We start from the raw sequence: 56,930 nt of genomic DNA, 5'->3' as shown, positions 1-56,930 counted from the left end.
ACATACCAGCCAAAAAATCATCACCCCCCCCCACCAATCAACATATACTCCCCCAACAACCAGCAATGCCCAGACATAAGTCTGGGCGAGCGTCAGTTATTATCCAAAATCTTCAAGAAACCAATCAAAAACAGAAAAGTCAATATCTACCAAAATCCCTGATACCCTCTTCTCCCCCTGTTAGTGTCCCTCATCAATAAATTAATTCCTAAGCAAATCACTTCAAGAACGTAAATCAGATTGAGGAAGCTTATAGTTGCATAAGAAGACGATGGGGAGCCGCCGGTCCTTAGTCGGCAGCCCTGGCTGGCGACTTAGTACCGCTGCGAGCGACACTCAGTGCAAACGTGTCTTCGTTGTAACTATAAGCTTCCCCAATCCTCACTCACAACCTCCCGTTCTTAATCCTCACAACCTCAATTAATTTATCGCTATCACCTTATAATCCTGCTCCTCCACAGCCTTCTTAAGTACCTCATCATCAACTTCCTTTGCAAGTGTCACGACAGCCTCATTCTTCTCGTGGCTTACAACTGCCCCGCTTACACCGTCAACTGACTCTAATGCCTTCTTTACTCTTGCCTCACAGTGTCCACACATCATACCTTCAATATTCATTGTCTTTGTCATTTTATTATCCTCTTTTCTTTTATTATTAATATCCTGTGATGTAATATTATTCACAGGGCTATTATCAGTATTGTCTGTTGTCTTAACAATAAGACCCTTTCTGGCAGCTCTCTTTTTGTATACCTCATCTCTTGCTGTGTCATATATCTTTACAAGATTAAGCCTTAAAGCATTAGTCACAACACAGAAGCTTGAAAGGCTCATCGCCGCCGCACCAAACATAGGATTCATCTCCCAGCCAGTCAGATGTATCCACACACCTGCTGCAAGTGGAATTCCTATTATATTGTATATGAATGCCCAGAACAGGTTCTCGTGGATATTTCTTATCGTCCTGTGGCTGAGCCTGATAGCCGCCGCAACATCACTTAAGCAGTTCTTCATAATAACAACATCTGCTGCATCAATCGCCACGTCTGTTCCTGCACCAATCGCAATACCTATATCTGCTGATGTCAATGCTGGTGCATCATTAATTCCATCACCAACCATTATTACTTTGCCATACTTCTTAAGACGCTGTATTTCCTTTTCCTTACCGTCCGGAAGAACTCCTGCAATAACCTCATTAACACCTGCTATCTTTCCTATCGCATTGGCACTTCTTTCATTATCACCTGTTATCATTACAACATAAAGACCCATATCCTTTAATTCCTTTATGGCTTTAGGACTGTCCTCTTTTATTGTATCGGCAACAGCGATAATTCCTAAGAATTCTTTATCTGTTGCAAAGAACATAGGTGTCTTTCCATCGCCTGAAAGCTCGTAGGATTTTTTTATATATTCTTGTGGTATTGTTGCCTTTTTGCTTATATAATCTGCATTACCGCCGTATAAGCTGATTTTATCAGAAATATCTGCACTGTCCGCCTCAAATGCTTTAATATACTGTGCACTGGCTTCAAGCCCATTTCCTGCAACTGCATTTGATACATCTATTGATATAATATCTGAATAATCATTCTGCTTTGCTGTATAATCGTAATTCACAACAGCTTTAGCAAGTGGATGCTCACTTCTTGCCTCTAACAGCTTCGCTATTGATATAAGCTTGTCGTCAGTAATTCCATCTGCACTTACAACATCAGTAACTACCGGTTCACCAGCTGTTATTGTACCTGTCTTATCAAGGGCAGCAATCTGCATTTTACCAGTCTGTTCAAGTGAAATGGCTGTCTTAAACATTATACCATTCTTAGCACCAACACCATTACCAACCATAATAGCAACTGGCGTTGCTAGTCCAAGTGCACAAGGACAGCTTATAACAAGCACCGATATTCCTCTTGCAAGTGCAAATCCAGCACTCTGTCCGGCTAACAGCCACACTATAATAGTAACTGCTGCGATTCCTATTACTACAGGCACAAATACTCCTGATACCTTATCTGCTATCTTTGCAATAGGTGCTTTAGTTGCCGCCGCATCACTTACCATCTGTATAATTTTTGATAAAGTTGTATCCTCACCTACTCTTGTTGCAACACATTTTATATAACCTGATGTGTTAAGAGTTGCCGCTGATACACTGTCACCGACATTTTTATCGACCGGGATACTCTCTCCTGTGAGGGCTGACTCATTAACCGCACTCATACCCTCTATAATCTCACCATCAACAGGAATATTCTCTCCTGGTTTTACAACAAATGTATCCCCTTTGTGAACCTGTTCTACCGGAACAACCTGTTCATTACCATCAATAACTACTGTCGCTGTTGTCGCCGCAAGCTTCATAAGGCTTTTAAGTGCATCTGTTGTCTTTCCTTTTGAATGGGCCTCAAGCATTTTACCTATTGTTATAAGTGTAAGAATCATTGCCGCTGACTCAAAATAGAATTCGTGCATATAATGCATTACACCATCCATATCCATACGCACCTGTGCATCAGTCATCGCAAATAAGGCATATGTGCTGTATAAAAATGCTGCACCAGAGCCAAGTGCTACAAGCGTATCCATATTAGGTGAGCCGTGAAGCATACTTTTAAAACCACTTATAAAAAATCTCTGGTTAATAACCATAATTATTATTGTAAGAAGCATCTGTATAAGTCCCATAGCTATATGGTTATTCTCAAGTACACCTGGAAGCGGCCAGCCCCACATCATATGTCCCATACTGAAATACATAAGTATAAGCAGAAATACAAGCGATGCCACAAGTCTTTTGGCAAGCTTAGGTGTTGTTGTATCTTTAAGCGATTCCTCAAGTCCTGCTATTGTTTGATTGCCTTCACTTTTACTACCTGAACTTTCTGAACCTCTTATGCTTGCACCATATCCTGCATCGGTTACTGCCTTTATTATCTGCTCGTCTGCGGCTGCACCCTCAACGCCCATTGAATTAGTGAGCAGACTGACTGAACAGCTAGTTACACCAGGAACCTTGGATACAGCTTTCTCAACTCTTGCCTGACACGCGGCACAGGTCATCCCTGTAACATTGTATTGTTTCAAAATGTATCATCTCCTCCCTTAATCTGTTAAGCACATTAATTATATTGTCTTAATATCTACTACCTTAAAATCTAATCTTTCTATAGTTCTTCTTATTAAATCATCATCAACAGGCTTATCAAGCTGTATTGCAGCTGTCTTTTTCTTTAAATTAACTTCACAGGCCGCTCCATCTATTCTGTTAATCTGATGTTCTATGCTGTTCTTGCAGTTATCGCAGTGCATACCCTCAATTGTTACAAGCTTAGTTGCAATTATGTCACCTGCAAGCACTTTCTTGTCCTCTTTCATTGTTCCACCGCTGCCACAGCAGCCGCCTTCTCCTTTGCCGTGCTTTATGCCGCTTTTTACTGCAAATATTACTATAATAACTAATACTACAATTATTATCGCTGTTCCCATATATACCTCTTTTCTTACTTCATAAACTTCTGCATTGTCATAATAAGTTCATCAACTACCTCATCATCACCATTCTTTATGTCATCAACTACGCAGGTCTTAATATGATTAGAAAGTAATGCTTTATCAAATGCAGTAAGCGCCGCGTTAGCGGCAAGTGCCTGATTAAGAATATCTATACAGTAGGCATCATTCTCAACCATACCGTATATTCCTCTTATCTGGCCTTCTATCCTTTTTAATCTGTTAAGAAGAAGCTTCTTCTCTGAATCACTTCTTTCTTTCATCTTGCTGCCACAACAGCATTGTTTATCTTCTGCCATTCAACCACTCCTTTCGCCTGCTATATTACTGTGTTAATATCATCATCTATAATATATACCCCCTGTGGGTATTTTGCAAGGATAATTTTTCTCATTTAAGGCATTTTAATTTTAAAATGAATTCTATCAGAATTCACTATTACACAAAAAATGTGTATCCGTCAGATAACTACCCAATTATAGCTGCCTGTAAGATACACACTTTACTTTTAATATTCTTTTTTCTGTTATTTTCCTGTACAAGGACTATTAAAGTCACAGTACAAAATTGCCTCTGCTATTCTGTTGTCCCTTTCCAGCCCGCGATATCACTGTCACTAAAAGCATAATCAAGAGGCCTTTTATATATTTGCTCATAAGCTGCTTTCTTCTGCTCATAATCTTTTTTCATCATATCAAAGCTGTTATCACGCTCATTCTTTTCCGGGTCTGGATATATAGGGTCTAATATGTGAAGAACATACTTAACTCTTTTAAATTCCTCTGTATCATCCTTATCCATATCTTTCATCTCAACAAAGCACGATATAATCGGAACATTAAACTTGGCTGCATAAAAGTATGCCCCCCTCTTTGGTGGACGAGGCTTTCTGTAATTAAACCACATTTCCTGCTCTGGATATATAAGAATATACTCTTTCTTATTAACAAGAAGGTTATTAAGTGTTCTATAAAAATGTCTTTCCATATAATCCTTATCTTTGCTGACTGGAATTTCATCTGCATATCTCATAAGAAAACCAAGAAAACCTTTCATTGCAAAGTTAGTATCCTGACTTACGATAAACATTCTGTATCTTCTTGCCTTCTTAATTCCATATCTTATAATCGTTGTATCAACAGGATTAAAATGATTACTTGTTATAATAGCTCCTGATTTAATATGTTTAATCTTCTCTGCACCTACAACCTTTGTATTAGCATTAACGCCAAAAGTTATAAAATCAACAATTCTTCTTGCAAGCCAGTTCCTGTAATGATATGGAATTTCATTACGCTGTTTTACATATTTGCCAAGAAGCTTTTTTCTTCTTGTACTGTCAAGTTCCGGATCGCCGATTTCTACTTTGTCATTAAACCTTCCGTTATCTGCCGCATTTTTAATATTAGCAACAACTTCCTTCTTGCTTCCACCTATTATCATAATCTTATCTTTTCTCCACTTTCAAGCACTTTTCTAAATGTTACTTCTGTATCTGCATTAGCTCCTGCTCTTCTGAAAAGATCAGCCATATGCTCTTTATCCTCTGCCTTCTGTTCATCTGAATAATTCTCTTTGCTCTTAACAATGTCTTCATAATAAACAGAACGTTTAGCATAATCCCAGAAATAACTCTCGTACTGAATTCCATCATAGCACCAAGGCTTATCAAATAAATTATAATGAATTATCTTAGGTGATGGATTCTCAGGCTTATTTCTGTTAGGCATTGCATCCCAGCAGGATTCAAGATATTCTATCTTACCATAACACATAGAATTAAGATAATCCTGATCTGGTGCGATACAGTCAAAATGGTATTTATTAAGAAGATATAAGAAATGCTCTGCAAGATTAACCTCTCTTAAAGCCTTCATATTCATAAGAAGCATACCTGAATTAAAGTAATCACCAAGCTTTAAACCAAGTGATTCTGTCATATATCTTTGCAATTCAGGAGCATCATTAACTGAACTATCTTTGCACACTCCTATAAGATTGCCGTGCATATCTGTATCATAAAGCTCTGATATATCGCCAGGAACAACTATATCACTGTCTATATATATAGCCTTATCATATTCCGGATACATATCTGGAATAAATATTCTGAAATATATTGTCATTGTGAAATAATCTGAACGAAGTCTGTTCTCAATTCTGTCTGTTATCATATCAAGGCTCTGCTTCATATACTTAAATTCCATCTCAAAATTAGGATGATCCTTAACCAGTTCAGCAAGATTATTTCTATTCTCCTCATTAAGCTCCTGGTAAACTACTATTATCTTGTAGTTTCTGTCCTTTGAAGCATTTTCAATAAGTGATATTAATGCAACATGCAGATATGGTGCATATGCATCATCAATTGTAAAAAATATTGGTATTATCTCATTCTTGTTAATCATATTAATTCTCCATTCCAATTATCTTTATTATTTTAATTATTTTAATATTTTTATTTACATATTTTAATTTCATTAATCTGTACAAATACTCATAAATAATAATTATATTTCATAGCTGCCAAGCTCTGCCAAAGCATTTTTGTATTTATTAAACAATACCTCGTATTCTTCTCTTGGTATTTTAAGCGCCTCAAATACTTCTTCTGTCTGCCACGGCTTCACTGTTTCTGTCCTGACATAAGGAAAGAACTTAAAATGTGTTGTAAAATGCTGGAATACTGTATCACTGTGAAGTCTTCTCTGGTCGTTATATTTTCTTTCACATATCTTCTTATTAACCGATAACTTGTTAAGTGCCGACTGGTCTGGCATAAACATCTGCTTTGAAGTACACATTTCACGGCATTTCTTTAAAAGCCCCGTCTTCTTTAACTGTACCATATTCATAAGAAGCACTCCCGAGTTAAGATAATCTCTTTTAAAAATGTTCTTTCTAAAAAACCAGCTTCCGTAATAATCAAGAACTCCAGCTATCTCTACATTTTCCATATTCTGATAATAAAATTCTGTAAAATCTTTTCTGCATATTATATCAGTATCAAGATACAACAGCCTGTCTGGAAGCTCTGCTATCTCATCTGCAAATAATCTTAACATACAGCATGGCGTAAATCTTGTCGACATATTGGCAAGAGGCACTTCTTTATTGAATAAACCGGACGTATCAATAAATTTAATACGAAGTCTGTTATCATATTTCTTCGATAATTCTGTATTACAATAGTCAGAAAGTCTGCCATCTATCGGCTCATAATGCTTATCATTAACAGACATATCAAGCGTTAATACATATACATCAAGGTCTTCTTTGGTGTGTTCCAATAATGATATAACCGCTATAAGAAGCCCATTCTGTATATTCTTATCTCCACAAAACAATATATTCATATCTGTAATCCTGCAATGCTATTACATAACATTCTTTCTTTCATATCTTATATATTCATAATCGCTAAGATGACTTCGCGACTTCATAACTTCATATACCCTATCGTGAAGCATCTTCTGGTTATCCTTTATTCCTGCACCTGTGTCTGGATAAAACGGTCCATCAATATACACATTGACCTTTGGTCTTTTTATAATGTTCTTAAGAAAATGTCTATGCGTATATGTTGTCGTCATCACATACACCGGTTTATTAAGCTCCGCTGGAAAACGGAATGACGTCTTCTCAAATGGTCTTATCTGTGTATAATACGGCCAGACGTGTGCCTCAGGATATATAATAACAGGATGACCCTGCTCAATGTGCTTCTTATACGCTTCTGTAAACTTCTTATACTGGCTTATGGAATCCGGAACAGGAAGTGCACCAAGCTCTGGGAGTATCTTACCTATAACGGGTATTCCATAATTGGCCTGGCTTACTATTACATATACTCTCTTTCCTACACACGCAAGTGCTGGTATTACAACATCTCCTACAGGCTGTGTGTGATTGGCATATACAAAATAGCCATCTTTCTTACACTTCTTTAAAAGCTTTCTATTCTTGTAGCTTATATTAAAAAATAACTTACAGCATATGTAACCTATAACTATTGCCAATACATATATAACCATTGAAGCCATTTTAAATAATAAGCTGTTATTTATCCATTCGTAATTAGTCTTTAACTTAAAACTCTGATTGTGGCTTTTAACAACATCATCTGTGTATGAACTATAATATATAGTTCTGTCAGCCTTCATAATATTATCATCTCCAATCACTGTCTGCTTTATAGAATAAGATATAAAGCAAAAAGCTACAATTTGTTGTATTGTACCCCTCTGCAACCTGTTTGTCAACAAAATGTAGAGTTAATACTCCAAAATGTAGCTTTAATATCTTTCAATATAGTTCCAATCATTATATTGTGTTCTCTTATTACTATGTGATATGGCTTTCATTACTATATAATATGATTTTAATACTGTAATGCACTCATTATATTATATACAATTAAACAGCTATTCAATTACACATTTTCTTCAATCCATTTATATAAATCGCTGAATATATCCTCACGGTCTGTTTCACTGTGAAGTTCGTGTCTGTCATCTTCATAAAGATAAAGTTCAACATTATCCACATATTTAGTATACATTTTAAATGCCTTCTTTACACCCTTACCATAATCTCCTACCGGGTCTTCAAGTCCTGATGCAAATAATACAGGAAGCTTATCCGGTGTCTTTGCTATATTCTTCTTATCAATATCATATTTAATAACATTTAAAAATCCTATATACGCATTGGCTGTGAACTTATAAGAACACTTAGGGTCGCTTAGGTACTCATCAACTATCTTAGTATCCTTAGTAAGCCAGTCGTTAGCTGTCCTGTTGTCCTTAATTCTCTTATTATATGCACCGAACATAATCGTATTGAGGAGTTCACTTCTATATCTTTCTCCCCTTACAAGCTTCGCAATATGTGCAAGCTTAAGGCCGCTGTCAACAACTGCCTTAGGCTGGTTGCCTGTTCCTAAGAATATAACTCCGTCAAGCTCATCTCCATATATGCTGGCATATTTTCTTGACATATATGAACCCATACTATGACCGATAAGAACATATGGAAGGTCTGGATAATTCTTCTTCATTATAAGTGTAAGCCTGTGCATATCTTTAATTAAAAAGTCTGCACCATGATTACCCTTGGCAAAATATCCCAGATCTTCATCACTATTAACTGAATCTCCGTGTCCTAAATGATCATTACCTGCAACTACAAAGCCTTTGCCTGTAAAGTATTCTGCCATCTCTTCAAACCTTTCAATATGGTCTATCATTCCGTGTGCAATCTGTATTACACCTACAGGCTTCTTATACACGTCACTGTCCGGATACCATATAACCGCGTGGATATTACATATTCCGCTAGAAGACTTAAACTGTTTATCTTCTCGTTCCTTTGGCATATTTAAAACCTCCTTTTATCTGATATTTTTATTTAATATTGCAATTTCATATACTGACTTATACTATCAATATTATTATCTGCTATTAATAATTACCAAAGTGCTGCTGATAATGATTAATCCCTGTGGCTTCTGTCAACATATTCCCTCTTAGTAACAAGGCTCTTATATGCTGGACGGATAATCTTGTCAGTTGTAACAAGTTCTTCTATTCTGTGTGCACTCCAGCCAACAATTCTTGCTATTGCAAAAAGCGGTGTATAGAGTTCCTTTGGTATATCCAGCATATCGTATACAAATCCACTATAGAAATCAACATTAGGACTTACACCCTTGAATATCTTTCTCTCCTTGGCAATAAGCATTGGTGCAATCCTCTCTATATTATTGTACAATGCCATATCCTCAGCTCTTCCCTTTGCATTAGCAAGCTGCTCAACAAATCCCTTGAACACTCTTTCTCTTGGGTCTGATAACGAATATACAGCATGACCCATACCATATATAAGACCTTTCTTATCAAATGCTTCTTTATTAAGAATTTTATCAAGATAATGCTCTATTTCCTCTTCATCGTGATAATCCTTAATATGTGCCCTTATATCTTCCATCATATTCATAACCATAAGATTAGCACCACCATGCTTTCTTCCCTTAAGTGATGACATAGCTGCTGCAATTGCTGAGTATGTATCTGAACCTGAGGAAGTAACAACTCTTGTTGTAAATGATGAATTATTACCACCACCATGTTCCATATGAAGAAGCAGTGCAATATCAAGTACATGTGTTTCCAGTGGTGTATATTTCATATCTGGTCTTAACATTCTTAAAAAATTCTCAGCAAGTGATAATTCCTTATCTGGTCTGTGGATATACATACTATCATCTCTCTCATAATGATTGTATGCGTGGTAACCATATACAGCAAGCATTGGAAATGTACTTATAAGCTGTATGCTCTGTCTTAATACATTTTCTATGCTAAGATCATCTTTCCTGTCATCGTAAGATGCAAGTGTAAGAATACTTCTTGTCATTGAGTTCATAATATCAGCTGAAGGTGCTTTCATAATTACATCTCTTGTAAAGTTAGTCGGAAGCTCCATACAGTTAGCAATTATATGTCTGAATTCTTCAAGCTGTGTGGCATCTGGCAGTTCACCAAATAATAAAAGATATGCACTTTCCTCAAATATAAATCTCTTATCGCCAGCACCTTTTACAAGTTTAGTTACATCATAACCCCTATATAAAAGTTCTCCATCACAAGGTACTTTCTCTCCGTCTATTACATCAAATGCCCTTACACTTGATATATTAGTAAGTCCTGTAAGAACTCCCTGTCCATTTTCATCTCTAAGACCCTTCTTAACTCCGTAATCTGCATATAAAGCCTTTGGAATGCGGTCATTATCAATGCACATATCAGCCTGTTTCTTTGAATAATCATTAATATTCTCCATAGTTTTGTTCCACCTTTCCATCATATGCCTTCCTTTCCTATCAAACTAACATAAACCTGTGCTACGTCCAGCACATATACAACTTTAGTTACTCAAGTTCACCATTAACATTGTCATTCATCTGTCTTATGACTCTTCTAAATACCTGCAACTCCTCTTCTGAAACCCCCTCCGTAAGTATCTGCCTGCACTGTTCATATGCAACATTAACTTTATCTATGACCTTATAAGAAGCCTCTGTCAGCGTAATTCTCATTACCCTGCGGTCATCTTCGTCTTCTTTCATATTAATAAGCCCCTTTTCTAATAAATGTTCCAACGACTTAGAAATATGCGACTTTGATAAATGTATTCTGTGTATAATCTCTTTAGCTGTGTCGATATTCTCTTTGGTGATGAATTCAAGAATATCCAGTTCAACTGGTCTTAATCCATATTCTTCCATAATAGGTTCAACCCTTTTAGCAAGAAGCTTTCTAAGCTGCAACCCTGATGTAATTAAATCATAGGCATCCATTGTTAACCTTCCTTAAAATATTATGCAGTATTTAGTTCGTTAGGAAACTATTTCAAGTATAAATGCTAAGCTTTAATCTGTCAATAAAATATATCAAAAGAAAATATAAATTTTAAAAATTTTAAAAAAATTTAATAGAAGTATGAACATCTTTTTATATTTGTATGTTATAATCTGTCATATTTTGTCGATATATAATATAAAAGTAACATTTTGAAATAAGGTCCAAGGAGGGATTATTGCAGTAAATGGAGTTATTAGCAATTCAAAAGTGTACCCTGTCCAGACCATCAGTAATCTTAAAGGTATAGGACGCGATAATACAAGTGCTGAACATAAAAGCGGTGAAAAGCCTCATAGCCAGACAATGAATATGAAGATTGCTTTTGAAGCTTACAACAATGCACCTGCTGACTGCTATACTGTTACTTACAATAATAAGAGCCAGTTACAGTCATTTTATTATTGTCCTCACCACGAGTATACTTACTGATAGCGGACATACAAGAAAAGAGGCTGTCATATCAGGCATAATCCATACAATATATCTGTTAGTTATTACTTACAGTTTATATATTATATGAACAATATCTGATATGACAGCCTCTTTCCTTGTTTTTATTTGCTTTACTTTATTTTTATTGATTAAATTCGTTTACTATTTAGTAACACAGCATTTTCTTAAGTTCTTCTCTTTCGTCTTCTTTTACTCTTATTATAATGGCTTTCCTGCCAGCACTTCCTTATAATCCTTATAATTATCCTCCAGCAGCTTAGGTGTATCAAGTCCGTATGGACAATGTGCACTGCACGCTCCACAATGTATACAATCTTCTATCTTCTTCATCTTAGCCTGTACTTCCTTAGTAAGCTGAAGCTCTGATGGTGAACGTCTAAGAAGCAGTGACATTCTTGCACAATTGTTAATCTCTATATGTGCTGGACACGTTGGCATACAATATCCACATCCCCTGCAAAAGTTGCCAGCAAGCTCTTTCTTATCATTTTCAATTACCGCTTTAATCTCTTCATCAAGAACTGGAGGGTTATCTATGTAACTTATGAACTCATCTAATTCTGTTTCCCTCTGGACACCCCATATTGGAAGAACATTATCGTATTGTGCCTGATAAGCATATGCAACCTTGGAATTAGTTATCAGTCCTCCAGAAAGTGCTTTCATTGCTATAAATCCGATATTTTTCTCACGACAGACTTCAACAAGCTTATGTTCTTTATCTGTTGCAAGATAGTTAAATGGAAACTGCAATGTTTCATAAAGTCCTGACTCAAGTGCCTCCATAGCAACATTAAGCCTGTGGTTAGTAATTCCTATATGTCTTATCTTTCCCTGTGCTTTTGCCTCAAGCATAGCTTCATAAAGTCCTGTTCCATCACCCGGCTTTGGACAGAATGATGGATTGTGGAACTGGTAAATATCAATATAATCTGTCTTTAAATTATTAAGGCTTGTTGCAAGGTCCTTCCAGAAATCCTCTGAATTCTGTGCCGCTGTCTTTGTTGCAATGTAAATATTATCTCTTACATCTGACAAAGCTTCACCAATCTTTTCTTCGCTGTCTGTATAAAATCTTGCTGTATCATAAAAATCTATCCCCGCCTCATATGCCTTTCTTAACAAATGGGCAGATGCCTCGCTGCTAATTCTCTGGATTGGCAGTGCGCCAAATCCATTTTTATTAACTGTTATTCCTGTACTTCCTAATGTAACCTTAACCATAATATTCCTCTTTTCTATGTATTATTTTATTATTCCTGCCCAGCCTTAACTAACAGATTGTCCTGTATAATTACTTTATCGCCGACATCTATACCCTTATCATAAAGATACATATCTGCCGCTTCTATATATAGAAGATTTCCCTTCTCATCTATAAGTGTAACCTTATCAATAACCTGCTGTCCATCCATAAGACCCTCACAGCCAAAATCCGGTTCTTCAATATCCTTAACTGTATATATCATCTGTATCCTTCCCTGCTATTTACACTTTTATATATTATATTTATTATGAATATTCAACCTTGAAAGTCTGTTAAAATCCTGCTAATATAATTTAATTATAAATCCAATAGTAGTATTATAGCAATATAAATAACACAATTAAAGACAAAGTATCAACAAAAGCTGTTAGAATTATCGGCAAGGCACCAGATAAGAAATACATATTTGTAACAGGTTTTATACCTAAAAATGCTTAATATCTTGAAATATATATGCTATACTCTATTCATAAATCAACGCGTATATTTAACACGTTTAGATATATCACGATTTAAGAAAGGAATTACATCTATGTTTAAAATTGATGAAAGACTCCCTAAAGAATCTGCTAAAGATTATGTTGTAAGACAACTTGTATATAACATTGTCCACATCAATCTTACACCGGGACAGCAGCTTGACTCTGACGAGATAAGCGAACTTCTTAATGTCAGCAAGAACCCTATACGTGAGGCAGAGCTTGAACTTTCACAGACACGTCTTATTGAAATCAAGCCTAAGATTGGTGCTTATGTATCATTGATTGATGCCAATATTGTCGAGGAAGTAAGGGAATTAAGAAGCGTGCTGGAAGCTGAGCTTGCAGCTCTTGCCTGTACTACTCTTAACAAAGAGCAGATTAATATGCTCTGGGAAAATGTCGCTTTATGGCAGATGTATATGAAACGTAATGACGAAGAAAAGATATTCCAGCTTGATAAAGAATTCCACAAATCATTATATAAAATGTGCAATAAGAATTACTGGTATGAATTAGTGAATAATATCTCACCACATTTTGACAGAACTACTATTCTTAGTTTCAGATGTATATCTGTTGGCCATATTTTATCAGACCATGAGGAACTTGTGGCTGCCATTGAGAACAGGGAGACTGATAAAGCCCGTGAAATATCTAAACGTCACTTAAACAGATATACTGAGAATATTAATTCTATAAAAGATAATTATGCTGAGTACTTTAAAGAATAATTAATGACTGCTACTTATCAGCGTAAAAATATATTTTAACCCTTAAGATTAGTGCCTGTGCACATATGACATAAAATTGTTATCACAAAAAACGTGCACAGCCACAAACTTTATATGTGCAAAAATATGCACAGAAATGGAGATTATTATGGCTCACTTAACTATTAATTACAAATCTTCTGCCCTCAATATGCCTATTATGCTTGATGTCCTTATACCTCAGGGAAGAGGGAATTATAAAGTCCTGTATCTTTTGCATGGTGCAGGCGGTGACCACTCAAGCTGGGTACTTAACACCCGTATTGCAGATTATGTAAATACTACTGATATTGCTGTAGTTATGCCATCTGGCAATAACCGTTTCTATATCAATAATATTCACGGCAAGGACTATTATACTTATGCTGTAAAGGAACTTATAACACAGTGTGAACAGTGGTTTAACATAAGCCGCGACCCTAAAGACCGCTATATTGCCGGTATGTCAATGGGCGGATATGGTGCATTTTATGCAGCACTTAATAATCCTTCTATGTATAACACCGCATTTTCATATTCAGGTCTTCTTAATATACTTGAACGCTACGATAATCCTCAGGGAATTGATATGTTCCCTGTATTCGGAAGCCGTGATGACCTTATCAATAACAAGCTGGATTTATACAGCCTTATTGACGCCTATGCTAAGGAGAACGAAAAGCTTAAGGCTTCTGACACTCAATATAACGATACCAAATTTGTAATAACCTGCGGATTGCAGGACCCAAGAATACATATGAGCTGTGAATTTAATAATGCTCTTTCAGCCGCCGGAATTAACACGTCTTATTACGAAACAGATGGTGGTCACAACTGGGAATACTGGGACAGATGTATTAAAAATACAATTGATTATATATACAATGTAAAAGGTGCAGAATGGAGGTCATTATGTCGGTAATTAATATTAACTTATTCTCTATGATGTTAAGGAGAACTATTGATGTAACTGTCGTTCTTCCTGATAAGATTAACGATGATGAAAAGCTTCCCTGCGTATGGCTTTACCACGGCGGAAGTGGTGACCATACGGAATGGCTCTATCACACTTCTTTGGTGGATACTGTTAACGAACGCCATTTTGCGGCTGTTCTGCCAGAAGTATTTGAATCCTGCTTTGTCAATATGAATATAGGCGACAGGTACGAAAGCTTTGTTGCCAAAGAACTGCCATCTACTATACATAATATGTTTGCGTGTATCTCTGATGACAGAAAATATAATTATGTGTCTGGATTTTCCAACGGAGGCTATGGCTGTTTACATTCAGCCCTCAAATATCCTTCAACTTTCTCAAAGGTTGGTGCTTTTTCTGCTGGTGATAAAGCCGATTCTGTATTTGTTAATGATAACAGTACTAAAGCCAAAAACCGCATATTATTATTCGGTGACAAAGATATCCACAATACAGATTACTGCCTTACATATCTTGCGGATAAGCTTATAACTGATAATAAGAAGGCACTTGCCCCTGATATATATCACGCCTGTGGAAGTCTTGATCCCTGGCTTGACATGAACCATATTGTAAGAGATTATTTCCTTGAACATAATGATTTCTACAATTACACCTATGATGAACTTGAAGGACTTGGACACGAATGGAAATTCTGGGATATCGAATTACAGAAATTCCTTGATTACGCAGGACTTCCTGTAGTTAAATAAATATAATTATATTCATACAACACTGTATATATCCGGCAATAATTTGTAATACATTTATTATAATAATCGACAAGGCGTTTTATAGCTGTCACTTACACAGTACTATAAAACGCCTTTTATTCAACAGGGTTGTCGCAGCCCTATTTATATTAATTCAATACAATTCCCTTATTAAGTTACCCCAATATTATATTTCAAAATGCTTCTGAAGTTTTTCTGATACTTCTGAAATATTCTCAATATCACTAAGAATATTACCAATCGAATTATTCTGTGCAACAATAGTCTGTGATATATCTTCGATTGTTGCTGAATTCTCCTCTGATGTTGCAACCAAAGTCTGCATTTCTTCCTGTATAGTTCCAAAGCTCTGCTTTATATTATCAATAATGCTATACTCTTCTTTGACAATATCACTTGCCTGCTCTGTGGCATTATTAATATTCTTAAAGTATTCAAGAAGTCCATCAATAGTATCAACACTCTCCGCCGCCGCATTGGTACCTTGTGTAATCTCATCATCAACCTGTCTGGTAGTATCAGTAAGCCACTTTAGTATATTCTGTATATTTCCAGCGGACTTTGCACTCTCTTCTGATAATGCACGGATTTCATCCGCAACAACAGCAAAACCTTTTCCGTGTTCACCTGCTCTTGCCGCTTCAATAGACGCATTGAGTGATAACAGATTAGTCTGTGCCGCAATTGAATTAATCTCACCAAGAATGTCTGTAATCTTCTTCATCTGTGTAAGAAGCTCACTTGTAGTCTTATGTGCTGCTCCTACTGTACTCTTAACAGAAGCAATCGTACTCTTAGCTTCTTCAACAGCCTCATTACCTTTTTCTACAGCTTCTTTAACATTGTTAAAGCCATTATCAAGCTGTCCAGCCAGTTCATAATTATTTCCAACTTCCTCTGTTGCCGCATTAACCTTTTCCATAACATTTACTGTTGACTTTGCAGCTTCTTCAACTATCTGCTGCATCTGTCTTGCCGCCTGATTAACATTACTGCTTCCGTCTGCCAGTTCATTAACTGCGATCTTGCTTGTGTTAATCGTAGCACTAAGGTCATCTGCTATGTCATTAGCCAGCTTTGCATTCTGCTGTACAATATAAAGTGCTTCTTCCGTACTTTTTACAACTGAAGCACCTCTCTTAGTTGCAAAATAAAGTATCAACGCAGTTATTCCAAACAATAGAATTCTTGATACAACTCCTGCAACAGTATATTCAATACCTGCTATAGTCTGTGGACTAACAATACCGAATATAACCGAAATAATTGTAAATGGAACTGCAAACGAAATTATTACTTTCTCAATAAAATATGTTGCAGTCATTGCAAGTAATACGAAATTTGCTATGTAAGGTATAGAATTTCCTCCTGATACCCACGAATAGAACAAAGTTCCTATTGCTGGTGGCAGTGCTAATATTAATGCTTTTCTGGAATCTGATATTGGGAGGAAATACCCGATGGTTGAAATAATTCCTGACACAATAACTATCATACTTCCTTTAAGTGCCATTGCTGTCATCCCATATCCGAATACAGATACAAGACTTAATGCCACTACCGAACACCATATGATAATAAGATTCTGTTGGTGTAACTTTTTCATCATAAGATCATCTACCTTTCTTTATCTCTAGGTGCATATTTCACAATCAAAATATCAATACTTTAAATTGTATATAATAATCTTTTCTTTCAGCCTCTGGCATATCAGAAAGGGTGGAATGTCTTCCATCATCATCTATAGTGTTTAATTTCAATATATTTTTAGAGTATATTATCACACTATTTATATCTCCTGAATGGTTATCTACCTCAATTGGCGTATTCCCTTTGATACATACTACTTCTTGAATAATTTTATTATTTTTTCCAACAAACTGAACTTTCACGCCATTGTCATCCGACATTCTGTCAACTTCAACTTGTAATCTGATAATATCCTTATTCTGCGGAAAATATTCTATTATTGCTCTTGCACACGCATCGCGGTCAATAATCTCATATTTATCATCATAATCGGTGAATTTATCCCTGTCTGAATATGGTTTTGGATTATGTTCATAGTTAATATCACACCATAAAGGTTTCATTATTGAATATTTATTATCTTTTGTCAGCTTGCTTATCCATATATCTTCCTTATTACAGCTATAGGTTATCCACACATTTTTATCAAAATTTCCATTATATGAACATATTCCACGCATATATTGTGCACCAAGATTCTTAATATTACCCTGATATTTATAAGGAGGTATCTCTGGAATAAGTGCTTTCATATTATAATATTCCCTGCCGTCGTTACTTTCCATAACTGCTAAAGGCCATCTGTGAGAACCATCCGTTGTTGGATTATAACATATAATATAATTTCCATCAGGTGTCTTTTGTCCCCATACTTTAGCAGTATTAGTTATAAGAGAGGGTATTTTCTCATCTATAAGAACATTCCCCTCTTTATCAAACAGATACCCCTCACCTTTCTTGCAAAGCCCTACTATATTGCCATAGGCATCTTCATAAAGGGAAACAGCCCTGCCGTGTGTCTTATATGATTTATCATACATCTCCTCCTCATACCACTGCTCAAGTATAAGCTTCTTAGTAAGCAGCTCATCACAGGCTTTAACGAATTCTTTATCCGAAGAATGAACATAATATGGAATATCAAGCTGTTCATTACTGCCCTCTGGTGAATAAAATATTGTGTTGTCCCCATTAAATCCACCAGCCTCATTATATTTAATAATATACATATCTGACAATGTGTAATCTTTATACACTTCTCTTACAAGACGTGCTGCACCATAACCATTATTAGGGGCTCTGTGGCTGTCTGGTGAGAAGCCATAAAATGTTGTTGCAATAAGCTTTCCATTGGAAGCCTTATAAAAACACATTCTAAAATGCACTATTGCCGGTGCTTTCTTAGGAAGAAGTTCTTTATCAGGTCCTGTATATCCATCTGTGTCCGCTAACATATATGGAAAAAGTACCTTTTCCTTATCCCATACACAGCCGTCTTTAGATGTTGTATACACGATTTCATCAGGTGCACCGTGCTCATCACGCTTACCGCTTATATATGAAAGCACAAGCCTGTTATTAAAAGCAGTAAGCATAGGTGCGTGGTTATATGTATAATCTCCATCCGTGCGGCAGCTCCTCCTTATCTGATATGTATACACACCAGCCTTATGTTCCAATCCGCCATCTTGTCGTGTCATATCAATCTCAGGCACATCATTACAATTAATTACATGTTTATCATCCATAGTCTTCTCCCTTTCTTAGCACATTTTATTACTTCCCTTAATGTTACCTCACCCATTAAAATACTCTTTTACAAGCTTAATTACAACGACTGACAACAAGAATACGGCAATAAGATTAAGTATAGTCATAAGTCCATTAAATGTCTCTGCTATGCTCCACATATGTCCAAGATTAACAGCCATTCCAACTATTGCAGCATATATATAAAGAAACATAAATGGGTTATATGCAGACTTAAGTCCACATATAACCCATTATATATAACCTTATTGCATAACAATATAATTCTTAATTATGTTATCTGGCATTTTGCTATTTATACTGCTATTTATGATAACTTCGTTCCACAATTAGAGCAGAACTTAGCACCATTCGCAGGTGTCCCACAATTAGGACAGAACTTGTATGTACCCGCTGATTCTAAACTACTATTCATATCAACATTCTTCATCATCTGCTGTCCAATTGCCATACCCATCTGTACGCTCATCATATCACCAGCAATGTTATTGCCACCCTTGCCGATATTATCTGCCATAGCCACCTGGCTGTACTTTCCCATATCTGCTACCATAGACTGTGAAGCTGCCTTATTCTGCATCTTCTGTATCTCTTCTGGATAAGAGAAGCTTGCTATATTAAAATCTGTAATCTCAATTCCAAGCTTGCTCATCTGCATATCAAGGTCGTCTTTAATTCCTGATGAAATATCAAAAGCATTAGCCTGAAGGTTGAACATATCCTTGCCTTCCTTAGTTATCCACTTCATAAGAAGCTGATCTAACACTGCTACAACTCTTTCCTTAACATCATTAACAACATACATCTGCTTAACGCCTGCAACTTTATCAATCAAGCATACATAATCAGTTACCTTAAATGCAAAATTACCAAATGCTCTTATTGGCATACCTCCTGGAAGGTTAGCTGCTGGAATAGCTATAGGATTCTTAGTTCCCCAGTTGACATTAAATTCCTTAGTATTAACAAAGAGAACTTCCGCTCTCATACCACTGTTAAAACCGAATTTAAAGCCTTTAAGTGTTGAAAGAAATGGAATAATCTGTGATTCTATATCGAATTCACCTTCATCCTTAAATATTCCTTCTATCTTGCCATTGTAAAGAAATATTGCATCCTGTCCGGGACGGATTATAAGACGGCTTCCTTTCTTAATCTCTTTATTAGTCCACTTCCAGAATATACAATCGTCCTTGTATTCTTCCCATTCTACAACATTAGATAACTGACTCTTAAATAAACCCATGGTGTCCTCCAATTATCAATTAATTCTATTCAATTCCCATCTGTGCCTTAAGTGCAGCAAGTTCATCATCAACTGCAGTATTAGCTGGCTCAGCATCATACTTAGCTGCAAGATTATCAATATTAGAATCCTCTGCTGATGCATTAAGTTCAGCCATAGCATTAGCTTCATCAAGCATCTTGTTAGCCTTAGCTTCCATCTTATTGAAAGCATCCATACTATTGCTTGCACCCACAACACTTGAACCAACCTTGTTAATTCTTTCCTGTGCCTTAGCTGCCTTTACTGTAGCCTTAATAGCAGTTCTTCTTGCTTCAAGTGAAGATATATCCTTAACAAGCTTATCGTGCATCTGACGCATCTTAGCTGCATTATCTGCTGCCACATTGTAAGCCTGTGTTAAAGCTGCCTGTGTTGTTGCAAGCTGCTGCTTCTTCTCAAGGAATGATCTGGCATCTGATTCATTACCAGCCTTTAATGCTTTCTCTGCATATGCCTGCATCTTGTTAATCTGCTCTGTGCACTCATCAAGTTCTCTCTTAGCTCTTGTCTCCTCAGCCATAACAGATGCTGTCTCAGCCTTAACCTTGCCAAGATCACTTTCAAGATTTCTCATATACTGGTCAATCATCTTCTCTGGATCTTCACACTTATCAAGAAGTGCATTAATATTAGCGCTCATAATGTCCTTAAATCTTGTTAAAATACCCATAAAATCCTCCCATATATCAAATCAATATTATATGATTCCTTATATTTAGAACCAATAAGGTAATTATACTATATAGATAATTAAAAGTCACGTTAATTTATCAATACTTGTCAGAAATCTTTATAAAATATTATCAATTTTTCGTTCTTTTCTTAACTTCCTTCTTGTCTTCTTTGACATTTCCCTTACCAGACGATAATACATCTGCCTTGTTAGTATAATCATCTATGAGGCTTTCTATTATATTTTTCTTCATATATACATCAAAGCTTAAAAGTCCCACAAGGCTGAATAACTGAAGAAAATCCTTATCCTCCTCATTTTCCACATCTAAGAATGCTTCCTTTGCAACCTGCGTTCTTTCAACAACATCTTTAGAAAGGCTTGCTATCTGTGCCTTTTCCATATTGTATATTTCACTATATATATATTCCAGATCTGGAAGTTCTTCTTTATTAAAGAATTTGTCTGTCAATGGATTTAAAAGCTTCTGAATATCGCTTATAGATAGAATATTCTTAAGATAATATATAAAAGTAAGAACATATATATGCTCTTTAGAATATTTTTTCTTTACCGGAGGTGGAAGCAGGTCATTCTTAGTATAATTGTTAATCATAGTCTTAGTAAGAATTTTATCATCCTCATACCTTTTGACATCTGATAAATGTTCATCCATAAATGTTGTGACCTGATCCATATATAAATCTATATTAGGCACATCTCCCGGTTTAATATAATTAAGCTTCGCCAGCCTTTGCAATAAAGAATTAACAAATTCCTGATTATCTTTGTTCATAATACTCCACTCCTAACCAATATTAACTTAGACAGCCACATACTTCCTATGATATATCACAACCCGTCTGTAATTATCTAAATATAAAATATATCAAGTACAAAATGATGTCTCTGTATACAAAAACATCACTTTACATTTTTAATACTTGTATCATATTATATAGTATTAAAAACCATATATCAAGAGGGAGATTATCCATCTTATAGTAATAACTCGTTCTTATAGTAATAACTTATTCCTGGAATCATAATTTATAATAATAATCTTATCAGCATCTTTACTGCTTATCTGATAATATACCAAGTCTTTCAAATACCCTGTCATATCCATCATTGCCATAATTAAGCGAACGGTTGACCCTGCTTATTGTAGCTGTTGAAGCACCTGTCTTTTCCGCTATCTCAAGATATGTCTTCTGTTCTCTTAACATTTTGGCTACCTCAAATCTCTGAGCTAAAGATAAAAGTTCATTAATTGTGCATACATCCTCAAAAAAATCATAGCACTCTTTAACATCATTAAGACTTAATATAGCCTCAAATAATTGCTCAACTTCTTTTGATTTTAACTTATCGTTCATATTAACCCTCAACTTTTGCTAATCTGCATTTATAATATATTGTACAGTTTAACACAGTAAAGTCCTACAGTAAATACATTTTATTAATTTTACTGTCTTTTTCCTATATATGACTCATATAATTCTGTATTACTGTTCACAATCAGCTCCTTCGGGAAACCTACTTCCTCAATCACCTTATAAGCCCTGTCAAAATCACATATTGACTCTTTAATATGGGCATCACTTCCAATAGATATACATACGCCGGCTTCTTTGCAAAGCTTAAGCATTGTAACATCATTATCATATGCTCCCTGTCTTGGTCCTGTAGGTGATAATGATGTATTGTTAAGTTCTAATAAGACGTGCTTTTCCCCCGCTGCCCTTACAAGCTGTTCATAATCAACCGGGTATCTTGAATCATCAGGGTGTCCTATTATATTAACATATGGATTATCCATAGCATTTATTAAAGCTTTAGTATTCTGTTCAATGCTTCCTGGCTTAATACACGGAATGTGAAGGCTTGCTATAACTACATCACAGCCCTTAAGTCCATACTCTGATAAGTCTATTCTGCCGTCATAATCCATAATATTAACTTCACAGCCCATATATATATTAACGCCATATTTCTTTCTTGGAATTATTCCCATATTAGAAAAATATAATACACCTGCACTTCCCGGCATCTTAGGTGCGTGGTCTGTTATTGCAAGATGTGTAACCCCATGTCCTGCAGCATATACTGCCATCTCGTCTATTGTATTATATGCGTGTCCGCTTGCAATTGTATGCGTATGTGTATCTAATGTAAATCTCATATTAATCCTCGTTTCTACTCCGAACGCAATGCAACTACCGGGTCTTTCTTTGCTGCAAGTCGTGCCGGTATAAGTCCTGCAATAAGCGTAAGAAGCATACTTATTATAACAAGAATAACTCCACCTGCAACAGGAAGCTGTGCAACATTGGCAATCGATGTAACATTTTTAATAATTGCATTAGCTGGCACACATAAAATAAGTGTGACAATTATACCAAGTGCACCTGCAACAAAGCCTTCAATAAGTGTCTCTGCGTTAAATATTCTTGAAATATCCTTCTTTGATGCTCCTATACTTCTAAGTATGCCAATCTCCTTAGTTCTTTCAAGAACTGAAATGTAAGTGATAATTCCTATCATTATTGAAGATACGATAAGTGATATTCCAACAAATGCTATTAATACATATGAAATAGCATTAATTATAACTGTTACTGATGACATTATTATTCCTACATAGTCTGTGTAGTTGATAACATTTTCATCCTTGCCATCTTTCTGCTGGCTTGTATTATAATCTGATATTATGTTCTGAATATGCTCCTTAGAGTCAAAATCTGATGGATATATATTAATTCCTGACGGATCGTCCAAATCAGTTATTCCAAGCTTGCTTTTATTAGTTTCCAGTGTCGCATCAGTTGTCTGTGCCTTAACTGACTGCGAGAACATATCAAGTATCTGCTCATCTGTCATAGTCGATAAGAACATTCTTGTCTGTGCCTGCTCATCTGATGGAAGACTCTCAAGATATGCCTGCACATCATCCATTGTTATAGGTGTATCTTTATTATTATCAAATGGAACACCTGTGAATATATCTGTATCCTCATCTGCAAGCTGTGCCTTAGCTATAGCACTGTCATTAACACCATTGATAATATATTCTGTAAGTTCCTTTGTATAACCAATTCCACGGCTTAAAGATGTACTTACTGCTTCTTCTGAAGGTTTAATAATTCCTGCAATCTTTATATCTGTTCCGTTGTTGACAACATTTTTCATAAATATATCATTATCAGACTTATCTTCCCAGATTTCCTTACTTTCATTATACGAATATACATCAGTTGGAAGTATAAGCTTAAATGTTGTATTTAATATCTCGTCAAATGTGTAAGTTGTTTCATCATTATCAAGAGTATAGTTCTTTCCTGACATCATAGCCTTAATCATCTCTGTAATCTCGTCAGGGTCTTTAAGTCCTATTGAATACAAAGTATAATCATCAATTTCATTGTTCTCATTAACAACAAGCACAACCTCGTTATAGCTTTCCGGCCAGTGTCCGGCAAGTACAGTATACTGCGACTCAAGTATCTCTTTATTATCAAATAACTGTGACCATACGCTTGAATTAGAGTACATGCTCATTCCACTCATACTGCTCTGTGAAGAACCGCCATACATCGCATCAAACATTGTATTAGGGTTAAGCTGTGTTACCTTATCAGATGTATCTGACTTATATATATTAACTGGAATATCATAAGTATATTCTATGGCACTCGCATAATCCTTTATATCGCTTCCACCATTCTCTATATAATGCTTGAATTCCTTAAGGTTGTTGCTCTGAACCTCTGCAACCATAGTATTCATCATATCAGACATTATATTGTTGCTATATATTTTATCCATATCCTCGTGTGTTTCACCACTGCCGCCATTATCTGTCATACTTGAAACCATACTACTTATATCTACAGTTTCTGACTGTAACTGGATTGGATAACTTGATAATGTATCCCTCTGCACCCTGTCAATATATAACTGGATACCATTTGATATTGATAAAATGAGTGCTATACCGATAATTCCTATGCTTCCTGCAAAGGCTGTAAGAATTGTTCTTGTCTTTTTCGTCATCAGATTGTTAAAACTTAAAGATAATGCTGTAAAAAATGACATTGAGGTCTTTGGCTTTTTCTTTCTTTGAGTCTTTGAGACAGATATACTTGTTCCCTGACCTGACACGCCTGAATTATATGCTGAACCATTGGCTGTTGCTGTGCCTGACTTATCTGTTCCCTCTGCTATGTCTTTTTTAAGCTGTTCCTCTGTATATGGATCTGAGTCATCAACAATAGTTCCGTCAAGAAGCCTTACAATTCTTGTTGAATATTTCATAGCAAGTTCCGGGTTATGCGTAACCATAATTATAAGCCTGTCTTTGGAAATCTCCTTAAGAAGCTCCATAATCTGTACACTTGTCTCTGTATCAAGTGCACCTGTCGGTTCATCTGCAAGAAGAATATCAGGATTATTGACAAGTGCTCTCGCTATGGCTACTCTCTGCATTTGTCCACCTGACATCTGGTTAGGCTTCTTATGAATCTGTTCACCAAGTCCTACCTTCTCAAGTGCCTCAACTGCTCTTTTCCTTCTCTCTGCCTTTGATACACCTGATAATGTAAGTGCAAGCTCTACATTAGAAAGAACTGTCTGGTGTGGTATAAGATTATAGCTCTGGAATACAAAACCAATTGAATTATTCCTGTACGCATCCCAATCCCTGTCCTTATAATCTTTAGTAGACACACCATTAATTCTTAAATCACCACTTGTATACTTATCAAGTCCTCCGATAATATTAAGCATAGTTGTCTTACCACAGCCCGACTGACCGAGTATTGATACAAATTCGCAGTCCCTGAACCTTAAGTTAATGCCCTTTAAAGCTGCAACCTTTGTATCACCGGTTTCATAATCTTTCTTAATATTAATTAATTCAAGCATATAATTCCTCTTTCTTTCTATAATTTAGTATACCACGATAAAACTCTCATCATCTCATTACCATTAATTTGATATGCTAATTAATAATAACACCCGTTGTGGCTGCTTGCAATTTATGTGGACACATTTTATACTATATTAAGATTTTGGTGTTATAGCTAAAAAATATTAATAATACGATATCAGGTATAAAATGTCTGACAGTTGTTCTTGCCTGCACGATAAGACTTTTGACTTTCAGCCACTCCTGACATCAAATTTATAGAATCAGAAAGGATATAACTTGCAGTTGAAACATTTTAATGCAGTAACTAAATACATAGCGTTGGCACTCATTGTCTGCCTGACTTTCATATCCGTTACATCACCTGTATATTCACTTGCTGATACCAAGACAGAATATGATGATAATAACAAAGAACTTGAACGCTTAAGAAATGAGCAGTCGCAGCTCTCAAGTGAACTTAACGACCTTAATTCAGAGCTTGATAATGCTGGTGAAAAGCTGAACTCTATTAATGACAGAATTGCTGATACACAGGAACAGATTGACAGCCTTAATGAAAACATAAGCAATATGGAGATTGAGAAACAACACCAGTTCGATACTATGAAGCTTCGTATACAATATATGTACGAGAACAGCGACTATAGTTTTCTTGATGTATTGCTTTCTTCTTCAAGTATGGCTGATTTATTGCAAAGAAACGAATATGTTTCGCGCATTTCCCAATATGACCGCAAAATGCTTGAAGAATTAAGTTCTCTTATTGCTGTGCTTAACCAGAACCAGCTAAGTCTACAGACTAATATGACAGAACTTGTGTCTTTAAAAGAGCAGTCAATAGCTGAGTCTAATAATATTAAAAGGCTCATAGCTTCAAAGCAGTCAAAAATAGATACTAACTCTGAAAATATTGCCAAAGCTGAAGCCCTTGCATTAGAATACGAGGAACGTATCCGTCAGGAAGAAATCCAAAGACAGCTTGAAGAAATCAAAAAAATGACCCCATCAGTTGATGAAGTCATTAATAATACACCTATAGCATATGATACAAGCGACCTTGCAATGGTATCCGCTATGATAGAATGTGAAGCTGCCAACCAGCCTTATGAGGGCAAGCTTGCCGTTGGAAGCGTTATCGTAAATCGTGTAAACAGTCCTAAATTTGGCAACACAATCCAATCCGTACTCTACGCCCCTTCCCAGTTCAGCCCTGTCGCAAGTGGACGTTTCGCAATTGTCCTTGCCAGAGGTGCTAACGCTGAATGTACCAGAGCCGCTAATGAGGTTCTTAATGGTCATATAACAATCGCCGCTCTGTACTTTCACGTCTACGACAGCACTGTCGATAAAGGCGGCACAATAATAGGCGACCATGTCTTCTATTAGCTAACCATCTCCTGCCAAAAAGGCACCCCTGTAAGGTGTCAGGTTGGATTAAATCAACATAAGCTTGTCTTTGTTGCTTATGTTGATTTAATGTAATTGTCTGTCCTATCTAGCCTATCCACTCACCAAACTTATTAAGCCCTTCCGAACTCCCCGAAAGATACAATATATCCCCATTTCTAAACACATACTCTGGATTTACAACCTGCATAACTTCCCCATTATTCTCAATTGCAATTATATTAACATTAAATTTCTTACGCATATTAATATCCACAACTGTTTTGCCCTCAAGCCTGTCAGGAAGCATAACCTTAGATATATTAATTTTCTCACTAAGCTGAATGACATCTATAACCTGCGAAGCTATAAGACGGTTAGCAAGTCTTTCTGCCATATCCTTCTCAGGATATACAACTTCTGCCCCAAGCTTAGCCAATATTTCTCCGTGTTCAAGACCTCTTGCTTTCGCTATAACCTTTTTTATTCCCATACTGACAAGATTAAGCGTTGTAAGAATTGACGTATCAATATGTTCACCTATACACACAACTGCAACATCACAATTCTGTATTCCTGTTGCGCTAAGGCTTTTCTTGTCAAGTGTCTGCACGACATAGGCATTTTCCGTATAATCGCGCATTTCTCTTACCTTTTCCTCATCTTTGTCTATAACCATAAATTCAGCACCGCTGTTAGCAAGCGATAATGCAAGCGACTCGCCAAATCTTCCTAAACCTATAATTCCATAAGTAGTATTTTTATTTGATATTCTAGTTTTAAACATAATTACCTCCGAATTCACGTATTATTGTTGGGTGTGTATTGATGATTGGGTGTTGGCTAACGGACGTTGTGAGTGCGGACTATATTACCGCTGGGCACGCTTTCGCTACTTGAAACCGCAGCGGACACCAAGCCAGCACATCAATACTCTCTCCACATACATTCACACACCATATTTTATATATATATCATAATGCACAAACAATAACATATATCATATCTTTTATATAATAAGTTATAAGCCCTAACATATATATTATATCTTCTATATAATTAAATTAAAAACCATAACATATATATCGTATCTTATATACCATAACTTAATGCCATAACAAAAACGACACCATCACCAAAAAATCCACACTCAAAACCACACCCGAATTCTTCACACTCCGTTCTGGCGCTGATAATTGTTAAACATATGGCAATCGCAACCCAGCTGGGCGGCTGGTAGAAGCATAAGAAGACGATGGGGAGCCGCCGGCACTTAAGCGCTGTCCTTTAGCGCTTTAGTACCGCTGCGAGCGACACTCAGTGCAAACGTGTCTTCGTTGCTTCTACCAGCCGCCCAGCGTCCGTTGCCCCATATATTTCACAATCATCACCCTATAGTTATATTACCCTCCGGATAATTAATCCTCTCTCCCTTAGAGAAATGCCACAATGTAGCAATCGTAAGCGGTCCAAGTCTTCCTATGTACATAATAACAATAGATAACAGCTTTCCTGCAATTCCTATCTGTTGTGTAATTCCTGTTGAAAGCCCTGCCGTTCCAAATGCACTTGCGACCTCAAATAATATATCAATAAAATCAATATCCGGCTCAAATATTCCCATAAGATAAGCTCCCACGGTCACAACACACATAGCAAGTATCATAATAACCGAAGCCTTTCTGAACGCTTCCTTAGGTACTGCATAATGAAATGCTTTCTCCGACTTATTAGTTGCCGCCGACTTAACACCCTGTATGAGGACAAAAAATGTGCTTGTCTTTATTCCACCTCCTGTAGATCCCGGCGAAGCTCCTATAATCATAAGTATTATAATCACAAGTAGTCCCGATTTTGAAAATGTCCCAAGTGAATATGTTGCAAATCCAGCCGTTCTGGCTGATACACTCATAAAGAATGCTCCCATCCACGAGATATTTTCTGTAATCTTAAGAAGCAGAGCACCAGCGATAATAAGCACAATACTCACTGATATTACAATCCTTGTGTGCATTGAGAATTTCTTCCACTTAAATCTCTTTTCCCACAATTCACATATTACAAAAAAGCCAATACCTCCAAAAAATACAAGCGTACAGGTTATAATATTAAGTGCTATATTACCACTGTAATTAATAAGGTTCTGGTTATTTCCAAGAATATCAAAACCAGAATTATTAAACGCCGCTACCGAATGAAACACGCTTATTCCCAATGCCCTAAAAAATGGATAATCTCTTATAAACACCAGAAAACCTGCTATTGCACCAGCCCCCTCAAATATAAGCGTAACAATAAATATCTTATGTATAAGCCTTACAAGCCCCTTTGCCGTATCCATATTCAGTGCTTCCTTTAAAAGAGTACGTCCTTTTATATCTACCTTTTTACCCATAACAAGTATTATTCCGGCACCCATAGTTGTCACACCAAGACCACCTATCTGAATAAGTGCCCCTAGTATAAATTGCCCCACAGGTGTAAATGTGTCATATGAGTCAACCACCACAAGCCCCGTTACACATACTGCACTCGTTGATGTATACAAAGCATCCGTGTATTTTAAATCAACACCATCCCTAACACTAAACGGCAAAGACAAAAGCACTGACCCTGCTATAATCACAAATATAAACCCAAACGCTATTATTCTTGCAGGCGACTGCTTTCTTATTAAATTAACCATCATAGTACTTCCTTAAATCGCAATATTTATACTCAAATCTCATAAAATTTATCATTTAAGATACTATATACCACCCTGCTCTCCAATGCAAGCAAAATCCTCATAAATATTCTAATGTCAGCTTCCAAACCTTCCCACAAAAAAGTGTGCACTCCGCCACTACAGCAAAATACACACTCTTCATAACTATTTAATTAAACATCTCCAACAACTAAAATAACTCCTGCCATACATCCTATGTCCCAGCCATATGTGGAGCCGCCGGCACTTAAGTGCTGTACTTTAGCACTTTAGTACCGCTGATAGCGACACTCAGCGAAAGCATATCTTTGTTACTTATGTTAATTTAATCCAATCTCCCGTTGTCTATACATCTATACCTGATATAATCAACCGTCACAAATCCATCCCCCTGATTCTCATTCTTAATCTCATTATTATGATTAACAAACATTCCATTCTTAACGCCAACCCAGCGTCCTGCCTTTGCTGTAAAGCTCACCTGCTTCTCATAAGCCTTTCCATCAAAGCTTATCTCCAAAGTCACCTCTTCTACAGGAACATTTTTAACAGCCAGTGCCATTTCCTTGGTATCCTTAGTTCCTGTTCTCTTAACTGTATACCTTAAATATACAGTCTTTTCCTTATCAGCAAATGTATCCTTAGCTATAGGATAGTCCTTAAAATCTTCCTTAGAATATGCCGCCTCACAATCAAAGCTCTGGGTGCCTCTGACTGTCCTTATTGCATATTCCCCGAAATTCTTGACAATTCCAACTGCTCCATATTCCACGCCTAATGACACAATTCCGGCATAGTCTCCATTTTCAAGACCATTCACGCACATTTTAGTAACACACTCAAATTCAGGTGCAGGCCATTTCTGTAAGAGAAGATTTCTGTAATCGCTCACTGGTCTAAGAGGTGTTGATGCAAGTGCATTAAGTCTTATATATGAGCCGTCTGGTGTTTTCTTTCCATAGGCATCTGTCTTAGTCACATACCAGCTGTCATCATAATTAGAATTCCACTGCCACTGTAACATCATCTTGTCGGTATCAAATTCATCTGTTGTGTCTGGCTCACATACTGGATATTTATCTGTGTCCTTAAACTCCTCTGCTGTCTTTCCAATATTGGGCTTTACATATTGCATAACTGGTTCACCGTAATCATTGCCCTCTTTATTAACGCCAATTATTGGCCAGTCATTTTCCCAATGCATTGGCTGTAAATGTGTTATTCTGCCTGCGGCATACACATCTTGAAAATGTAAGAACCAGTCCTCACCAGTAATTGTATCTACCCACGCACCCTGATGAGGTCCGTTGACTGGAGAGTCACCCTGTCTTAATACAACCTTATATTCATATGGTCCAAATGGATTTTTGGAACGGAGTATTGTCTGCCAGCCGGTCTTAACACCGCCTGCTGGTGCAAATATATAATAATATCCGTTACGTTTATACATTTTAGGTCCTTCTATTGTTATCTGATCATTCTCATTACCATCAAATATCTTTACTTCATCTCCAAATATCCCCATACCGTCTGGTCTCATTCTTACTATATGAAGAACACTCTTATATCCAATTCTGCTCTTTGCAACACCTGCCACAAGATAAGCATTACCGTCATCATCCCAGAATGGACAAGGGTCAATCCAGCCTGCACCTGGTCTTATATTAACAGGCTCGCTCCATTCACCAAACGGATCTTTGGTTGTTGTCATATATATTCCCTCATCTGGCATTGGAAAACATACATAATATGTACCCTCGTGGTATCTTATAGATGGTGCCCACACACCACATCCGTGCAGCGGATTGTTATATCTGAATTCCGGAATGTGTTTCAAGCAATAATTAACAACCTTCCAATTCACTAAATCTTTTGAATGTAATATTGGAAGTGCTGGCGAATTAGAAAAGCTTGATGCTACCATAAAATAATCTTCTCCCACTCTTATAGCATCAGGGTCAGAATAATCTGCATAAAGTATCGGATTCCTATAATTTCCATTGCCCAAATCAGCTAACCACATAAACATTACCTCCATAATCATACATAATATTTCTTAAGTTAATCTAAGTTTACATCATTACAAGTAATTTGCCAACACTTTCATAAAGTAATTTTATAAAAGTGTTTTTACATAAGTATTTTTTATTATAGGTGCCTATATTTGCACTGCAGTACGAACCTGTATATAGGACTTTTTATGTATAATGAATTAAATTAATTAGATTTCCCTATTACATAAAAAGCCTGCCAGTATCACATCTTACAATATATCACATAATTGTGATACAATCATAAAACCCGATACAAGCAGGCTTACATATTATTCTATTTATTGAAATCTTTTTCTATTTTCTTAAGTGTTTCAAGTGGAATATAATAACTTATTCCAAGTGGATTAAATATTGCTCCTGAAGCTCCAAGCTCGTCTATAGCCTCAACAAGTTCCTTATATGTATAGAGCATATTCTCATACTGTCCCTTATAGCATTTGTCCATCTCAAAACCATCTGTAAATGCCGGTATTGCTATAACCTGCTCGTCTTCCTTATGCTTAACCCTGTCTGTAACATCAATAAAATGATGTGCTATAGATACTTCTTCCTCTGTCTCCTCCTTAACACATGGAACCATATATTCAGAATTAACCATAGCATTTAACATAGCATTTTCTCTCTTATCAAGAAGCTCTTTTATTGTATCTTTGTCTGTATTCTTTCTGAACTCCTGAAAATAAGAAATCATTGTATTCTGTAAACCTGGGTTAGTCACATAATCATCCCTAAAGAACTCATCATATGTTCCAAATGCTTCTCTTGGTATTACATATTCAAGCTTGTCGCCATCTGTAAGTCTTATATTCTTATATCCATTACGATACATATGGCATAACTCCATAGCAAACGCATCATTATTCTCAACACCAACTGATACCTCGTAACCACTGAGCTTAAGCTTTTTCTCAATAAGTGAAGAATTCTTAGGATTAAAAAGAACAAATAAATCACTGTCTACCATATATGGGTACGATGTTGTACTTGAATATACAACCCATAAATGTTCCTCTTTTCTTAATTTATCAGCTATAACCTTTGCATATATCTCTTCAATTCTTCCAAAATATGCTAAATCGTTAGTATTGCCCATCTCCTTGGCTCTTTTCTTTAAAGATGGCAGTACAACAGCCATAACCTCTACTGCATCAGCTAAAGAAAGCTTCTCCATCATATCTACGCCGTAGTCTTCATCTTTGCTGATATGTCTTATTACGTCCTGTATTTTTGTCTGATTCATAATATATATACCCTTTCCGAATTGCATCATATGTATAATAGTAACATATTTGTGTACAATTATCAATTCAACTTTATTTAATGATTCAACTCACAAAATCTTTACTCTGTTTTATTTAATTCAGCTGCCCTGATATAACTGCACGAATTATGTAATATACCGCATCTGCAAATTGCACTGCCACATTACAGCTTCACAACTGCCATTAATTAAAGAACTCCTGCCAGTCAGTTATATTCTTATCTGTAAGACATAACATTGCCATTATTCTTGCCTGCCAGCTTGTCATTGTCTGTGCTGTGATGACATTTAAACCATCAGCCGCATAGTCATATTCACTGCCAGAATTATTAACAACAATTACCTTAATATAACCTGATACATCTTTTACAAGCTGTGTCATTGCTGGCGACAGACTTCCGTCAGCAGTATCGCTGACTACTACTACAGACTCATATGAAGCCATTATTTTCTGTGCTGTATACACATCATTGCCTATATAATCATTAACCATACCGACATAGCCCATATCCTTAATCTCTGTCACGTCAAAATGATGTTTTGCACTATCATTAACCTTATTCGCTTTATTATCAACAATATCAGCTATTTCTGTCTTATAATTGTTATTATCTTCCTCAACAACATATATACTCTTATCTGTATCTATTGTATAAGTAAGAAAATATCTGATCTGGTCTGCAAATCTTTTCCTTGCCGATACGATAACTATATCCGCATCACCACTACATATTTCCTGGACTTTAGAAGCTAATGATATTAAATCCTTTGTTTCATCAAAATCTTTATTTTCCTGAATTAATTCAATATCTATTTTATCCTCATAATCTGCTGTATTAACAAGCTCGCTCACACTTCCATATGTCCCAACAATACAAACCTTTCGCTTACCACTGGTCTGGTTATTACCATTACTTTTGTCGCTGCCATTAACAATACTTCCGGCATCAGAGCTGTTATCTTTCATACCGCCCGCATTATTTCCACTATTATCTGTTATCTTATCAGTGTTATCGCTAACCGTACCATTCTCATTATCTGCCTGGCTCATATATTCAACCGGGTTAGACACAAAGCCACAGCCTGCAAGTGAAGTTACACCAAGCATAACAGCTGCCGCTATTGACACTGCATTTTTTAACTTCAATTTATTCTTTAGATTAATAAGCTTATCACCTATATTCAATAATCTCATATATTCTCCTTTTTGCCCTGATTATCAAATATATTATTCAGGACATATTAAGCATTTTAACATAATCCCTCTGATTATAAAAGTCCCCCAAAAGCTTTTAAGGCACATTCGCCTTACTTAGCTTCTGGAGGACTATAATATTACTTATAAAATGTATTATATAAACATTATATCACAATTTTTGCGTAGCTTTTAGGATGAGCTCATTTGTGCTCATTATATATATATCACTCTGCATAATTATACTATTTGCATTAATTCAATTAACCTCTGTTATCAATTGTAGCAATATCTACTATTGAAAGTTCCTGATTATTAAATGCATGCTCAAGACTTGAGATAAGTGCGTGAGCTGTATCAAGACTTGTAAGGCAGTGAACGCCTGTCTCGATAGCATATCTTCTTATAAGGAAACCATCCTTTGCTCTCTCAATACCATTTTCTGGTGTATCAATAACAAGATCAATCTTATGCTCTAATATAAGGTCAAGGAGTGTTGGAGCTTCCTGTCCAATCTTATTAACCTGAATAGCGTGTACGCCATTTTCTTTAAGAACCTTAGCTGTACCTCTTGAAGCATATATCTTGTATCCAAGTGCTTCAAATCTCTGTGCTATATCAATACCGTCCTGCTTATCCTTATCTGCAAGAGTCATAATAATCTGCTTATGCTTTGGAAGTCTTATTCCAGCTCCCTCAAATGCCTTGTAAAGTGCTTCATCAAAGCTCTTAGATATACCAAGGCACTCACCTGTAGACTTCATTTCTGGTCCAAGGCTTATATCAGCACCTCTGATCTTCTCGAACGAGAATACTGGCATCTTGATTGCATAGTAATCAGCAGCCTTCTGAAGACCTGGCTCATAACCTAAATCTCTTATCTTAGCTCCTGTAATAACCTTAGTTGCAAGCTTAACAATAGGAATACCAGTAACCTTGCTGATATATGGTACTGTACGGCTTGAACGTGGATTTACTTCAATTACATATACCTGATCGTTGTATACAATAAACTGGATATTAATCATACCCTTTACATGAAGTGCTCTCGCAAGTCTTCCTGTGTAATCAGCAATCATTTCAGTTATCTTTGGAGAGATTGACTTAGCTGGATATACTGAAATACTATCTCCAGAATGAATACCAGCTCTTTCAATGTGTTCCATAATACCAGGAATAAGAATATCTTCGCCATCGCATACGGCATCCACTTCAATTTCCTTACCCATAAGGTACTTATCTACAAGGATTGGGTGATCCTGCTTAATTCTGTTGATAATTCCCATAAATTCCACTACATCTTCATCAGATACAGCAATCTGCATACCTTGTCCACCAAGTACATATGAAGGACGTACAAGAACAGGATAACCAAGTTCATTAGCAGCTTTAAGGGCTTCCTCAACAGTGAATACTGTCTGTCCTTTTGCTCTAGGAATCTGTGTCTTTTCAAGAATCTCATCAAATAACTCTCTATCCTCAGCAGCATCTACATCTTCTGCCTTAGTTCCAAGAATTGGCACACCCATCTTCATAAGAGCTTCTGTAAGCTTGATAGCTGTCTGTCCACCAAACTGAACTACAGCTCCATCCGGCTTCTCGAATTCTACAATACTTTCAACATCTTCTTCTGTAAGTGGCTCAAAGTAAAGCTTATCAGCAATATCAAAGTCTGTTGATACTGTTTCTGGGTTATTATTGATAATAATTGTCTCATAACCCTCTTTCTTAAATGCCCATGTACAATGTACTGAACAGAAATCGAATTCAATACCCTGTCCAATTCTTATTGGACCTGAACCAAGTACAAGAACTTTCTTCTTATCCTTAGTCTCTGCAGCTTCATTCTCACTGCCATATACTGAATAGTAATACGGAGTTGTGGCTGCGAACTCAGCGGCACAAGTATCAACCATCTTAAATGCTGCGTGAATATCATACTTATCACGAAGTTCTTTTATTTCTCTTTCTGTATGTCCTGTAAGTTCTCCAATAACATTATCAGGGAACTCAATTCTCTTAGCCTCTCTTAATAATTCTTCTGTAAGAGGACCTTTCTTTAAAGAATTCTCCATCTCAACGATAATCTGAAGCTTATCTATAAACCATCTGTCAATCTTTGTTATGTCATGCATAACTGCTGGCTCTATGCCTCTTCTTAAGCCTTCTGCTATCTTCCAGATTCTTCTGTCATCAACTACAGCAAGATCTTCTAAAAGTTCCTCATCTGTAAGTCCTGTAAAATCGTATGACATAAGGCTGTCAACATGCTGTTCAAGTGAACGTATAGCCTTCATAAGACCACCCTCGAAGTTATCAGATATACTCATAACCTCACCAGTAGCCTTCATCTGTGTTGTAAGTGTTCTCTTTGCAGAGATAAACTTATCAAATGGAAGTCTAGGTATCTTAACTACACAGTAGTCAAGTGCTGGCTCAAAGCTTGCATATGTCTTTCCTGTAACTGCATTCTTAATCTCATCAAGTGTATAACCAAGTGCAATCTTAGCTGCAACCTTGGCAATAGGATAACCTGTAGCCTTAGAAGCAAGTGCTGAAGAACGGCTTACACGAGGGTTAACCTCGATAACGCAATACTCAAAGCTGTCTGGATGAAGTGCATACTGTACATTACATCCACCTGTGATACCAAGCTCATCTATAATGTTAAGGGCAGATGTTCTAAGCATCTGATATTCCTTATCTGAAAGTGTCTGTGAAGGAGCAACTACGATACTATCACCCGTATGTACACCAACAGGATCGATATTCTCCATATTACATATAGTTATGCATGTTCCGTTGCTGTCACGCATTACCTCATATTCGATTTCCTTCCAGCCAGATATACATCTTTCAACAAGAACTTCACCAACTCTTGAAAGTCTTAAACCATTCTCAAGAATCTCTCTTAATTCTTCTACGTTATGGGCGATACCACCGCCGCTTCCACCAAGTGTGTAAGCAGGACGAAGAACAACCGGATAACCAATCTTAGCTGCAAATGCTTCACCAGATGGAACATCATTAACAACTAATGAAGGTGCACAAGGTTCACCTATCTTTTCCATAGTTTCCTTGAACATAAGTCTGTCTTCTGCCTTCTTAATTGTAAGTGCAGTTGTACCTATAAGCTGTACATTATTCTCTTCAAGGAAACCTGTCTCTGCTATCTCCATAGCAAGGTTAAGACCAGCCTGTCCACCAAGTGTAGGTAAGATGCTGTCTGGCTTTTCCTTTAATATAATCTGCTTTAATGCTTCTACAGTAAGAGGTTCGATATATACTTCATCAGCAATATCCTTATCTGTCATGATAGTCGCTGGGTTAGAGTTAACGAGGCATACTTCTATTCCCTCTTCCTTAAGAGAACGGCAAGCCTGTGTACCTGCATAGTCAAATTCTGCTGCCTGTCCGATTACGATTGGACCTGAACCGATTACTAAAACCTTCTTTATATTAGGATTCTTTGGCATTGTCTTAGTCCTCCTTCTTCATCATATCCATAAATCTGTCAAAAAGATACGCTGTATCCTGTGGTCCTGCACAAGCTTCCGGATGGAACTGTACAGTAAATATATTCTTACCCTTATAAGATAGACCTTCATTAGTCTTATCATTAACATTTTCAAATGCTGGTTCTGCAACCTCTGGATTAAGTGTTGCTTCATCTACAACATAACCATGATTCTGTGTTGATATATATACCTTTCCAGTAGCAAGATCCTTAACTGGGTGGTTAGCACCTCTGTGTCCATACTTTAATCTGTGTGTATCAGCACCTGTCGCAAGAGACATAAGCTGATGTCCAAGACATATGGCAAATATAGGCACATTGCTTGCATAAAGCTTCTTTATCTCTTCTATTATCTCTACACATTCCTTAGGATCTCCAGGACCATTTGATAACATAATACCATCTGGATTAGAAGCTAAGATTTCCTCTGCCTTAGTATACGCTGGATATACTGTAACCTCACAGCCTCTGTCATTAAGAGACTTAGCAATATTCTTCTTAGCACCAAAGTCCATAAGTGCAACTCTTGGTCCATCTCCGTTAAGTACATACTTTTCCTTGCATGTAACCTTTCTTACAACTCCCGCAACCTTGTATTCCTTAATCTTAGGAAGTACTTCATCAAGATTATAGTTTTCGTTAGTTGTAATCATTCCGTTCATAGTACCCTTTTCTCTTAATATCTTAGTAAGGGCTCTTGTATCTATTCCACAGATACCTGGTATATCATTATCTAAAAGGAACTTCTGTATAGGAGCTTCATTTCTGAAGTTACTTGGCATCCTTGATAATTCTCTCACAATAAATCCATCTGGCCATGCTTTTTCAGACTCCATATCTTTATAGCATATGCCATAGTTGCCAATCAGAGGATATGTCATTGTAACTGCCTGTCCTGCATATGAAGGATCAGTTAACACCTCCAGATATCCTGTCATCGAAGTATTAAAAACTATTTCGCTAATGACTTCGCGAGTGGAACCAATACTTGTTCCCTTAAATACTGTTCCATCTTCAAGTATTAAAAATGCTTTCATGAATGCCACCTATTCCCTTTCGTATATTAAATTGATTATAGTGCGCAAACCACAACTGTTAATAGTCTTTATATAGTTTCAATTGACTTTTGCGCAAAAAAAAAGACACAAAAATGTCTTTTTTTCTTAAACTCTATAAATATTATCATATAATGAATAATAATTCAAGCAAAAAGTCAATTATGCTTATTATTATTCTGCGTAATCTCAAGCTGCCTTACGAACACCCATGTATCACCTTTATCAGATGACTGATACTTAGCCGCCGTCTTTCCATCATTATAAGTTCCATCAGAACCCTGTGTAAGATATACAGTTATAATACCTTTATCATCAACTGTAGGAACTAACGCTTCCTTGTATACATCATTCCATTTTAACTCATCATCTGCTACCGTGCTTGAAGCCGTTGATGACTTAGCTGTACTGTCAAGCTCCTGTTCTGGAAGTGTCACTTTAGAAAATGTCTTGCCGCCATCTTTAGTCATATAAAGATTGCCGTCCATTCCTTCTGCATAATTGTAACAGAAAAATCCAACATTTTCGTCCACATACATAACACCTTTTAATATATAATTAGCAGGACCGCTTCCAACTGTTGTCCACGTCTCGCCACCATTAGCTGTCTGGTATATCCTGTAAGACTCCTTTTCATTATCAGTCCTGGCATAACCACATACAATAACACCCTTATTCTCATCAAAGAAATCAACATAGTAATCTTCTGCGTTATATATATTATCAAGTTCACAGCTGGTCCAGTTAACACCTTTATCATCAGAATATATAAGAGTTACCGGTACTTTCTTAGAACTTCCCATCCTGCCGCCAAATAAAAATGCAGTCTTTGATGTAGTTATAAGATAGCTTCCATCCTTCAACGTGCTTGTACTTCCGCTTTCATACATAAGATTTTCAACATCTACTGGAACAGTTGCATAATGCTCACCATCATCATAAGTTACACTCAATATATCATCTCTTATAACATATCTTGCAAGCAGGTCTGTAGAAGCATTGGTCTTGTTCTCGCTATCTGCTGCCAGGGCTGCCTTCTCATTGTACTGTGCTATTCCGTATTCTTCCGGACTTAATGCTGATGTAACATACACCGTAGCAGTGTTGTCAGTATGTGCATCAATATAGTAAGATACAACCCACTCACATTTCAATCTGTCATCATCAGTAACTCCGTCCCACGAAAGAAAATAATCAGAAGCAGCATTTTTAAGAATTACCGAAAAACTTATTAACGCTGTATGTTCATCTTCATTCAATACGTTAATATCATCTATTGTCATCTTCTTAACTGACTTATTATACGGAAGATACTCATTCATATACTGATTAACATACTCATTAAGCCACGTCCTGGCCACTGTTTCTGTCTTAACCTGTGATACATCAGGCATCGTATTTATGACATTAGAATCATCATATGTAGCTGCCCTTGTCTGATACTGCTCATCAATAACATCCCCGTAAGCATCTATATCCACCGTGAAAGTATACCTTGACTTAATATCAAGATTACTTTCCTTGCTTCTGTAATAATACGAACGTATGAATACAGCTATAACAAAAGCACAAAGAATCCCTATACATACCCTTAATGTAATCAATCTTAACTTTTCTCTGTTCTTTTTCTTCATATTCGTTCTCCATCATCCTAATCAGCTCTCGTGTTTTAAATGCATAGCCTCTCTGACAATCTTTCTGTAATACTTATACCACCATAAGAAATACATTGCACCAGCTCCTGCAAGGAAAAATACCAGCACCACAAAAGGATGTACTGCATAGAGCCAGTTATGGGAAAGTCGTCTTACAAAAAATGGCACACCATACGCAAGTAAAACACATACCGCCATAACAGTTCCATTAAACACACTTCTATTCTCATATACCCATATAAAATGATCAAAAGACATAATCGCAAACATCTCACCTATAGGTCTTACGCATATCGTAAGCATACAGAGCATAAGCGAATGAAACCACGAAACGCCGAATATATTAAGAATAATAAAATAAAATATGAATTCAGCAGCCATCTTATAAAGAAGCTTTCCTAAAAAATTCATATATGGACTTATTGACATAACTCTTATCATAAGGTAATCCCTGTCACCTATAGTAAATAATATGTTGTTAGAAAGACTTCCGCATATAACCGAAAGCATAACAAACATATATATAATTGTAAGCTCCTGATTGGCCTTAATCAATGGACACTCAAGACCTATAAGCACATATGGTATATATATAAGAATAAATACATATGCAAACTTCTTTATAAATTCCCATAAAACCATAAATAACTGTGCCATAATTCCAACAAATAATCTCGCCTTGGAATTCTCTGCAAATGTATTCTCTTTAACACATCTGCCTATAAGTGGTGCATTACTTATATATCTTATACCTGCATTAGTACCCTCATAAAACCTTAAAATCTTCTCAGCAAACAGCTTCCTAAATAATCTCATTGTCTGTCTCCCCTAATATATCTAAAACTGCCTTCCTTATCTCTGGAATTTCCATAGTCTTTTTATCTATGTGATTAAATTCTCCGTTATTTAAGACTAGCGTATCCTCACTTATCCTCTTGGAAATCTCTAGAAGTCCTGTTGAGATAAGTATTATCCTGCCTTCTTTTATTGTATTAATAACTTCGATAAACTTATTAATGTATTCTTCACTGCAATAATCAAGTGGCTCATCAAAAAGCACAACATAAGGTCTTATTACAAGAATACAGGCAAGCTGTAAAAGCTTCTTCTCCTCAAATGTATAATCCGCTATAAGCTCATCTCTCTTGGCAACACTGAACCCAATTCTATCAAATATATCCTCTGGCTCAGGGTCGTCTCTCTCCATATCACAAAGCATACTTATAAACTCATAACCTGTTATGTATACAGGAAGAACACTCTGCTTTGCCGCATAAAAATATTTACACTTATCAATTGTAACTATGCTTCCGTCATCAACAGATATATCTCCACATATACACTCAAATAATGTTGTTCTTCCAGCTCCCGGTCCACCAAGTATAGGATATATCTGTCCCTCCTCAAATGTAAAGGATATATCTGTAAGAACTTCATTCTTCTTATAGCTCTTTTTTATATGGCTTAATTTAAGCATATTTTTCTCCAATTCATATCATATAATTAAGTGACAGCCGTTAATATATCCGGACATCTACAACATAATTGTATACCAATCCATCACTTACTTTACAAACATTTTCTAACTATTATAATAATTTTTTATTAAATATTAAATCACAACAAAATATTATATTAAAAATCTATAACTTTGTAAACACATAATCAAATTGCTATTGCTTTTGATTAGAAACAATGCTAACATCTTAATATTATTTATTATAGCGGTTATCTGCTGGAAATGAAGGTTATGATGAAAACATTTAAAAAAATATGGTGGCGTCTGCTTTTTGCACTTTACGCTTTTATATATCTTCCCTGGTTCTTTTATCTTGAGCATAAAATAACTATGGATTATCCCGGAATTCACATATTAAACGGAACAATCGACAGCTATATACCTTTCCTTGAGATATTTATAATCCCTTATCTTTTATGGTTTGTCTATATAGCTGCTTCATGCATATATATGGTTCTGAAAGCTGACAATAAAGAATTTATAAGATTTGCTCTTTCACTTATTATCGGTATGTCTGTATCTATGTTTATATGTATGATATACCCTAATGGTCTAACATTAAGACCTGATAACATCCCTGATAATATATTTGGAAAGCTTGTTACTGTACTCTATGCTACCGATACAACAACCAACGTATTTCCAAGCATACATGTATATAATTCAATTGCCGTCCACACTGCCCTTTCAAAGTGTAAGGCACTTAAAGATCACAAATATATTGTCAATGCCTCACTTATATTATGTATACTTATATGCCTGTCAACAATATTCTTAAAACAACACTCTGTATATGATGTTATCGGAGGTATCGTTCTTATGGCATTTATGTATTTTATGCTTTACATTCTGCCAGAAAGAAATGCAGAAGCAAAGTGCGAAGCTGAAAGCCAGCAGTCTATAACAGACTAACAATAATATTATTATAACCTGCCCGATAAAAGTCTTTACATAAGATTGACTTTTATCGGGCAGATGTTATACTATCAATCATAAGATATTAACTGGGGAGCAGAAGGCTTTTGCCTGGCTGAGAGGGAATCCGGTTCCGACCCATATACCTGATGTGGATAATGCCACCGTAGGAAGATTATTATTCTCTAGTCATTTTAATAAAATATATGATGTTAAATTAAATGCAGATATTATAATTTTATGTTACATTCTATTTTTTAATCTGTATAAATATTCATCTTCCTAATTCTTCCAGTCAGTTCCCTAATTAATACATTACACGAAAGCACCAATACTTATTATGAATTTTAATTTTGTATTATGTGTGGAAATGGAGGATACTTATGGAATACACAACACAGATGGATGCCGCCAGAAAAGGCATTATCACTAAAGAAATGGAATGTGTTGCAGCTAAAGAACACATGGATATTAATGAACTTGTAAAACTCGTAGCCTGTGGACAAGTTATTATACCAGCTAACAAAAATCACAAATGCCTTGACCCTAACGGAATAGGCTCTATGCTTCGTACTAAAATTAACGTCAATCTTGGTACTTCAAGAGACTGTGTTGACCTTGATATGGAACTTGATAAGGTAAATAATGCAGTAAAAATGGGTGCTGAGGCCATAATGGATTTAAGTTCATTTGGGGACACACAGAAGTTCAGAAGAAAGCTCACTACTGAATGTCCAGCAATCATCGGTACTGTTCCAATATATGATGCCGTTGTATATTATCACAAGGCTCTTAAGGAAATTACTGCTAAGGAATGGCTTGATATTGTAAGAATGCACGCTAAAGATGGTGTCGACTTTATGACTATCCATTGTGGAATTAACAAAGCTACAGCTAAGAAATTCAGAGCCGACAAACGTCTTATGAACATTGTATCAAGAGGCGGTTCAATCATCTATGCGTGGATGGAAATGACAGGCAATGAAAATCCATTTTTTGAATACTATGACGAAGTACTTGATATATGCCGTGAATATGACGTTACTATGAGTCTTGGTGATGCCTGCAGGCCTGGCTGTATTATGGATGCCTCTGATATATCACAGATTGAGGAGCTTGTTACTCTAGGTGAACTTACAAGACGTGCGTGGGAAAAGGACGTTCAGGTTATGATTGAAGGACCTGGACATATGCCAATCAACCAGATTCAGGCTAATATGGAAATCCAAAAAACCATATGCAAAGGTGCTCCTTTCTATGTACTTGGACCTCTTGTTACAGATATTGCACCTGGCTATGACCATATAACTTCTGCTATCGGTGGTGCTATCGCTGCTACATATGGTGCTTCTTTCCTCTGCTATGTAACTCCTGCCGAACATCTTCGTCTTCCTGACTTAAATGATGTTAAAGAAGGAATTATTGCAGCAAGAATTGCAGCTCACGCTGCTGATATTGCAAAAGGTGTTCCCGGTGCAATCGACTGGGATTTAAAGATGGATAAAGCAAGACGTGTACTTGATTGGGATGCACAGTTTGATGCTGCCATAGACCCAGAAAAAGCAAGACGCTACAGACAGGAAGCCAAGCCAGAAAAAGAAGATACCTGCTCTATGTGCGGTAATTTCTGTGCCGTTAAGAATATGAATAAAATTATGGACGGTGAAATCGTTAGTATATTTGATGAATAATACACCAAAAAGCCAGCCGGATATTATTCCGGCTGGCTTTTTATATACTGTTAAATATTAAAGATGAAGAACTCTTTCCTTAATCTCCTGTGTACGTCCCTGATTCCAGAACTGTGTTCCAATATAACCGCAGGTTCTTCTTGCAACATTCATCTTATCCTGATTACGGTTACCACAATTAGGACATTCCCATATAAGCTTTCCATCATCATCAGTTATAATCTGTATCTGTCCTGTATAGCCGCATACCTGACAATAATCGCTTTTTGTATTAAGCTCTGCATACATAATATTGTCATATATGAACTGCATAACAGAAAGAACTGCTGGTATATTATCATTCATATCTGGAACTTCTACATAGCTTATTGCACCACCTGGTGAAAGCTCCTGGAACTGAGCCTCGAACTTCAGCTTGTCAAATGCGTTGATATTCTCTGTTACATGAACATGGTAACTATTAGTTATATAATTCTTATCCGTAACACCTTTTATCTTGCCAAATCTTTTCTGAAGATTCTTAGCAAACTTATAAGTTGTTGATTCAAGCGGTGTTCCGTAAAGACTGAAATCTATATTAGTCTCCTTGGCCCAGCGGTTGCAGGTATCTCTTAAATACGTCATAAGCTTTAATGCAAATTCTGTACCATTAGGATCTGTATGTGTAACACCCTTCATATAGTAAGTACATTCACACAGACCAGCATACCCTAAAGAAATAGTAGAATATCCACCATAAAGAAGCTTATCAATAGTTTCGCCCTTCTTAAGTCTTGCAAGTGCACCATTCTGCCAGAGAATTGGTGCAACATCTGATGGAGTACCTTTTAATCTATAATGTCTGCACATAAGTGCTCTCTTACAAAGCTCAAGTCTTTCATCAAGAATTTTCCAGAATTTATCCATATCCTTACCTGATGAACAGGCTACATCTACAAGGTTAAGCGTAACTACACCCTGATTAAAACGTCCATAATATTTAGGCTTATTATCATTCTCCGGGTCATTATAAGGTGTCAGGAAAGAACGACAACCCATACATGGGAAGCAATGTCCTTCTCCAAACTTATCAACCTTAAGCTTCTTCATAATCTTTTCTGATATATAATCTGGAACCATTCTCTTAGCTGTACATTTAGCGGCAAGCTGTGTAATGTTCCAATACTTTGAATCTTCTCTTATATTATCTTCCTCTAGCACATATATAAGCTTAGGAAACGCTGGTGTAATCCATACACCTTTTTCGTTCTTAACACCCTGTATTCTCTGCTTAAGAACTTCCTCTATTACAAGGGCAAGGTCTTCTCTTGTCTGTCCTTCTGGAACCTCATCAAGATACATAAATACAGTAACAAATGGAGCCTGTCCATTAGTTGTCATAAGTGTTATGACCTGATACTGAATCATCTGTACACCACGTTTAATTTCATCTCTTACTCTTAATTCTGCGACTTCCTTAATCTTATCTTCTCCTGCATCAATTCCAGTCGCCTTGAATTCCTCTGCAACCTGTTTAATGAACTTTTCCCTGCTTATCTGGACAAATGGAGCAAGGTGTGCTAATGAAATGCTCTGTCCGCCATACTGTGAGCTGGCAATCTGTGCAATAGCCTGTGTAGCTATATTACAGGCTGTAGAAAAGCTATGTGGCTTCTCAATCATTGTTTCACTTATAACCGTTCCGTTCTGGAGCATATCTTCAAGGTTCACAAGACAACAGTTGTGCATATGCTGTGCGAAATAATCTGCATCGTGAAAATGTATAAGCCCCTGCTCGTGTGCATCTACAATATCTGCTGGAAGAAGAAATCTTTTAGTAATATCCTTGCTTACCTCTCCTGCCATATAATCTCTCTGTACACTATTAACAGTAGGATTCTTATTGGAATTCTCCTGCTTTACTTCCTCATTATTGCACTCTAAAAGGCTTAATATCTGCTCATCTGTTGAATTAGACTTTCTTACAAGAGCTCTCTTATATCTGTATGTGATATACTTTCTGGCTACTGCAAATGCCCTCATATTCATAATCTGGTTCTCAACAAGATCCTGAATTTCTTCAACATTAAGTGATCTGTTCATCTCCTGGCAGATGCTCTCGACATTATCAGATATTGTTTCAATCTGCTCATCAGAAAGTCTTTCGCTATGTACAACCTCCTTATTTGCCTTTGCAACTGCTGCCATTATTTTACTAATATCAAATGTAACTTCTGATCCACTACGTTTGATTATCTTCATAATTAGTAAACCCTCCCTTTTTACCTGACAATAAATTTCTATTCACATTTAGTATACAAATAAAATTACGCGTAATATTTATTAATAATAAAATATATCATATTGGGGCTTTATCTACCCTAATCGTATATAATGCGCTACACAAGAGTTCTCTTGTATAGCGCAGTTTAAATTTTACATCACATATATCTTCAAGTCAATACAAACACAATATGTTGTGGATTTAATACAATATAAATACAATATACTGCAATATATAAAATTCCCCTAATTACTTATGCCAATAGTAATTAGGGGGCTGTTTTTAATCAGTAATATTCATTGCTGCAACATAATTCTGCTCTTCATCACTTATTATCGTATACAATAAAGTTGATGTTATCACAGCACACTCTATCTCATATTCTGCCCACTGTGAAGCTTCTTTTGTCTTATCTATTGTAAGAACGCCTTTTATATCATCCCTGCCACCAATAAAGCACTGGATTGTTGAACATATATGCCGCTTCTTCATCTCCTCAACAAATTCAGGAGCTACATCCAGATTTCTGTTGACGAAATCGGCTGATATATAATTCTTATCTCCCATAAGCTTATTAAAGCCATCTGTATTAACATATGGCAGATACTCCGCATCCTCAAGCTGCTGTCCAAATGTCAAACACCTCTTTAAAGCCTTACCTTTATAAATGCTTATGCTGTCCACCTTGTAAGTCTGAATCATATGTTCAAACATATTGCTTACAGCACCCTTTCTGTCTGTGTTAAACTGTAACATAATGTCTGTAAGATATCTTAATTCGCGCATCTCCCTGCCGTCATTAAATATCTTATCCTTCTGGTTAAGAGAATTCTCATAAGACTCTTTATGTATCTCATCCCTGAAAAATACATACCTGTCCCTGCCCTTTTCCTTTGCTACATAAAGACAGAAATCAGCCTTTTTAAACAATTCTTCATATTCGTGTCCATTATTAGGACTGAATGCAACACCTATTGATGTCGTGACCTGAAAATTTTCATAATCATTCTTGAATTCCCACTTAACCTGTGTTCGTATAGCTCTTAATATTCCTCTTAATGAATAATCGTCATTAATTCCATTTAAGACGATCATAAATTCATCTCCGCCTATACGTCCGACAACACCATCTTCACCAACAACCTCTTTAAGCTTCTTGGCTACTCTTGTAAGTACTTTATCTCCATAGAGATGTCCATATCTGTCATTAACCTGCTTGAAATAATCAACATCAAGTATAACTATGCTTACCCTGTTAATCTTCTCTTTCTTAACAAGCTTCTGTGCATACTCTGTTATAGTCTTCTTATTATACACCTTGGTAAGCGAATCCATAGTAAGTTCATCGGCAATCTCAACAATATTACCCATACTGTTAGTTCCGTCAGCAAGAATAATCCTTCCGATAACCATATTCTCACCTGTATACTTAGTATATACAGCTCCTACGAACTTAACCTTTTCCATAGCTTTGCCAAAGGTTCTCATATTAGTTGTAAGCTTGACACTGAACTCTGATGTATACAGCTTTATATACCTTATCAGATTATTCAGTTCAACAACGTCCTCTTCAAGAATTCTGCCATCAAGCATATATGCTTTCCATTCATCAATAGGCATTCTAGTTATTACTTCTCTTGAAATGCCCTCATATCTTACAATCTTAATATCCCCAGTCTTCTCAGAATACGCAAATACATACTCGCCTGTGAGTCCCATAACTACTCTTTCCATTGCGATATCGTCACATATCCTGCGATTAGTCTCTACAACACTATCTATATCGATCATCTCTATATCAATATTACGCAGAGCATCATTATTCTCAAATGACAAAAGCTTAATAAGATTCTGTCTGTACTCCCCCTTATAGTCCCTGAATAAAAAGCATTTACCCACAGGACTTCCATCAAACGAATCAATAAGCTCTATTAACTTCTCTTTATCATCTGGATGTACGAACTCCGTAAGACAGCCATATGACGTATTTCCAAAATAGTCATTAAAGGCACGGTTCGTTACATTAGTAAGATAAAATCTGTCTATGACCGCAAGCCGGCGGTCTAGTCTATGTGCTGTCACATAGTCATCCCCGATTCCAACATTCTGTTGTGAATACATATCTAAACCTTCTCCTTAATTCAATTGTCGAAATAACCCTGCGATTATTATAGTTTATAATGCACAAATATGCAACAATTTTATTTGTTTTTTGGTACTTTAGTACCAATGGTAAATCTTGTATTTTATTTTAAATATGTATGTGATACAATACAACATATTGTTGATTTGTTTTAACAATTATATATTATTAATTTAATATGTGGAGGTTTTTTATTATGGAGCGTGTGAAATTCAGCAGAGTAGAGGTGTATCACGGAGACAGTCCTAAGAAGTTTCCGGTATATGAGATTTATCTTGACGGGGTCATTGTAACAAAAGTATCATCTAAGACAGAAGCTGAGGAGATGGTGTCACGCTGGCAGGAAGTTTACAAGTAAGCATATAAGTATAATAACAAATATTACTAGCAATTATAAAGCTGTGGACAAGCATTATCTTTAAAAGATTATTTTTAAGCAAAGATTACTCTTGGATAAAGACTACTTCGGGATAAAGACTACTTTTAAAGATAATTACTGTTCCACAGCTTTTATTAAACAAATTATATAATTTTACCATTGTATATTATATTTTTTATATATAATAAATCTTCTTAAACACCTTAAAGCATTTTCTTCTTCTTAAGGAACCACAATACAAACACACATATAATAAATATTATTACAACAATTATATAAAATCCATACCTGGTTGCTGATAAAGGCATCCACTCACCGGCAACATTCATTCCATATATTCCCGATATTATTGTAGGTATAGCCATAACTATAGTGATTGATGTAAGAATTTTCATTACATTATTAAGCCTGTTATTAATAACCGATGACAACAGCTCTCTTGTACCATCTATAATATCCCTGTATATAGACGTCATCTCGATAGCCTGCTGGTATTCGACTGTTACATCTTCAAGCAGTTCCATATCCTCCGGATACTGTTCAAGTCTTTTGTATCGTCTTAATCTTTCAAGCACAATGCTGTTCGCCCTTAAAGATGTAGCAAAGTATACAAGCGTCGATTCTAATTCGTGAAGCTCGATAATATCTGTATCGTGTGTATCATCGCCAACTCTTTCTTCTATCTCAGTTCTTTTCTTATCAATCCCACGTAAGTAAGCCTGATAAAGCATAGCCGAGCGGAACATCATTTCATATATAAAACGCATTTTCTTCTTAGTACTGAACTCTTTTAACTTATTGCGCACAAAATAGTTAAGCACGGGTGTATCTTCCCTGCATATCGTTATTATTGCATCATTCTTTAATATGATACCTAATGGTATTGTTGTATACATCTTTTTCTCGTGTCGTACCTCAGGTGTTGGTATATCCACAAGAATAAGTGTATAACCGTCTTCAAGACTTATTCGTGAACTTTCTTCCTCATCAAGTGCTGTCGCAAGGTCAGCTAAGTCTATCTCAAAATAGCCTGATACAAGGGATAATTCACTGCTTGTCGGGTCAATCATATTAACCCAGCAGCCTTCTTCTATATTATCAAGCTTTTGCAGTACCTTATTATCTGTCTTATAGATTTCTACCATAATCCACCTTCTTTCTGGTCTTTACGAAAATGTTTCTCTCATCTTTAACCATACTTCTGTAACCTGACGGACACTGCGTTACACACTGTCCACAGCCTATGCACCTGTCTATATCATATACAAGCTCTGCGCGCTCTTTATCATACCACGTTGCATTGGTCGGACAGAAACAGGCGCACCTGTTACAGCCTGTACATTTCGCGTTATCAACTATCTGTGGTCTGTAAAATGCCTTAATCATAAGCTGCGATAAAGCACCCTCCCTGAAGCTTCCATATAAGAAACAGCAGTCTATACAACAGTTGCACAGCACAATCTCTTCATTACCAGAGTATGTGCCATAGTGATATAATGTATGTATACAGCCTTTTTTCTCAAGCGTGTCTATAAGCTTTCTGGCTTCATCTATGGAAATGTGTCTTGCAACGCCAGCTTTTTCAAGCTGTACAGCCATTCTTCCAACCGCCATACACGACTCAATCGGCATATCATAGTCACATTTTCCATTCTCAAGCATCTTTTTGGTGCGACAGAAACAGTTCATAACAGCAATATGTTCCTTATTCCTGTTAAGAATATCCATAACCTCACCCTCTGTATACACAGCCTGCACAGCATCTACATTTTTATTAATCTTAATAATTCTCTTTTTAGCACTCAGATTATTGGCAGGGTCAGGTATAAGCGTTGACATTCTTCCCTGCTCTCTTTGCATATTGCGCTCATTGACACGGTTCATATACATTCTTACAGGTGCTATATTAAGCTTTATAAGAAGTTCCTCAAATTCTGCAAACTTAATAAGAAGCCGTCTTCTCTTATCATTAAGCGGTCCAGAGGCATACAGCTCAACCCAGCCCGGAAATATCGGCGTTATATCATAGACACCTTCCTGCCTGCTCTCCCATATTCCGCCTTTGTCCCTTATGCTTGTAAATACTTTCTCAAATGCCTCACCGTCAAGCTGCCACAATTCTTTAAGCTCATCCCTGCTGTAATATCCGTCCTTCATAAGAAGCATATAATCTATATCCTGCTCATCAAATACAATCTCAAAACACTCAATAATACATTTTACAAGCGGTACAGATAATTTAGACTTGCTATTCATTAGCTTTCCAAGTTCGACAGCCTTTTTCCTGAATTCATTAGTCATATTTATTCTCTTTCTTACTTCTTATCTTTAGAACCAGTTGAACAATGGGCACTGCACGAAGAACAATTGCCGCTACAGGTATCTCCAAGTCCGCTCTCTTTGTGCTTAGATGAAACCCACAGGAACAATACAACTACAACAAATAGTACAACTGCACCAAGTATAATATTAATAATTCCTGACATATCTAATCTCCATTTCTTCTATAATATTTCTATAATATCATTTCTCAAATCTTGCCTTGCTTATCTTATCAGTAAGCGACAAAAGCATATTCTTAATAAGTGTTCTGCTGTCCTTATCAAGTCCGGCATACTGACGTATAACCTCCCTTGTGCTTCTTAATCTGTCTGCTGACACATCTGACAAATTCTTAGCACCGCTGGCATATAAAAGTCCGAATAAAGTTTCAACGAACTCCTCCCTGCGTTCATTATCAACGCTGTTAATCCAGCTGCTTAATGCCTTATTAAGCCTTCTGCTCTGTGCACTTAATTTCTTAGCCTTTACAAGAAAAGCACCAAGCACCTGCCACGACATTGCATCATGCTGCATAAGCCCGCTCTGTGAACTCTTAACAATAATATAATCCTCATCGTGTTCAAGTAACATTCCTACTATCGAATTCTCTGGGACTATGCTTTTGATAAGCGGTAACATCGCCTGATATTTCGCACTTTTTATCATATTCACATCAAATCCAGGGCCATCATTATTGTATACACAATCTATCTTTTTTCTTACTCTCTCACTGCATTTTACAGCCGAATATATAGCAAGATTGCCACCCTTGGAATGTCCGCCTATATAAAGCCTTCCTCTTATGTACTGGCATGTACTATTAATATACTCTACCGCCGCCTCCTGTGACGGAACAGGCATAATAAAGCTCATATTAAAATCCTCTTTCCAGCCGACAAGTGTATCATCTGTACCCCTGAATACAACATAAGTATGCTTAGGGCTTATTCTTATGTGAAATGCCCCGAACTGCTTTTCCAAGGTTTCATCTACTGTATCTACATAATTAGATAAAATCAGATTTCCAAATCTTTTGGAAGCTGCCGCTTTTTTCATAAGAAATGGAGCTTCACTAATAAATGATTTATCCTGCTTTAGTTCATTTTCTGTATACATATCAAAAAACATCTGCGATGCTTCTTTTAATGTAATGCTTCTCTTCTCCTCAGGTGATGGTATAATATCCCTGAAATTAACGTATGCAAGCTGTGCAAGAATAACATTATCAACCTCATTAAAAGGTGACTGTTCAAATGTTATATCCCCACGCCAGTCAAGATAATCCATTATATTTCCCATATATACACCCCCAGCAAATGCTTAATAAACCTTATTTGGATAAAGTCTTAAGTTCATTAACAATATCTATATCTGACTGCATAACCTTCATATTAGAAGTTACCGGCTGTTCTCCAGGCTTTGTCACAGTTATCTCTATAACTGTTCCCTCCTGAATTCCACCATTGAGGCAGTAGTTAATAAATGACACAAACTTTGGATGGTTTGCGGCAAATTTATTCTTTAAGTTCATTATTTTCATAATTGATGCTGGATTAACCATATCATATCCTCCGACTATATATTATTATGCTTTCGCATTCTGTTATTCTTTAGTATAAGAAATACTACGCATACAACTGCCGTTATTAATTCTGTTGCCGGAAAACTGCTCCATACTCCTGTCATTCCAAACAGCTTTGAAAGGCTGATTGACATAATAAGCATAAGCACAATTCCTCTTAATAATGATACCACAAATGATTCTTTAGCACACTCCACTGCACTAAAATATCCGGCAGATACTATATTAAATCCTGCAAATAAAAATCCTGCAAAATATATTATCATTCCGCTATGTGCATATACAGCAAGTGTCTCAACACCCTCACTGTTAAACAGTGCAACAAGCTGGTCTGTAAATCTAAATACAATTATATATATTACTGCAAAAAGTGCAACCGCTGTAGCAGCACTCATTCTGTACAGCCTTTCAGCATCTTTTCTGTCACCCCTGCCGTAACATTCACTAATAAGCGGCTGTGTTCCCTGGGCAATACCATTAAATATAGCTGTTCCAATATAAGCATAATTAGCAACAACTCCATATGCTGCAATACCGATATTTCCTGTGATTGACAGTAACAGCATATTAAATACAGTTGTAGTAACCGCCGATGCTATCTCACCAATAAATGCGGCTGTTCCAAGCATACACGACTCCCAGAGCATTTTTAAAGACGGAAAGTGCCATTTAAACACAACCGTATTATTCTTACCAAAAAAATGTGTCAAGCACACCAATATACTGCATACAGGTGAAGCTGCAGTAGCCATCGCAGCCCCTAACAGCCCAAGCTTCATTGGAAACATAAATATATAATCAAACACTATATTAAAAAGACTTCCACAAAGTGTCGCAATCATCGCCCTTGAGGGATCATTATCATTTCTTACATATGCACTTACAATGTAATTACACATAAAAAATGGAGTAAACATAAGAAATGTCCTTGTATAGCAGGTTCCAAGTGCCGTAATTGTATCATCTGCACCCATAAGCCTTAAAAGCCTATCTGGTGCAAACAGTCCCACAAGTATAAATACTATGCTTAACAGGCACGCACACATTATTGCATTTGAAAAATAATCATCTGCCCTCTCATTATTCTTGGCTCTTAATATCTTAAATCTTATCGCCGAACCAACACCTATCATTGAGCCAACAGCAAATATAACATTAAATACAGGAAGTACAAGATTAAGAACTGTAATTCCGTCTGCCCCTGCGAATTTAGATATAAAAAATGTGTCTGCAACAACATAACACGATATTCCAAGCATACCGAATATGTTCTGTGACACATATTTAGCAAATTTCTTCCTTATGTCCATTAATATTCCTCATCTTTCCGTAAGCATATACCATATCTTAACCAGAATATTCCAGTTATTTCAATACACTTATATGCTGCATAAACAACAATATTAATATACAGTAATTCAACCAGAAAATCAATTATAGTTTGACATACAAAGTAATATGTTATATAATCCCGTTTGTTATATTTTGATTATAAAAATATTTGATAATATTATTATGATTTAATTGGAAAATGTATCTTAGCTGTATATTTACAGACCATATTGCAATACTATTTTCACGTTCAATTTTGGGGTTTTACACACTTCCTGTATTGCAATACTATTTTCAGGCTTGTGGCTTTGCGTACCAGCACCTGCCTGTCAGCAATGGTACGCAGAAATGAGGATTATTTATGAATTCAGCTTCTAAGATAACAATTATAACAGATTCAGCATCGGATATGCCAGGAAATTTACACAATCAGGTCACAGTTCTTCCAATGACTATATCATTTGGAGATGAACAATTTGAAGATGGTGTCACACTCTCAGCAGATGAGTTCTATATGAAACTCATCGAAAGCGACACTCTCCCTAAGACAAGCCAGGTAAGTCCTTTCGCATTTACCTCTGCCTATGAAACTGCACTCACCCATTCTGATGCCGTTATAGTGATAACTCTTTCTTCTAAATTATCGGGAACTTACCAGAGTGCCTGCATAGCCGCCGGGGATTATGAAAGCGAACACGCCGGCAGCCAGGGGAAAATATATATTATAGACAGCGAAAATGTAACTGTAGGCGAACAGATTCTAATTGAATATGCTTTAAAACTTATTAATGATGGATTGTCAGCCACAGCAATCGCTGATGAGTTAAACTCCGCCAAAAAACGCATACGTCTTGTAGCACTTCTTGATACTCTGGAATATCTTAAAAAAGGTGGCAGAATATCAAGCAGTGCCGCTTTCTTAGGAAATGTATTAAAAATAAAACCTGTAATCGCAATTGATAATGGTGAAGTTGCCATATTAGGTAAAGCCCGCGGCTCAAAGCAGGGCAACAACTTCTTAATTGAACAGGTCAACACCTACGGTGGAATTGATTATTCTATGCCCGTCCTTCTTGGCTACACCGGCTGTTCAACAGAACTTATCGACAAATACATTAAGGACAGCAGCTCTTTATGGGAAAATAAGATTCCTGTTCCGGCCAGAATAAAAGTAGGAGCTACAATCGGAACACATATTGGACCTGGGGGAATTACTGTCGCTTTCTTCTCAACAAAGTAATTATTTTAATTTTTTTGAAATTTTTTCAAAAAAGTGCTTGACACTTTTAACTTTTGCGTGTATTATATCACTTGTGTTCGCGAGAAACCAAACGAACAACACAATATAATATGCGCGAGTGGCTCAGTGGTGGAGCACCTCCTTGCCAAGGAGGGGGTCGCGGGTTCGATCCCCGTCTCGCGCTCTCTTAGATAACAAAAGGGGCTGTCGCTTTAACGATTGAAAATCGTTAAGGTACCAGCCTCTTTTTCCTATAAAAATACGATTTTTAAGTTACTATTTATTAAAATGAATGGGATGTGCCCCAAATTGGCGTACTTTAATAAACCTATACAGGTTTTAAAAATTTTTATTTTGATATTTCTAAATTCAGGCACTTTTTAAAGGAAATAAATATGTTCCTGTCTTCCCGTTCTGAATCTTATTATGAAGTTTATTTATGTTTCTTGCAATTGCTAAAAGAGTACTTTCAGCGAGTACATTCGCAGTCCCTTTGCTTAGGTATCTTCTGAACTGAATGTCCTGTTTTATGTCTCCAAATGAGTCTTCAGCCTGAATGCTCCGGTTCATCCGATACAATACCCCTTCATCAGATATGATTCGTTCCAAATCCTCTTTTCTGTGTTTTATAAATGTTTTTGCAACTTGTAATACCTTGGTTCTTTCTCCTAATGGCGTTTTGCAGTTATTATCTTTTATGCAGTCACTCTTGTAAGGGCAGTCGCTGCAATTCTCACATGTGTAGATAGTTTTTTCACTCACATATCCTGTTTTAGTTTTATTGTGTCTTATATGTGATACTGTAAGTTTCCTGTTATTCTTACATGTATAAAAATCGGATATTTTATCGTATTCCATGTTTTCTATCTTTCCAATATCATTCTTGTATTTCCTTGTTTTTGATATCTCATAATTA

General features: G+C 36.3%; 48 protein-coding genes, 1 tRNA gene, 1 pseudogene and 1 riboswitch. Of the genes and pseudogenes, 10 read left to right on the top strand and 40 right to left on the bottom strand.

The genetic code is table 11. The features are described from left to right. Positions 1-420 precede the first annotated feature (420 nt). The 10 genes from BM157_RS10345 to BM157_RS10300 form a co-directional block, all read right to left on the bottom strand. A complete protein-coding gene (locus BM157_RS10345) occupies positions 421-3,093 on the bottom strand; it encodes a heavy metal translocating P-type ATPase (RefSeq protein WP_090141008.1) in 2,673 nt (890 codons plus the stop codon). Between the two features lie 39 nt (positions 3,094-3,132). Continuing rightward, positions 3,133-3,495, bottom strand: a complete 363-nt coding sequence (locus tag BM157_RS10340; RefSeq protein WP_022502577.1) for a heavy-metal-associated domain-containing protein — start codon at positions 3,493-3,495, stop codon at positions 3,133-3,135. A gap of 14 nt (positions 3,496-3,509) precedes the next feature. Beyond that, positions 3,510-3,818, bottom strand: a complete 309-nt coding sequence (locus BM157_RS10335; protein WP_022502576.1) for a metal-sensing transcriptional repressor — start codon at positions 3,816-3,818, stop codon at positions 3,510-3,512. 277 nt (positions 3,819-4,095) lie between these two features. Next, complete coding sequence (locus BM157_RS10330; RefSeq protein ID WP_022502575.1) at positions 4,096-4,962, bottom strand: lysophospholipid acyltransferase family protein; 867 nt, start codon at positions 4,960-4,962, stop codon at positions 4,096-4,098. Continuing rightward, positions 4,959-5,927: a glycosyltransferase family 8 protein gene (locus BM157_RS10325; protein WP_090141006.1), complete on the bottom strand. Its 969-nt coding sequence runs from the start codon at positions 5,925-5,927 to the stop codon at positions 4,959-4,961. Before BM157_RS10325 ends, BM157_RS10330 begins: the two co-directional genes overlap by 4 nt. 102 nt (positions 5,928-6,029) lie before the next feature. Next, positions 6,030-6,875, bottom strand: coding sequence for a glycosyltransferase (locus BM157_RS10320; protein WP_090141004.1), 846 nt, complete (start codon positions 6,873-6,875; stop codon positions 6,030-6,032). Between the two features lie 21 nt (positions 6,876-6,896). Then, positions 6,897-7,682 (bottom strand): lysophospholipid acyltransferase family protein, encoded by a 786-nt coding sequence (locus BM157_RS10315; RefSeq protein ID WP_055174071.1) that lies wholly within the window; start codon positions 7,680-7,682, stop codon positions 6,897-6,899. Positions 7,683-7,951: 269 nt separating this feature from the next. Further along, positions 7,952-8,896, bottom strand: coding sequence for an alpha/beta hydrolase (locus BM157_RS10310; RefSeq protein WP_090141002.1), 945 nt, complete (start codon positions 8,894-8,896; stop codon positions 7,952-7,954). Positions 8,897-9,012: 116 nt separating this feature from the next. Beyond that, complete coding sequence (locus BM157_RS10305) at positions 9,013-10,362, bottom strand: citrate/2-methylcitrate synthase (RefSeq protein WP_090141011.1); 1,350 nt, start codon at positions 10,360-10,362, stop codon at positions 9,013-9,015. An 88-nt stretch (positions 10,363-10,450) separates the two neighbouring features. Further along, positions 10,451-10,879 carry a MarR family winged helix-turn-helix transcriptional regulator gene (locus BM157_RS10300; protein WP_022502569.1) on the bottom strand — a complete coding sequence of 143 codons (429 nt, stop codon included), beginning with the start codon at positions 10,877-10,879 and terminating at the stop codon, positions 10,451-10,453. 271 nt (positions 10,880-11,150) lie between these two features. Between BM157_RS10300 and BM157_RS10295 the strand changes: the two genes are divergently transcribed. Next, complete coding sequence (locus tag BM157_RS10295) at positions 11,151-11,372, top strand: hypothetical protein (RefSeq protein ID WP_055174070.1); 222 nt, start codon at positions 11,151-11,153, stop codon at positions 11,370-11,372. 222 nt (positions 11,373-11,594) lie between these two features. Here BM157_RS10295 and BM157_RS10290 read toward each other — a convergent pair whose 3' ends face one another. After that, positions 11,595-12,620, bottom strand: coding sequence for an aldo/keto reductase (locus BM157_RS10290; RefSeq protein WP_090141000.1), 1,026 nt, complete (start codon positions 12,618-12,620; stop codon positions 11,595-11,597). 29 nt (positions 12,621-12,649) lie between these two features. Next, positions 12,650-12,865: a hypothetical protein gene (locus tag BM157_RS10285; RefSeq protein ID WP_022502567.1), complete on the bottom strand. Its 216-nt coding sequence runs from the start codon at positions 12,863-12,865 to the stop codon at positions 12,650-12,652. Between the two features lie 330 nt (positions 12,866-13,195). Between BM157_RS10285 and BM157_RS10280 the strand changes: the two genes are divergently transcribed. From BM157_RS10280 to BM157_RS10270, 3 genes are all read left to right on the top strand, one after another. After that, positions 13,196-13,876 (top strand): GntR family transcriptional regulator, encoded by a 681-nt coding sequence (locus BM157_RS10280; protein WP_022502566.1) that lies wholly within the window; start codon positions 13,196-13,198, stop codon positions 13,874-13,876. Between the two features lie 148 nt (positions 13,877-14,024). Continuing rightward, positions 14,025-14,816 carry an alpha/beta hydrolase gene (locus BM157_RS10275; protein WP_318255916.1) on the top strand — a complete coding sequence of 264 codons (792 nt, stop codon included), beginning with the start codon at positions 14,025-14,027 and terminating at the stop codon, positions 14,814-14,816. Beyond that, a complete protein-coding gene (locus BM157_RS10270) occupies positions 14,807-15,583 on the top strand; it encodes an alpha/beta hydrolase (RefSeq protein ID WP_318255915.1) in 777 nt (258 codons plus the stop codon). The genes BM157_RS10275 and BM157_RS10270 overlap by 10 nt, the downstream gene beginning before the upstream one ends. 187 nt (positions 15,584-15,770) lie before the next feature. Here BM157_RS10270 and BM157_RS10265 read toward each other — a convergent pair whose 3' ends face one another. The 9 genes and pseudogenes from BM157_RS10265 to BM157_RS10225 all read right to left on the bottom strand — a co-directional run bounded on the left by BM157_RS10265 (position 15,771) and on the right by BM157_RS10225 (position 25,791). Then, on the bottom strand, positions 15,771-17,213 hold the full coding sequence (locus tag BM157_RS10265; protein ID WP_090140996.1) for a methyl-accepting chemotaxis protein: 1,443 nt from the start codon (positions 17,211-17,213) through the stop codon (positions 15,771-15,773). A gap of 43 nt (positions 17,214-17,256) precedes the next feature. Then, positions 17,257-18,882: a hypothetical protein gene (locus BM157_RS10260; RefSeq protein ID WP_090140995.1), complete on the bottom strand. Its 1,626-nt coding sequence runs from the start codon at positions 18,880-18,882 to the stop codon at positions 17,257-17,259. A 48-nt stretch (positions 18,883-18,930) separates the two neighbouring features. Further along, positions 18,931-19,104: pseudogene (locus BM157_RS10255) on the bottom strand (alanine:cation symporter family protein); the annotation flags it as partial. 107 nt (positions 19,105-19,211) lie between these two features. Beyond that, on the bottom strand, positions 19,212-20,150 hold the full coding sequence (locus tag BM157_RS10250) for an SPFH domain-containing protein (RefSeq protein WP_090140993.1): 939 nt from the start codon (positions 20,148-20,150) through the stop codon (positions 19,212-19,214). 25 nt (positions 20,151-20,175) lie between these two features. Beyond that, a complete protein-coding gene (locus tag BM157_RS10245; RefSeq protein WP_022502559.1) occupies positions 20,176-20,862 on the bottom strand; it encodes a PspA/IM30 family protein in 687 nt (228 codons plus the stop codon). Between the two features lie 133 nt (positions 20,863-20,995). Further along, a complete protein-coding gene (locus BM157_RS10240; protein WP_090140991.1) occupies positions 20,996-21,661 on the bottom strand; it encodes a DUF1836 domain-containing protein in 666 nt (221 codons plus the stop codon). 280 nt (positions 21,662-21,941) lie between these two features. Next, positions 21,942-22,244, bottom strand: coding sequence for a YerC/YecD family TrpR-related protein (locus tag BM157_RS10235; RefSeq protein WP_022502557.1), 303 nt, complete (start codon positions 22,242-22,244; stop codon positions 21,942-21,944). A gap of 89 nt (positions 22,245-22,333) precedes the next feature. Beyond that, positions 22,334-23,050, bottom strand: a complete 717-nt coding sequence (locus BM157_RS10230; protein WP_055306182.1) for a phosphatase — start codon at positions 23,048-23,050, stop codon at positions 22,334-22,336. A 14-nt stretch (positions 23,051-23,064) separates the two neighbouring features. Continuing rightward, positions 23,065-25,791, bottom strand: coding sequence for an ABC transporter ATP-binding protein/permease (locus BM157_RS10225; RefSeq protein WP_055306183.1), 2,727 nt, complete (start codon positions 25,789-25,791; stop codon positions 23,065-23,067). Between the two features lie 289 nt (positions 25,792-26,080). Between BM157_RS10225 and BM157_RS10220 the strand changes: the two genes are divergently transcribed. After that, the gene (locus tag BM157_RS10220; protein ID WP_318255914.1) at positions 26,081-27,184 is read left to right on the top strand and encodes a cell wall hydrolase; all 1,104 of its coding nucleotides are present in this window, start codon (positions 26,081-26,083) and stop codon (positions 27,182-27,184) included. Between the two features lie 109 nt (positions 27,185-27,293). On the opposite strand, the gene BM157_RS10215 is transcribed toward BM157_RS10220, so the two are convergent. From BM157_RS10215 to BM157_RS10170, 10 genes are all read right to left on the bottom strand, one after another. Next, positions 27,294-27,971, bottom strand: a complete 678-nt coding sequence (locus BM157_RS10215) for a potassium channel family protein (RefSeq protein ID WP_055174061.1) — start codon at positions 27,969-27,971, stop codon at positions 27,294-27,296. 600 nt (positions 27,972-28,571) lie between these two features. Beyond that, a complete protein-coding gene (locus BM157_RS10210) occupies positions 28,572-29,870 on the bottom strand; it encodes a TrkH family potassium uptake protein (protein ID WP_055174316.1) in 1,299 nt (432 codons plus the stop codon). A 346-nt stretch (positions 29,871-30,216) separates the two neighbouring features. Continuing rightward, positions 30,217-31,914 (bottom strand): glycoside hydrolase family 43 protein, encoded by a 1,698-nt coding sequence (locus BM157_RS10205; RefSeq protein WP_055306184.1) that lies wholly within the window; start codon positions 31,912-31,914, stop codon positions 30,217-30,219. 305 nt (positions 31,915-32,219) lie between these two features. Next, positions 32,220-33,185 (bottom strand): SseB family protein, encoded by a 966-nt coding sequence (locus BM157_RS10200; RefSeq protein WP_055174059.1) that lies wholly within the window; start codon positions 33,183-33,185, stop codon positions 32,220-32,222. Positions 33,186-33,390: 205 nt separating this feature from the next. Continuing rightward, complete coding sequence (locus BM157_RS10195) at positions 33,391-34,401, bottom strand: hypothetical protein (RefSeq protein ID WP_090140988.1); 1,011 nt, start codon at positions 34,399-34,401, stop codon at positions 33,391-33,393. 263 nt (positions 34,402-34,664) lie between these two features. Next, a complete protein-coding gene (gene carB / locus BM157_RS10190) occupies positions 34,665-37,877 on the bottom strand; it encodes a carbamoyl-phosphate synthase large subunit (RefSeq protein WP_055174057.1) in 3,213 nt (1,070 codons plus the stop codon). 4 nt (positions 37,878-37,881) lie between these two features. Next, the gene (locus BM157_RS10185; protein ID WP_022205620.1) at positions 37,882-38,955 is read right to left on the bottom strand and encodes a carbamoyl phosphate synthase small subunit; all 1,074 of its coding nucleotides are present in this window, start codon (positions 38,953-38,955) and stop codon (positions 37,882-37,884) included. 176 nt (positions 38,956-39,131) lie between these two features. Then, a complete protein-coding gene (locus BM157_RS10180; protein WP_090140986.1) occupies positions 39,132-40,607 on the bottom strand; it encodes a WD40/YVTN/BNR-like repeat-containing protein in 1,476 nt (491 codons plus the stop codon). Positions 40,608-40,628: 21 nt separating this feature from the next. Next, a complete protein-coding gene (locus tag BM157_RS10175) occupies positions 40,629-41,444 on the bottom strand; it encodes a hypothetical protein (RefSeq protein WP_090140984.1) in 816 nt (271 codons plus the stop codon). Next, positions 41,431-42,105 carry an ATP-binding cassette domain-containing protein gene (locus BM157_RS10170; protein WP_022502545.1) on the bottom strand — a complete coding sequence of 225 codons (675 nt, stop codon included), beginning with the start codon at positions 42,103-42,105 and terminating at the stop codon, positions 41,431-41,433. The genes BM157_RS10175 and BM157_RS10170 overlap by 14 nt, the downstream gene beginning before the upstream one ends. Positions 42,106-42,381: 276 nt before the next feature. Here BM157_RS10170 and BM157_RS10165 point away from each other — a divergent pair, with 276 nt between their 5' ends. Further along, entirely contained in the window at positions 42,382-43,059 is a 678-nt protein-coding gene (locus tag BM157_RS10165) for a phosphatase PAP2 family protein (RefSeq protein WP_318255913.1), read from the top strand. An 83-nt stretch (positions 43,060-43,142) separates the two neighbouring features. Next, positions 43,143-43,252: riboswitch (TPP riboswitch) on the top strand. Between the two features lie 193 nt (positions 43,253-43,445). Beyond that, positions 43,446-44,753, top strand: coding sequence for a phosphomethylpyrimidine synthase ThiC (thiC, locus tag BM157_RS10160; protein WP_090140981.1), 1,308 nt, complete (start codon positions 43,446-43,448; stop codon positions 44,751-44,753). A gap of 57 nt (positions 44,754-44,810) precedes the next feature. Here thiC and nrdD read toward each other — a convergent pair whose 3' ends face one another. Continuing rightward, positions 44,811-46,994: an anaerobic ribonucleoside-triphosphate reductase gene (gene nrdD, locus BM157_RS10155; protein ID WP_055306187.1), complete on the bottom strand. Its 2,184-nt coding sequence runs from the start codon at positions 46,992-46,994 to the stop codon at positions 44,811-44,813. Between the two features lie 304 nt (positions 46,995-47,298). Further along, a complete protein-coding gene (locus BM157_RS10150) occupies positions 47,299-49,137 on the bottom strand; it encodes a GGDEF domain-containing protein (protein WP_090140979.1) in 1,839 nt (612 codons plus the stop codon). Between the two features lie 218 nt (positions 49,138-49,355). Here BM157_RS10150 and BM157_RS13040 point away from each other — a divergent pair, with 218 nt between their 5' ends. Continuing rightward, on the top strand, positions 49,356-49,517 hold the full coding sequence (locus BM157_RS13040) for a hypothetical protein (RefSeq protein ID WP_022502541.1): 162 nt from the start codon (positions 49,356-49,358) through the stop codon (positions 49,515-49,517). Positions 49,518-49,741: 224 nt separating this feature from the next. Here BM157_RS13040 and BM157_RS10145 read toward each other — a convergent pair whose 3' ends face one another. Genes BM157_RS10145 through BM157_RS10120 form a run of 6 tightly spaced genes read right to left on the bottom strand, consistent with a single transcriptional unit; the run spans position 49,742 to position 54,752 of the window. Next, positions 49,742-50,683, bottom strand: coding sequence for a magnesium transporter CorA family protein (locus BM157_RS10145; protein ID WP_022502540.1), 942 nt, complete (start codon positions 50,681-50,683; stop codon positions 49,742-49,744). Further along, the gene (locus BM157_RS10140) at positions 50,667-51,839 is read right to left on the bottom strand and encodes a 4Fe-4S dicluster domain-containing protein (RefSeq protein ID WP_090140978.1); all 1,173 of its coding nucleotides are present in this window, start codon (positions 51,837-51,839) and stop codon (positions 50,667-50,669) included. Before BM157_RS10140 ends, BM157_RS10145 begins: the two co-directional genes overlap by 17 nt. Positions 51,840-51,853: 14 nt before the next feature. After that, on the bottom strand, positions 51,854-52,024 hold the full coding sequence (locus tag BM157_RS10135; RefSeq protein ID WP_022502538.1) for a FeoB-associated Cys-rich membrane protein: 171 nt from the start codon (positions 52,022-52,024) through the stop codon (positions 51,854-51,856). Between the two features lie 37 nt (positions 52,025-52,061). After that, positions 52,062-53,159: a DUF2974 domain-containing protein gene (locus BM157_RS10130; protein WP_022502537.1), complete on the bottom strand. Its 1,098-nt coding sequence runs from the start codon at positions 53,157-53,159 to the stop codon at positions 52,062-52,064. A gap of 31 nt (positions 53,160-53,190) precedes the next feature. Next, positions 53,191-53,421, bottom strand: a complete 231-nt coding sequence (locus tag BM157_RS10125) for a hypothetical protein (protein ID WP_022502536.1) — start codon at positions 53,419-53,421, stop codon at positions 53,191-53,193. A gap of 14 nt (positions 53,422-53,435) precedes the next feature. Further along, positions 53,436-54,752, bottom strand: coding sequence for an MATE family efflux transporter (locus BM157_RS10120; protein ID WP_055306190.1), 1,317 nt, complete (start codon positions 54,750-54,752; stop codon positions 53,436-53,438). Between the two features lie 383 nt (positions 54,753-55,135). Between BM157_RS10120 and BM157_RS10115 the strand changes: the two genes are divergently transcribed. After that, positions 55,136-56,014, top strand: a complete 879-nt coding sequence (locus BM157_RS10115; protein ID WP_055174047.1) for a DegV family protein — start codon at positions 55,136-55,138, stop codon at positions 56,012-56,014. Between the two features lie 112 nt (positions 56,015-56,126). Beyond that, a tRNA-Gly gene (locus BM157_RS10110) sits at positions 56,127-56,198 on the top strand. A gap of 185 nt (positions 56,199-56,383) precedes the next feature. Here the strand turns inward: BM157_RS10110 and BM157_RS10105 are convergent. Further along, positions 56,384-56,930: transposase (locus BM157_RS10105; RefSeq protein WP_318255902.1), on the bottom strand; the 547-nt coding region annotated here is incomplete at its 5' end.

The sequence above is a fragment of the [Lactobacillus] rogosae genome (assembly GCA_900112995.1).
GTDB classification, from domain to species: Bacteria; Bacillota; Clostridia; order Lachnospirales; family Lachnospiraceae; genus Lachnospira; species Lachnospira rogosae.
The sequence above is the reverse complement of the archived record's forward strand: the minus strand, read 5'-3'. Positions and strand labels throughout refer to the sequence as shown.

Excerpts from the sequence above, each read along its gene's own strand:
- BM157_RS10340 (WP_022502577.1), bottom strand. The coding sequence starts at position 3,495 with ATGGGAACAGCGATAATAATTGTAGTATTAGTTATTATAGTAATATTT.
- BM157_RS10335 (WP_022502576.1), bottom strand. The coding sequence starts at position 3,818 with ATGGCAGAAGATAAACAATGCTGTTGTGGCAGCAAGATGAAAGAAAGA.
- BM157_RS10330 (WP_022502575.1), bottom strand. The coding sequence starts at position 4,962 with ATGATAATAGGTGGAAGCAAGAAGGAAGTTGTTGCTAATATTAAAAAT.
- BM157_RS10325 (WP_090141006.1), bottom strand. The coding sequence starts at position 5,927 with ATGATTAACAAGAATGAGATAATACCAATATTTTTTACAATTGATGAT.
- BM157_RS10320 (WP_090141004.1), bottom strand. The coding sequence starts at position 6,875 with ATGAATATATTGTTTTGTGGAGATAAGAATATACAGAATGGGCTTCTT.
- BM157_RS10315 (WP_055174071.1), bottom strand. The coding sequence starts at position 7,682 with ATGAAGGCTGACAGAACTATATATTATAGTTCATACACAGATGATGTT.
- BM157_RS10310 (WP_090141002.1), bottom strand. The coding sequence starts at position 8,896 with ATGCCAAAGGAACGAGAAGATAAACAGTTTAAGTCTTCTAGCGGAATA.
- BM157_RS10305 (WP_090141011.1), bottom strand. The coding sequence starts at position 10,362 with ATGGAGAATATTAATGATTATTCAAAGAAACAGGCTGATATGTGCATT.
- BM157_RS10300 (WP_022502569.1), bottom strand. The coding sequence starts at position 10,879 with ATGGATGCCTATGATTTAATTACATCAGGGTTGCAGCTTAGAAAGCTT.
- BM157_RS10290 (WP_090141000.1), bottom strand. The coding sequence starts at position 12,620 with ATGGTTAAGGTTACATTAGGAAGTACAGGAATAACAGTTAATAAAAAT.
- BM157_RS10285 (WP_022502567.1), bottom strand. The coding sequence starts at position 12,865 with ATGATATATACAGTTAAGGATATTGAAGAACCGGATTTTGGCTGTGAG.
- BM157_RS10280 (WP_022502566.1), top strand. The coding sequence starts at position 13,196 with ATGTTTAAAATTGATGAAAGACTCCCTAAAGAATCTGCTAAAGATTAT.
- BM157_RS10275 (WP_318255916.1), top strand. The coding sequence starts at position 14,025 with ATGGCTCACTTAACTATTAATTACAAATCTTCTGCCCTCAATATGCCT.
- BM157_RS10270 (WP_318255915.1), top strand. The coding sequence starts at position 14,807 with ATGTCGGTAATTAATATTAACTTATTCTCTATGATGTTAAGGAGAACT.
- BM157_RS10265 (WP_090140996.1), bottom strand. The coding sequence starts at position 17,213 with ATGATGAAAAAGTTACACCAACAGAATCTTATTATCATATGGTGTTCG.
- BM157_RS10260 (WP_090140995.1), bottom strand. The coding sequence starts at position 18,882 with ATGGATGATAAACATGTAATTAATTGTAATGATGTGCCTGAGATTGAT.
- BM157_RS10250 (WP_090140993.1), bottom strand. The coding sequence starts at position 20,150 with ATGGGTTTATTTAAGAGTCAGTTATCTAATGTTGTAGAATGGGAAGAA.
- BM157_RS10245 (WP_022502559.1), bottom strand. The coding sequence starts at position 20,862 with ATGGGTATTTTAACAAGATTTAAGGACATTATGAGCGCTAATATTAAT.
- BM157_RS10240 (WP_090140991.1), bottom strand. The coding sequence starts at position 21,661 with ATGAACAAAGATAATCAGGAATTTGTTAATTCTTTATTGCAAAGGCTG.
- BM157_RS10235 (WP_022502557.1), bottom strand. The coding sequence starts at position 22,244 with ATGAACGATAAGTTAAAATCAAAAGAAGTTGAGCAATTATTTGAGGCT.
- BM157_RS10230 (WP_055306182.1), bottom strand. The coding sequence starts at position 23,050 with ATGAGATTTACATTAGATACACATACGCATACAATTGCAAGCGGACAC.
- BM157_RS10225 (WP_055306183.1), bottom strand. The coding sequence starts at position 25,791 with ATGCTTGAATTAATTAATATTAAGAAAGATTATGAAACCGGTGATACA.
- BM157_RS10215 (WP_055174061.1), bottom strand. The coding sequence starts at position 27,971 with ATGTTTAAAACTAGAATATCAAATAAAAATACTACTTATGGAATTATA.
- BM157_RS10210 (WP_055174316.1), bottom strand. The coding sequence starts at position 29,870 with ATGGTTAATTTAATAAGAAAGCAGTCGCCTGCAAGAATAATAGCGTTT.
- BM157_RS10205 (WP_055306184.1), bottom strand. The coding sequence starts at position 31,914 with ATGTGGTTAGCTGATTTGGGCAATGGAAATTATAGGAATCCGATACTT.
- BM157_RS10200 (WP_055174059.1), bottom strand. The coding sequence starts at position 33,185 with ATGAATCAGACAAAAATACAGGACGTAATAAGACATATCAGCAAAGAT.
- BM157_RS10195 (WP_090140988.1), bottom strand. The coding sequence starts at position 34,401 with ATGAGATTATTGAATATAGGTGATAAGCTTATTAATCTAAAGAATAAA.
- carB (WP_055174057.1), bottom strand. The coding sequence starts at position 37,877 with ATGCCAAAGAATCCTAATATAAAGAAGGTTTTAGTAATCGGTTCAGGT.
- BM157_RS10185 (WP_022205620.1), bottom strand. The coding sequence starts at position 38,955 with ATGAAAGCATTTTTAATACTTGAAGATGGAACAGTATTTAAGGGAACA.
- BM157_RS10180 (WP_090140986.1), bottom strand. The coding sequence starts at position 40,607 with ATGAAGAAAAAGAACAGAGAAAAGTTAAGATTGATTACATTAAGGGTA.
- BM157_RS10175 (WP_090140984.1), bottom strand. The coding sequence starts at position 41,444 with ATGAGATTATTTAGGAAGCTGTTTGCTGAGAAGATTTTAAGGTTTTAT.
- BM157_RS10170 (WP_022502545.1), bottom strand. The coding sequence starts at position 42,105 with ATGCTTAAATTAAGCCATATAAAAAAGAGCTATAAGAAGAATGAAGTT.
- BM157_RS10165 (WP_318255913.1), top strand. The coding sequence starts at position 42,382 with ATGAAAACATTTAAAAAAATATGGTGGCGTCTGCTTTTTGCACTTTAC.
- thiC (WP_090140981.1), top strand. The coding sequence starts at position 43,446 with ATGGAATACACAACACAGATGGATGCCGCCAGAAAAGGCATTATCACT.
- nrdD (WP_055306187.1), bottom strand. The coding sequence starts at position 46,994 with ATGAAGATAATCAAACGTAGTGGATCAGAAGTTACATTTGATATTAGT.
- BM157_RS10150 (WP_090140979.1), bottom strand. The coding sequence starts at position 49,137 with ATGTATTCACAACAGAATGTTGGAATCGGGGATGACTATGTGACAGCA.
- BM157_RS13040 (WP_022502541.1), top strand. The coding sequence starts at position 49,356 with ATGGAGCGTGTGAAATTCAGCAGAGTAGAGGTGTATCACGGAGACAGT.
- BM157_RS10145 (WP_022502540.1), bottom strand. The coding sequence starts at position 50,683 with ATGGTAGAAATCTATAAGACAGATAATAAGGTACTGCAAAAGCTTGAT.
- BM157_RS10140 (WP_090140978.1), bottom strand. The coding sequence starts at position 51,839 with ATGACTAATGAATTCAGGAAAAAGGCTGTCGAACTTGGAAAGCTAATG.
- BM157_RS10135 (WP_022502538.1), bottom strand. The coding sequence starts at position 52,024 with ATGTCAGGAATTATTAATATTATACTTGGTGCAGTTGTACTATTTGTT.
- BM157_RS10130 (WP_022502537.1), bottom strand. The coding sequence starts at position 53,159 with ATGGGAAATATAATGGATTATCTTGACTGGCGTGGGGATATAACATTT.
- BM157_RS10125 (WP_022502536.1), bottom strand. The coding sequence starts at position 53,421 with ATGGTTAATCCAGCATCAATTATGAAAATAATGAACTTAAAGAATAAA.
- BM157_RS10120 (WP_055306190.1), bottom strand. The coding sequence starts at position 54,752 with ATGGACATAAGGAAGAAATTTGCTAAATATGTGTCACAGAACATATTC.
- BM157_RS10115 (WP_055174047.1), top strand. The coding sequence starts at position 55,136 with ATGAATTCAGCTTCTAAGATAACAATTATAACAGATTCAGCATCGGAT.